This window comes from Anabaena azotica FACHB-119 (genome assembly GCF_014697625.1).
GTDB lineage: Bacteria > Cyanobacteriota > Cyanobacteriia > Cyanobacteriales > Nostocaceae > Trichormus > Trichormus azoticus_A.
Genome location: NZ_JACJSG010000041.1, coordinates 1 through 57,671, shown reverse-complemented (window position 1 = coordinate 57,671; position 57,671 = coordinate 1). Strand labels below are relative to the sequence as shown.

The window sequence follows — 57,671 nt, the reverse complement described above, 5'->3', positions numbered from 1 at the left end:
GCCAGAGTTCCGCGAAAATTTACAAGATGCTGGATTATCAACTATCTCCGGTTGGCTTTGGCTAGTAGCGGCAATTTTTATTGCTGTTTTAATTTTGCGTCGCTATTGGCATTCTATTATCGGCGTTAATTTGTTGGGGTTTGTGGTCTTTTTGATTTTTGCTGTCATGCCAGCTATGTTTTTAATGGATCAAGAACGTCAATTACCATTAAGACAATTATCTGCTGTGATTGCCCAAGTACAACAACCAACAGAAGAAATAATGATGGTTGGTTTCAAAAAGCCAACTGTAGTCTTTTACAGTCACAAACAAGTAAATTTTGTTAACACAACTCAAGAAGGTTTAGAACATATCCGCAATTTAGCTAATCAAGAAGAGAAGCCGTCTTCACTGTTACTTGTGACTATCAAGAAAAACTTTTTCAAAATGGACTTATCACCGGATAATTACGAAAATATAGATATTAAAGGTGCTTACCAGTTGACCCGCATTAATTTTAAGAAGATGAAGCAGGATAAAGTCAAATTATCGTGACGTACTCCACACACTCCCCTTTCAGGGTGAGTGTGGGCTTCTCAACGACTCTTCGCGCGAAGACATTAATTGAGCTTTGAGGGCGTGCGTCCCACGCGCCTTTATGTTTATAGCCGCATTTAAATCCCTGCAAATACTTGTGTGGCAAACAGGACAATTGTGCATTCTTTCGGATAGCGGCTTTTTAACTTTATGACCGCAGCTAGAACATTCTTGGCTAGTACCATTCGACTTAACAGCTATTACCTTCAAACCAGCATTTTCGGCTTTGTTTGACAGTATTGTTATGAACTGTCCCCATCCAGCGTCATTGACACTTTTAGCTAGTCTTGTTTTAGCCAGTCCTTTAATATTTAGTTTTTCAACAGCAACAACATCATACTTATCAAGTAATGATTTGGCTGTTTTAAAGTGAAAATCCCTGCGAGTATCAGCAACTTTTTTATGTTGTTTACCTAGTTTCTGGATAGCTTTTTTACGACGATTAGAACCTTTTTTGCGTCTTGATACTCTACGCTGTGCTGATTTTAGTTTACGTTCAGCCTTGCGTAAATACTTTGGCGCAGCGATTCTAGAACCATCAGACGCTACATAAAAATCAATTAAGCCAACATCAATAGCAACAATATTGTCAGGATTGAAATCAGGCTTAACAGTTGGCACTGTTTGGTCATCAAGGTTCAAAGTTACATAGTAACCATCGGCTTTTCTGGTTACAGATACCGTCTTAATATCAAATCCATCAGGTATTGGGCGATGAACAATTAGCTTAACTTCCCCAATCTTTGACAGCGTAATTTTGTTGTTAGCAAAATGATGGCGTTTAAATTGGGTATAGGTAAAAGTTTTGTACTGCCCTTTACTTTTAAATCTAGGTTTACCAGATTTCTTGCCGTTGATATCACCTTTTAACCATCTATCAAAAGCTAGTTCAACTTTTTTAGGAACTTCCTGCAATACTTGAGAGTGAATATCCTTGTACCAAGGTCTATCAACTTTTAATTGAACTAGAGAGGCTTTTTGGTTGTAGTAGTTAGGTTGCTCTTTTAACTCCGGTAGATGACAAATTAACGGGCATCTATCAATAGGACAGCGATTTTGCTCATACCAGTCAAACCTTTGAACAAGCAGATAATTATACTGACAACGTAACATTTCTAGTGTTTTATCAATTTTCTCTGCTTGCAATGCAGTTGGATTAATTTTGTATTGGTATGAGGTTTTCATTGCTTATCCTTGTCTTCGACCTATGTTTAGCATTACATAAATGTAACGACGTTGTGCTGGCATTCATGAAAAGCAAAACATTAAATTTAAGGATATCTGAGCGCAGATTAAATAAATTAAGAATATATGCGAGTCAAAATGATAAAACCATGACTCATGTAATTGAAGATTTTATTGACTCGCTTAAAGTCAAAAATGGTGATTCCTTATCGACCCCACTTCCTAATCAACCTAGCGGTTGATAATGGTCGGAGGTCAATTCGTCATCACCCCGTCATTCATCCCACGCTCCCCTATCGGGTGAGACGTGGGGCTTCTGTCGGAGCAAGCTAAATTACGCCTGATACAGCACATTTCATCTGAGTGAGGTACAGTAAGGGCAGGCAAGATGCCATTGGTGTCAAGTTAAGAAAAAATGCCTACACATTGGACTGCGTTGTGACAAGCATTTCAAATGTACCAATGAGGCTTGTTTTTGGAGTGGTGATGCCGACTATAACGCTAGCAAGAATATATCTGCTATTGGGGCTGTTTTTGTGAGCCACTCCGTTGCGGGGGTTTCCCCCGTAGTTCGCGCCGCTTCTCCGACAGGAGAAGGAAGTGGCGAACCCACAAGGGTAAACCAGCCTGGAGGCTCGAACTGTTTGTGTTGTGAACTCAGTACAGACAGTTCAGGACTACTAAAAGCCCACACTGTACCTTCAGGTCAGTGTGGGTAGTTTATTGCTTCATCAAAAACCTACACTTGTGATTGTCCTACTCCCCCCACTCCCCATTACTTGAGCGCATCCAAAGGTTCACAAAAGTTATTTACACCTTGCTTGAGAATGTATATCAAAACTGGTGTGGCTAAAATTTTGGGAAATGTCGGCATTGTTTGGAGATGTGCCATCATCTCGGTAATTGAACCGTTGAGTAAATTATCGCGAAATTCTTGTTCGCAAATGACAGCACGCCACTTTCTCGCCAAAGCATCTAACCACTCGGCGTTAGCTCGTTCTGGTTCTTGTCCAGCTTTGATGGCTAGTGTCATTGCTGCATCTTCTAAATCTCCTTCGCAGTCTTCAATTAAGTCCAAAGCCTCCATCGCTCCCAAGTCATCTGCCAACTGAGAACGAAACAGTGCTATTTCTTGTGATGTAACTGTAGTCATGAGTAAGTAATCAGTAGTACTGAGTCAATAGTCCATAGTCCATAGTTTATAGGTTAGTTGACGGTTGACGGTTGACTGTTGTCAATAGTCAACCGTCAGCAGTTTATAGTTAAAAGCTGTTTGGCTAATAACTATTGACCAATGACTACTGAGGAGTTAATGCTCTAGAAGTTACAGCACGTTGTAGATCAGCCAGAGCGCGGTTGTAATCTAGAATTGCTGTGACTCTGTTACCCTCAGCTTGTGTTAAGTCGTTTTCTGAGTTAATCACGTCTGTTTGAGTACCTACACCAGCTTGGAAACGCAAACGTGCTAAACGCAGTGCTTCTCTAGCTTGTTCTAGGGCAACATTAGCGGTTTGTACGTTCTCTAGATTGGAGCGTTGGGTACTGAAGGCTTGTTCTACTTGGAAGCGAACTTGGTCGCGTTGGGTAGCAAATTGAGTTTCGGCGATCGCAATATTTGCCCTGGCTTGATCAGCTCTTGCTCTAGCTGCTCCCCCATCGTACAAATTTAAGCTAGCTCTCAGTCCGACAGAATAACCATCAGTTACACCTACGCTGTCATCAAATTGATCTAGGAGGTTGTAGTTAGCTACAAAGCTCAGTTGTGGCCCTAAGTTTGCCAGTGCTTGTCTACGCTGTTGTTCGTTAATGTTTCGTTGTGCTAGTTGTTGTTGCAGTTCGGGACGGTTTTGATAGGCGAGGATGATGCTTTGTTCTAGAGTTTGGTTCCACAGCCCTGCTAATTGTACAGGGTCAGCAGCACTGATATTAACCGACTGTGGCAGGCTGAGTAAGGTTGCTAGTTGCCGTCGCCTAGTTTGCTGTGTTGCGAGGTTATTGGTGAGCTGCTGGGTGTTATTGGCTAAGTTTACTTGCGCTCGCAACACATCAAACCTTGTCCCCACACCAGCCCTTTCCAAAGCCTCCGCATCTCGCAAGCTAGCCTGGGTATTTTCTACCGCCGACCGAGCAATACGCACCTGCTCATCTGCCTGTTGCAAATCGTAATATGCTCTAGTGACATTCAAGCGGATTTCTTCAGACTGGCGCTCCACATCCAACTGTTGAAAGCGTAACTGTTCCTCAGCCTGTTGAATAGCCGCGTTCCTTCTCCCAGAAGTAAACAGGTCATAGGTTAATTGAGCTTGACCATTGAAGGATGTACTCGGTTCATCCCTATCTGTCGCCACTCCTCCGCTCCTATTAGCGAGTTCATTCGACAGCTGACCACTTGCCGACTGGCTACGGGTAATATCACTGCTGAGAGACAAACTGGGTAATAAAGCTGCCTGTGCTTCTCTCAAGGATGCTTGAGTGCGTTCCAGTTCCAACAAAGAAACCTGTAAGTCCCGATTACTCCGCCGCGCCAACTCCAACGCTTGAGCCAAAGTAATCGCCTGAGTTTCCTGAATTGTCACTTCTCCTGGTTTGGTGGGAAATTGTAACGGGTTGGCGTTGGGAATCAAATTTTGTGGTACTTCCACTTTCCCCGGAGATGCTGGAGTACCTGCTGGCGCTGTTTGCGTCGGTGCTGGAGTACCGGCTGGCGCTGTTTGCGTCGGTGCTGGAGTTACACCTGGGTTTGGTGTATTGGTGTTCCCCTGCGCTAGCTCCACTCCCCTGAGTCGGGTTAATGGGCAAGTTTGTGATGAGCAACCACTGATTTCTAAAAGTTTCGCTGCACCGAGATTACTTGCGGCTGGTAAAACCGTTGGTAACTGGGTTTTAAGGTTTTCTTGTGATGCTGAAGTTTGTAAATTAGACAGGGAAAAAGTCTGTTGTGCAGACGATGGATTTGTCAAGGTGGGAGAAAATTTTGTTGTTGCTAATTCTCGTTGATGCCCTGAGCGAATCTGCTTTTCTTGCTTGGGAGAAAGTTTTTGTTTTAGCCGTTGAGCAATAGTCTGATTGGATTTAGAATTATAAGTTTTACCTTCATCTTGTCGAGACTTTTGTTCTCCATTGATACCAGTATTTTCTGTCAACATTACTGGGTGAGAGTGACTACTTAAAAATTGCCAATTAGCTGTAGTCACACCAGAATTGGGAATGATGTCTGGAAAAATTTCGCCTGTCGCATTAGGCGATTGTGTCTGGCTTTTGCCTAGTAGCAAAGTTTGACCATTTTGGCTAGTCAAAACTGTAGAACTAGGCACAATTTGTATAGTATCGACCTTGATTGCTCCAGCCATAGCTGGCTGAGTCGTCAATACTGCTGCTGTTACACCAGGTAAGAAGCTATAGAATAACTGTTGTCCTTTCACCGCATCCCCTCACACAAAAATCAATCTGGCGGCAGAAAACTTTTCTTCACCACAGAATATAGCACGATACTAAATTTTCAGAGGAATATAGTACGATACCAAACTTAGGAATCGGAACCCTGTTTGTCTTCAAAACGTCTGACGATGCGGGAAAGTTCCGCCTTCTCGTCAAAACTAACACGGGTAGGAGCGCCACTGACAATTCTTTCGTAGTTACGGAACGAGTCTTTGATTTCTGGCCCGTCTGCCGTGATATTATATTCTCTAATTCCTTTATCGTGCCAGGAACCTCTCATCTTAAATACGTTAATTGCTCTTGACATTTCTCCGCGAATTTCTACGTACTGTAGCATCAAGATGGTGTCGGTAATTGTCGATATATGGGAGTCGGTAATTGAATGCGATCCCATAAATTGGTCTGTTGTATTGGTGAAGAAACCTGTAATTTCTTCTTGTTTGGCATAACCTGTAACACCAATGACAAACTGACGGAAGGCGTTATTACTTACACCCCTAGCTAATGCTGACAGCGAGTCAATTGCAATACGTGACGGTTTAAAGTGGGCAATTTCCGACTTAATAATTTGTAAATGATCTTCTAAACCAGTTGATTCTGGGTAGGTACAAATAATCTTCAGTAAACCTTGGCTTTCTAATTCTTCAAAATCAATACCCCAAGAGTAAGCATTGCGAGATAATTGAGCGCGTGATTCTTCATAAGCAAACAATATTGCTCGCTCGTTGTTGACGCAGCCATTTTGTAAGAATTTACTCACTAACAGGGTTTTTCCTGTACCTGTAGCGCCTGTGGCGAGAATAATCGAATCTTTGAAGAAACCACCACCACACATTTGATCTAAAGTTATCACCCCAGAAGAAACTCGGATGTTAGAAGACCTTTGGGTGAGGCGCATTGCTCCCAAGGGGAAAATGTTGACACCTTCATTGGTAATTGTGAAAGGATACTCACCTTTCATGTGAGTCGTCCCCCGCAACTTGAGAATTTCAATGGTGCGGCGACGGCGTTCCCCTTCTAAAACGTTGCGGACAATGACCACATTATCGGAAACAAATTCTTCCACACCAAAGGAAGCTACCGGGCCATATTCTTCACCCCGTTCGGTGGTAATTACCGTGGTAACATTGAGTTGTTTGAGACGCGCTACTAAGCGGAATATCTCCCGACGTACCACCCCCACCGCTTCATACTGCTGGAATACGGCGGTAATTGAGTCGATAGATACTCTTTTGGCTTTATATTTGCGGATGGCATATTGCAAGCGCTCAATTAAGGCGGAAAGGTCGAAGTTTCCCACAATATCTTGCCCTTCTGGGTCGGGAGACGCATCTAAAATAAATAACTTACCCTCATTAATTAGGCGTTGTAAATTCCAGCCAAAAATATGTGCATTCTTGATGATATCACTGGGGGATTCTTCAAAGGTGACAAAGACACCGGGTTCATCAAAATGAGTGATCCCATTAAAGAGAAACTGTAAAGATAATAAAGTTTTGCCTGTCCCAGATGTGCCACTGACTAAGGTTGTTCTACCTGCTGGTAAACCGCCATGACTAATATCGTCAAAGCCTTCGATCATCGTGCGAATTTTTTCTACACCATTACCTGGTGTATTTTTCTGTTCCTGTTGCTCGGTTTCACTCATCGCTTGCTAATAATAGGGTGCTATCCCCAGTTTTTATATCACTAAATTTGGTTAATTATTTTTAACATTTAAAGATTACAGATTATTTTGTGCTTCCCAATCTTCTTCTGTTAATTCTTCATAGAGTAAATCTAAACCGATTAACACTCTTTCCCGGTCTGACAAGTCACCGATAATTTTGCGGACTGGTGGCGGCAAAATTTTCGATAATGTCGGTGTCGCTAATATTTTATCCTCCTCCGCTAGCTGGGGGTTTTTCAGCACATCGATCACCTTGAGAGCATAAATACCTTTAAACTCCTGTTCTAAAATATTTTTGAGCGTCTTCAAGGCTCGGACGGAATTGGGTGTGTTCCCGGCAACGTAAAGCTTGAGGACGTAAGTCTTTCTGGCTTTATTCATAAAAATATCAGATAAAAAGTTAACATTTTAATATTAAAGGGTATCCATAAATTTTGTGGTGAATTATATTTTGTTTTTGGCTTTTGTTGGGATCGCTTCTACTATTTAAAAATTGCCCCCCTATAGGTTTCACAAAGATGAGCTAGGATGTCTATAAGAGTTAAACGATAGTCCATTAGAGTCTCATCACCTCTACCTTCTAAGCGTAGCTGATGAGAAAATTCATCAATCTGTTCCATATGAATTTCTATAATTTCTGGCACAGGAATATTAGCACAAAATACTGCATTGACAAATTTATCAATTTTTTCTTGTAGTGTTTTGTCTGTAGTAAAGTAACTTAAAAGTATCTGACGATAATCTGATCTGAGTTGCTGCAATAATACTTGCCGATCAACTTCTTGAGTCATGTGCTGACAAACCTGCTGTGCTTTTGGCTTTTGGCATTTAGATAAAGGGGGGTATTTACTAGTAGAATTTACATGAGGTTGCGATCGCCACCGTTTCTGGAGATAGTAGATTCTCGTAACAGTGGCAGCAACTAGAGGCAAAAGGTATACGTAAACCTTAGTAGACCAATATATACTCTCTAGGCATCCGCTTAATACTGTACTAGTAGCTGGCTTTGGTGGATGATCTAAATTTTCTTTAACATCTGGTTGGAAAATCAATATTAATAGTAGCATTTACATACTTGTATATTTTTGCCATCACCATCGCCAACAGAGGAAGGATAATTAGTGATAATAATTGAGATTTCGTAACTAGTAATCCCGTTACTAAAAAAGACATCGTGTCAAAATATATAGATGTAAGTATCTACTCAATCGCCCGACCGGGTAAGTAAATGAGCGGAGAAATTACAATTAGTAAATTTGCTCGTTGTCAAAAATACATTAGCTAATTCATGATTTACAGATGTATATCTATCTAAATAGGGATTTATTCCACTGCTCCTTGATAAGATACTTAAACGAAATTAAAGTATTGTCGCATTCTTAATCATTATAATTCCTCAAGGTTCTAAAGCGAATATTTGGAGCCATAATTGTCTTAGCTGTCACTATCGATCAAAATTTGAAACACCTGTAGAAAACTGCTGTGCTGCCCCTGCCAGAGTTATCAGGAGCCTGGAAAATGTCACCGCTCCTAAAACTGGTGACTTCAAACAGTAGTGTTCGAGAGAAGTAAATCTATTGTTTCAATAGTGTTAAAGCTGTACCAAAATCGCTTATATGAGTCTTCTTAGAGGAAATTGCTGCTGGCAATAAAACTATCTGCTTCTGTGCTGATGTTGCAGCCAGAGGCTTTCATAGGAAGAATGACCCCCAAAGCCTTATGTCAATGCTACAGTATCCGCTTGATGAATTTCTAGCAAGTGTAAGCAGTTGCTCAGAAACAAGTACTCTGGCAACGGTGCTGGAGGTTTTTGAGCAAAAGCAATGCGATCGCTTGGTGATAGTAAATGAACAGCATCGCCCCGTTGGGTTGCTGCACTCTGGCCAGCTAGCACAAAAGTTTTTAGCCGCCACAGGTAATGAATTATTTTTAAACTTACAACAGCCACTGTCAACCTTTAGTCAAGCTTTAATTGAACCAATACAGATATTACCAGCCAGCCATAGTGTAGAGCAATTAACCATATTTTGGCGCTATCACCAAGCTCATAACGCGGATTGTGCGCTAGTGGATGGGGACGGTAAGCTTTTGGGGCTACTTAACAGTGTACGCCTATTGGCAGTATTAGCCAAAGAACAAAGTGCAGGTACTGGCTATGTCCCAACCCACAACCCCAAGACAAATCATATCAGTGAACCTGGATTTAAGCGTTCCCCTACAATGAGCGGCACAACCAGAAACAACCAATACCAACCACTGATACAGTTATTAGAAAGCCTACCTTGGCCTTTAATGTTGCAAACAGGTACGGGTGAAGTATTAACGCAAAATTTGGCTTGGTGGCAACAATTAGGGGCGTTAAAAGACCCGGAGGGAGTGCGCCAACAAGTAGAGTCCATATTAGCAGCCACCAGGATGAAACAGCCAGAATATGTAGGGCAAAAAACTGGTGTGGCAAAGAATCATACTAAAAGTTATGACTTGGTAGGGGAAGAGTTAGCCAAAATACCAACTACAGGTTTGCTACCCCATTCAGCCTACGAACCAGCCACAACTGCCAAAACCGCGTCTAGTCGTTGCTTTTTAGATCATCAACTGAATACTTGTACCTGTGTTGTAGAAGTGCAGAACGGAAAAGAACGAGTATGGCAGTTTGCGAAAATTCTTTTAGATAGCCCTGATTTAAAATTGTCCAGCAGCGATGATTTATGGCTGGTGTTGGCGACTGACATCACAGAACAGCAGCAACTGTGTAAAGAACTAGCTGCCAAAAATGCCGACCTTATCCAATTAAATCGCTTAAAAGATGAATTTTTGGCTTGTATTAGTCACGAACTGAAGACACCCTTAACAGCAGTTTTGGGCTTATCCAGGTTGCTAGTAGATCAGCAGTTGGGAAAACTCAACGAACGCCAAGCCCGTTACGCGGGACTAATTCACCAAAGTGGTCGTCACCTGATGAGTGTGGTGAATGACATTTTGGATTTAACCCGGATGGAAACAGGGCAAATGGAACTAACACCAGTACCTGTGAGTATTCGGGCTGTGTGCGATCGCGCCCTTTCCGAAGCCAAAGCGATTCATAATCAAACTAGTAAAAACACCAACTCCGCCACCAACCCATCGACCCCAGAATTTACCCTATCGATGGAACTCGACTTAGACCAGATAGTAGCTGATGAGTTGCGCCTGCGGCAAATGCTGGTTCATCTATTATCTAACGCCTTCAAATTCACAGAAATATCTGGGGAAATTGGTTTGCGCGTGAGTCGTTGGGAAGGATGGATTGCTTTTACAGTATGGGATACAGGTATTGGTATTCCCGAACACCAGCAACATCTCATCTTCCAAAAGTTCCAACAACTAGAAAACCCCCTCACCCGCCAGTTTGAAGGCACAGGTTTAGGACTAGTATTAACTAGGGCTTTAGCGCGTCTCCACGGTGGCGATGTCAGCTTTTTATCGCGGGAAGGTAAAGGTAGTCAATTTACCCTACTTTTACCACCCAGTCCACCTAGTACTAGTTATGCTGAGTCGGAAGTGGGTAGAGAAAATTTCTCCACCCCCAGCACCAACACAAGCCATCGGGTAACGGCGAGTCAAGAAAATCATCCTGTCTCTTGCCAAAGGTTAGTGCTAGTAGTGGAAGCAGTAGCCAGATATATAGAAAATTTAACTGATCAACTGAAAACTTTAGGTTATCGGGTGGTAATTGCCCGTTCTGGTACAGAAGCTGTGGAAAAAGCACGACGTTTACAACCAACAGCCGTGTTTTTAAATCCCCTGTTACCTCTATTATCTGGTTGGGATGTGTTGACCTTGCTGAAATCTGATGGTGCAACTCGTCATATCCCCGTAATTGTCACTGCTACAGGGGCAGAAAAAGAACTAGCTTTTGCTAACCGCGCCGATGGTTTCTTAACTTTGCCAGTAGAACAGCCATCCCTTTCACCTTTGTTAGATAAATTATGTGGCAAACCAATAGCACAGCCACTAAGTTTAGACCCTAGTGAAACGAACCCATTAAAAAAAACCCTGCGGATTCTGAGATTAGTTAATTCAGAAATGGAATCAATTAATCCCCACCCTTCATTACAAGAACATCGTGTCATTGAAGTGGACGATTTAGACCAAGCAGAACTTCTGGCGAGGGTTTGGCAGTTTGATGTAATTTTGTTGGATGTAGAAACTTCTATAGCTCAAGCTTACCTACAACAATTAACTAAACATCCCCGATTGGCAGCTTTACCATTAGTAACTTGTGATGTCGATACTACCCTGGCTGCTTCCCAAATCCCTGGGCTTTCCGTTTTTCCTTGTTTAACTCCATTGGGTAAAGATCATCAGGATGGGTTAAGACAGGGTAAAGATCCCTTGCTATCAGTGCTACAAATTGCTTCTGGCATTTGCTATCCACCAAGCATCTTTGTAGTAGATTTGGCAATTTTAGAAGACTTACCACAAACCAGACGCAAATCAGCCAAAGGTTACAGTACAGAGAAAAATACAGCAGTGGCGCAGGAAGTGGTGGAACGGGGAACCGAATGGTTTCAAGCTTTAATCCAGTATTTGCAGACAGCTGGTTTAAAGGCAACAATGGCACGCTGTTGGGCAGAAGTATTACAACAAATGCGCCACCACAGTATAGATTTGCTACTCATTTATTTAGGAGATTCAACTATTCATCCAGAGATGGTGAAAGCATTAAAAGCCTTACCAGATTTACCGTTTGATTTGCCGCCGATTCTGGTGATCGATCAACAGTTAAGCCGTAGTAGAGTAACATCTGCTACTAAGCTGAGTCATGGCAGAAAGCAGGAATCCTCAGCGATCGCCAATGTTGTGCGGGCGATCGCTACTCAAATTGTCCCTCGTTCCATCTCGATGGAAGACTTGCTGACTCAGATTCATCAAAATTTAAGGTTTAATGAACGATGAGCCAAAGATAGTTAGTAGGGTGCGCTACTTACAGCATATTTTGGGTAAATGAGGTACAAGCGTAAAACCCAAAACCATGTAGAGACGTTACATGTAACGTCTCTACAGTTAGTAGGGTGCGTCAGTATGAATTAGGACTTACGCATGAAAACGAAAAATCAAGGGTTTGGACAAGGGTATAGGGGTATAGGGGTGTAGGGGTTCATGAATTGGTTCATGTTTTCTATGAACAGCAGCAGGAGTTTTGACAAGGGTATAGGGGTATAGGGGTGTAGGGGGGTAAGCCTTCAAAACCTACACCCTTACACCCTTACACCCTTACACCCAGTCTTAACAGATAACATTGGTGCGTAAGTCCTGTGAATATTTTCTTGGTACGGTTAGGATTTCTCGTACTGACGCACCCTAGATTTTGCTACCATTACCAATTACCAATTACCAATTACCAATTACCAATTAGTTGGCTAATCTCACCACGTTAGTCTCAACCGCAAACAAATCACCAGAGTAGAAACTTTTTTCAATCTCTTCCTCACTCAGTCCCACGGAAGCGCTAGTAATATATAGTGTCCGCAAATCTTCACCGCCAAAAGTGCAACTAGTGGGACGCTGTATTGGTAGGTTTATGCGTGAGATTTCCTCACCCTTGGGATTAAAGCAAATTACACACCAGCCATCCCACATCGCTGACCAGATATTACCCTGAGTATCTATGGTCATGCCATCAGGATAGAAAGATTCACCAGTTAAATCAACAAATAGGCGGCGATCGCTAATTTTACCCGTCACCGCATCGAAGTTGTAAGCATAAATTTTCTGGTCAGGGGAATCAGTTAAATAAAATGTCTTTTGATCAGGACTCCAGCCTAATCCATTAGAAATCGTCAACCCTGTTTCCATCAAGTGTAAAGAACCATCAGGATCATAACGATAAAGGCTAGCCTGAGTTGCAGTAGGAGACATCGAACCAAACCAAAAACGCCCTTGGCGATCGCACTTACCATCATTAAAACGATTACCCGGCTTATCGGCTTCGATTTGGATAATTGGTATGACTTCACCTGTATCCAGATTGAGAAACGCCAAACCGTGACGCAGCGCCATAATCAAGCGATTTGTGCTAATTATGGCGATCGCACCAACCACATCTCCCACATCAAAATACAAATTCTCCCCAGTCACAGGATTAAATCTGTTTACCCGATGGTTATAAATATCAACCCAATATAACCATTGATGAGTCGAGTCCCATACTGGCCCCTCTCCTAAACGAGCGCGAGCATACAAAACATTCTTGATTTGATAGTCATTAGTCATTAGTCCATAGTCCACAGTCCATAGTCCATAGTCAACTGTCTATAGGTAGGGAAAAGGTTTTGAACCAGTAGAGATTTAGAGAGCATTTTCACCATCAGCCAAAAATCAGTGATCCCTAATTGGGAGGGAAAGAGTATTGTGACGACATCCCTGTTATACTGGAAGCAAGCCCCAGGGAGTGAACGCAATCGCAACGGCTGAGTTACCCCGCTAGGCGATCACCGCTATCATTGCAAAAAGTAAGTTTAATCGGCATAGCGATCGCTACTAAGTTCTTTGCTTTAAGATAATATGTGCATCTGTCCCTAAATCTCTACCAAAAATAATTAACAATTGGGCGGGTTCACGAGATATTCGTGAATGATGGAAGCATATTTGTGAACCCGCCCCTACAGCCTCTGCGCTTAGGTTTCGTAAATTTGGTGAGAAATCCGGGTATACCCCTACACCCCTATACCCCTAAACCCTTAAACCCCTGTTTTTATGTCTAAGTCCTATGATGGAACAAGGACTGATACCCTGTTAATGAAGGCAAAACTTTTATCAGACAATTTTTCTATCAATGAATTACCTTGTTGCCGTATTACCAGACCGTATCCAAGCAGAAGCTGCTTACTTAGCCTTAGAAAAAGAGGGCATCAATAGTACTATTTTAGGGAGAGGCTATAAAACTGCCGATGAGTTTGGCTTAATTGACCCCAACCTGCAAGCGAGAAAGCAAGCCAAGCTGATGTCGCTGTGGTTAGTACCATTCGGTTTTTTTGCTGGTTTCACTTTTAGTTACATCACTGGTTTGAATACCTTTGCTTGGGCGGGTGAAATTGGTAATCACGTTGTTGGTGGTCTTTTAGGTGCTGCTAGCGGCGCTTTGGGTGGTGTGGTTGTTGGCGGTGGAGTCGGCTTAGTTGTCGGTGGCGGTGATGCTTTACCTTACCGTAACCGTTTAGATGCAGGAAAATACTTAATTGTAGTTCAAGGTACTGAAGCTCTATCGCGCCAAGCAACCAAGATATTACGCCAGTTTGAGCCAGAAAATCTCCAAGGTTACGCTGACACAACTCCTGTGTAAGGGACTGGGGACTGGGAATTGGGGAAAGGGGAAAGGGGAAAGGGGAAGGGGGAAAGGGGACTATGGACTGTTGACTATGGACTATGGACTAATGACTAATGACTAATGACCAATGACTAATGACTATTTAAAATGTTGCCAAGAGAAGAACTTTTAAAGGGTGTTGAAAATCGCGATAGTATAGCTCGTGTAATTGACCAAGCAGAACAAGCCATTAAAACTTGGGAAGTGGTGATGACGGATTTTCTGTCGCCGCCAGAATTGGCAGAAATTCGACGAGTGTTTAGTCGGTTAACAGAAGTGCAATTGGTGGCTTGGGGTGGTTATCCGCAAGCTGAACGCCAAAGATTAGCGATCGCTCGTGCTGAGTTACCCTTGGATCAATCCCAAGTTAGCCTCACCGTCCTAGAAATCGCTGGTAATTTCCTATTTGACTCGGCGACGCACCGCGACTTTTTAGGCGCAATGCTAGGAACGGGAATCGTCAGGGAGAAAACTGGCGATATTATTGTCCTGGGTGAACGAGGCGCACAAGCAATTGTAGTTCCAGAGTTAGCCGAGTTTCTAGAGTTCAATCTTAAACAAGTGCGATCGGTTCCTGTGAAAACCCAAGCCATCGATTTGGCTGAGTTAAAAGTCAGGGAACCGAAGAAGAAAGAATTAACTACAGTAGAAGCGTCCTTGCGACTAGATGCGATCGCCTCTGCTGGTTTTGGGATGTCTCGCAACAAAATGGTTGACTTAATTGATACAGGCGATGTCCGTGTCAATTGGAAAGAAGTTACCCAAGCCAGTTCACAAGTGAAATCAGGTGACTTAATCGCCATTCGCGGTAAAGGACGCTTAGAAGTTGGCGATATCGCCGTCACCAAAAAAGACCGTTACCGCGTCCAGCTAACAAGGTATATTTGACACTCCTCGCTCTAAAGAGACGTTCGCGTTAGCGTCCCGGAGGGAGGATTCTTGCTTCATCCGTCCTCTCTAGAAATCTGAATACTAGTATTCAACTTTCTCCGTTTGGATACGTCCACAAGCTCACACGGACTGCCCGACCGCGTTTGAAAAGGTTTTTAATTTTTGCGTTTACTCCCACATTTGTCAGCCACTGCGTTGGACGGGTTTCCCGGCATAAAGCAAGTGGCGGTACAAGATGCGCGGATTTATACTACCTGTCTTTCCAGATCAGGAGCAGTCCGCTTGACCTACTTCGTCTTTTATTTGTGCGCTTTACCGCCATTAGTTATACTACCACAAAAGCCGCCCTAGAAGGGCGGGGCTTTAAACCCAGTTTTTCGGTAATTGGGGATAGGGGACTGGGGACTGGGGACTGGGGACTGGGGACAGTAGACTTCTTGCATAAATCTTTTTTTGTCTCACGCATTCGCCGCTAGGCGTTCCCGTAGGGTAGGCGCAAAAACGCAAAGAAAAGAACGCTAAGAACGAATTTTGCAAGAGGTCTAGTGAACACCACCTGACAACCGACAACTGACAACTATCAACTATCAACTGATAACTGTCAACTGATAACTGATAACTGATAACTGATAACTGTCAACTGTCAACTCTTAAAATGCCTAGCCAAAAGACTTAATAAAGTTTTGCGTGGGACAAGTCTAGCAACTGCGCTTCTAAATTGCGTACCAGTATCGCTAACAATTACCGTAGGTTGCCAGTTGTCCAAAGCTTTGAGAGACTGAAGTACAACCTCTTGAGAACCCATAACTTTATTTGTGGTTTCCGCCAAAGCCTGGGGAAAATTAGCTTCTGTAAAAAAGTCGGTTTCTGTAGGGCCGGGACAGGTAACTAAAACACGAATATTGTACGGGCGATTTTCTGCCCATAACGCTTCACTAAAACTAATGATAAAAGCCTTACTAGCAGCGTAAACAGAAACATAGGGTAGCGGTTGAAAGCCGGCGATCGAAGCGACGTTGATAATGCTTCCCGAACCGCGTTGACGCATGAGTGGCAAAAATCTGTGGGTTAAATCTACCAATGCAGTAACATTCAACTGCACCATCTTCACTTGTCTGGTGCGATCGCTTTTAGCAAAATCACCATAGTCACCAAAACCAGCATTATTAATTAATGTGTCAATTGTCAATCCCTTAGCTATGGTGGCATCAAAAACAGCCCCAGCCGCCTCTGGTTCTGTTAAGTCTTGAACTATCACATCTACTTGGACTTTGTATTGCTGTTGTAGTTCTTGAGCTAATTGATGAAGTTTCGCTTCTGAACGCGCCACCAGCACCAAATTTGTTTGACGTGCAGCTAGTTCTTGTGCAAAAGCTTTACCAATCCCACCAGATGCACCCGTGATTAAAGCAGTTGACATTGTAAATAATAAATATTTCCTGATAATTCCTCTAAAGTTTAACAACAGTCATTGGTTACTAGTCATGAGTCTATAGAAAGAGCAAAGGTCATAAATTCTTTTGCTTTCTCCTCTTATTCCATAACTCAGCACTTTCTTATCAGCCTGCCACGGGGGCGTTTCTCGCTCCCGCAAAATATAGAAGAAACACTTTTTCTTCCCCTATACCCCTACACCCTTACACCCCTACACCCCTGTGTTTCCTATAATTAAAGTTTTCTAGGAAAAATGGGAATACTAGTATCAGAAAATATAGCTGATATCTATGTATCGTCTGAATAAAAGAGCCTGGAAACTATTACTAGCTGAAATTGAAAAATGTAGCGGTAATGACCAAGTTAGTCAAATTGAAAAGCAAATAGTCATTAAACGCTTAGAGAAGCTGCGTTTAGAAAAAGGTTCTCCTGCGGGGATAGATGAACTAAGAGAAGCTGTAGTCGATATATATCCACAATTTAGTCAGAAAGTCCTGAAGCAAGCCGCAAAAGCTAATCGACCATCGAGAATTTTCAGCAAAATCAAATGGGTAGTAATTCTTGCAGGTAGTTCGGCTGGGGTGGTTTGGGTAGCAAATTTACCTGATCCCATGATTCGCTGGCCTGTAGCGAGAACAGCACCAATGCTACTGTTACCTAGTTATATGAGTATGGATTATCACTATCGCGGTGTAATTCAAAATCTTGAGCAAGCTGATCAGTTAATTAATAAAGCTACCAGTCCAGTCGATATTCAGGAAGGGGCAAAAAAAGTCCAACAAGCACAAAAACATCTAGATAATCTACCAGTCTGGTTTTTGGGTTATTATCCTGAAGGTTACTGTACTTGGTTTAGGTGTAGTTGGCGATTTACTGTAGATGAGTTTGAAGCAGCACGCGAGAAAGCAGCACGGATAAATGCGATCGCCTTTCAAGATAAAAATGCTTTAACACCGCTTAATCAAGGTGAGCAAGCCATACAATTGGCGAAGCAACAATATGAGCAAGCTACTACTACACAGGATAGAGAAAAAGCGATCGCCTCTTGGCAAGCCGGAATTGACCAACTAGAAGAAATTCCCGCCGAAACATTAGCAGCAAAAACAGCCAAAAGTAAGCTGAAAGCCTACAAACGCGACTTTGAAAACGCTCGCATCGGTAGCTTCATCACCGCCGCGCAAGAATTTGACCTCGCCGCCGAGAAAATCAAGCCAACACAACCACAAACAGCATCCCAATTGTGGCAACAAGCTATTAACCGCATTAACGAAGTTCCCCTAGAAAACCCCAGGTATTTAGAAGCGCAAAAGTTAATGGCGATGTACCAAAGCAAAATTCAGGGGCTAGTTGACCCTAAGAGTAGCAAAATTATTGCAGGTGCAAAACAATTTGCCCAAGCGGCGGCGCAAGCATCGCAAAACCCCCCACATACAGCCACAAAATGGGAACAAATAGCTAAATTGTGGTCAAAAGCGATCGACCAACTAGAAGATGTGCGCGTCGAAGATCCAGATTATGTAGAAGCACAGAAATTATTAGCCTCATACCAAACCAACTTAGGAATTATCGAAACTCGCCTGCAAGCCGAAACCGAATCACAATCTGCGTTGAAACAAGCTAACGAGCAAATTCAAAGCTTAATTGCTTCCCCTCCCTCCGACCCGCAACAGTTCCAAGCCCAAATCCAAGGTATTATCAACCAACTCAACACCATCAAACCCGGCACAACCGCCTACCCAGAAGGGCAAAGGCTGATAGCTCTAGCACAGCAGAGGTTAAAACAATAAAGTTTTGCTATTACTGAGAATGTATGTTATACTTATAAATAGTGTGGTTAAGGACGTATAGCTCAGTTGGTTAGAGCGCTACGTTGACATCGTAGAGGTCACTGGTTCGAATCCAGTTACGTCCATTTATGTTTGCATTGTGAGAAATAGTTGTCGATTGCCAAATTATTTGTCCGCGTTGACAAATTATTGTCCGTTTTGCCAGATTATTGTCCGCGTTGACACATTATTGTCCTTGAACACCACTAGGTAATGCAAGAGACTTAGCTTCTATCTATTCTAAATTATAGAAACTTTGTTGTAGTGAAACCAGTGAATTAGGACGTAACTGGATTCGCTTTCAACCCACCCTTTTTAAAAAACTTTCATAATTAATCATTGAAACAAAATTAATTGTTTATTAATTCTTCTCAAACTCCGAGGCGAGATAAAAAGTGCTTGCTACAGTAAATTTTGATTTCTGTAGACTTCCAATCCGCCTTTAGCTGGGAGCGGCGTTGAAACCACGTTACGCAACCTCGGCGATCGTCCTAGACGTTCTTTCAATCCGCCTTTAGCTGGGAGCGGCGTTGAAACATGTGGCGGTAGCGTGAGAATAAATTTATGGCAGGCTTTCAATCCGCCTTTAGCTGGGAGCGGCGTTGAAACCCTTCGCTTCAAACTCATGACAGATCAAGAGTTATCATGGCATTTCTGCCACATCTCCCAAAATCGCTTGTTTGTTAACAGTTAAAAACAGAAATCAACTGACAGTTTAAAGGTTATAAACCTTACGCAACAAACGATTTAAACTTCTGGCATATCCCCAGGGAAATCAACCCTGCTTCGATTTGCCAAAAAAAATAATTAAGGTGGGTTCCTCCTTGCTCGGAGGTGATTCAGTAGCCACCACTGCGGTAAACCCGCACCTCTATTACCGAAAAACTGGGTTTAAAGCCCCGCCCTTCTAGGGCGGCTTTTGTGGTAGTATAACTAATAGCGGTAAAGCGCACAAATAAAAGACGAAGTAGGTCAAGCGGACTGCTCCTGATCCGGAAAGACAGGTAGTACAAATCCGCGCATCTTGTACCGCCACTTGCTTTATGCCGGGAAACCCGTCCAACGCAGTGGCTGACAAATGTGGGAGTAAACGCAGAAATTAAAAACCTTTTCAAACGCGGTCGGGCAGTCCGTGTGAGCTTGTGGACGTATCCAAACGGAGAAAGTTGAATACTAGTATTCAGATTTCTAGAGAGGACGGATGAAGCAAGAATCCTCCCTCCGGGACGCTAACGCGAACGTCTCTTTAGAGCGAGGAGTGTCAAGAGTAAGCAAGCTGCTGAAATTACAGGCTGCACTCTTCGCCAGTTACAGTATTGGCGAGAAAAGGAAGTTGTTGTTCCGGTGATTGGTGACACTGGGATTGGCCGCAGCATTTATTATTCACGGTCTAACCTAGTGGAATTAGCGGCGATGGCTTATTGGCTGACTATGGGATTAAATTTCGATGTAGCCACTAGGACTCTGAAACAGATGAAAGAACAAGAACCTGAGTTATTTAACTCAGGTAAGGGTGGGCGTTATATGTTGTTGTGGAATGATGAAACGCGATCGCTTGAGCTTGTAGAGTACAACCGAGAACGAGCGATCGCTGACCTAGCTGATGGTCTACCAGTAATTCCTGTATGGCTCAACGTGATTTATAGCCGTGTGGAATCACGACTATTAACTGGGCAAGGTTAAAGCTTGTCCATGAGTACGGTGAAATGAATATTTTTAACTAGATACTCACTCAGTTGCTGTTGAGTGGTTTTTGTTATCAGTAGCAAAGTCAACAAAGTAGCTTAAGGGTTTTTTATAAATCATCGCAAAGTCTGTTAATTCGACCACATCCACTCTTCTCTCTCCTGATTCACACCTTGAGACATAGGACTGAGGCTGGTTTAACTTGTGAGCAACTTCTGTTTGAGTTAGCCCAGCCTCAATTCGCGCGTCTCGTAGACGTGTCAGAAATGCTTTGTACCTGACTGAGTAGATTGAAGCTCCCATGCTGGGAGGCTACAACTGTTGTAATAATATGCAAAAATGACATATTTTTGTTACATAACTGGTTATTACACAGTTAGCACAAGCTAGTCTTTGCTTTGATGGAGGTTTTTAAATGGACGTAAATGAATTTCTCAGTGAGTTAGCCGATGGTAGACTGAATTTTAGAAAACGAGATTTGTCAAACTTTAGACTTCAGGGGCAAAATCTCAGAGGAATTTCTCTTTGTGGTGCGAATTTAAGGGGTGCTGATCTTTCTCATGCAGACTTGAGGAGAACTACAGCTTTAAGACGGGTAGACGAACAAGAAAGAGAACGTCTATTCCGATTTCATGGAATACGGGTAATTGAACGTTTTGACTCAAAAAGATGTGAAAATCAGCCTGAGCTAGTAGTGCAAGAATTTTTACAAATGTTAGATAAAATGTACTAGTTAAATGGGAAGTTGATTGATATTATTTTTTGGTGTCTGATTGTCCAAAAATATACTAGATTAATGATTTAAAGGCATCATTTGTATGACTTCATAAGTTTTTGCATCGCTCAAAAAGCAGATAAATTACAAAAGCTTATTGGTGGATATTGATTAATTACGAATCTTACGATTATTTTAATTTGTTATTTTATTAATTAAATAACAGTATAAGTATAAAAAACTAAAGTGTTACGAAAGTAATTAAAATCAAAAACTTACAAATATCTTGCAGATAGATAATTTTCTTGAGGCTTGGAATATTTCTGCTCATAAAGTATTGTATCATTGACCATTGGTTAATACAATGCTACGATATTCATTAGTATTATTGAGTAATTTAATAGCTAGCTTTTAATATAATATTATGCTCAATCTTATCAGTGCATTAATAATATTAAGTATCGTTTTATGAGAAAGATAACTCTACCTCAACTTGAACGTCATTTGTTTGCTGCTGCTGATATTTTGCGCGGTAAAATGGATGCTTCTGATTATAAAGAATATATTTTTGGAATGCTTTTCTTAAAGCGTTGCTCTGATGTGTTTGATGAGCGATATGAGCAAATTATTAAAGACAATATAGCGAAAGGACGCACCGAAGCAGAAGCAAAACAACGTGCTGAATCACCTGCTTACTATGCTGATACTTTTTTTGTGCCAGATAGAGCGCGTTGGTCTTATATTGAAAAGGAATTACACAGTGATGTTGGCAATGGCTTGAATAAAGCTTTAGGTGCATTAGAAATTGAAAATACAATTTTGGAAGGGGTCGTTAGCCACATCGACTTTAACAAAACAGTTGGTAAAACACGGGTTCCTGATCAGAAATTACGGGATTTAATTAGGCATTTTAGTAAATCTCGCCTGCGTAATGAGGATTTTGAATTTCCTGATTTGCTGGGGGCGGCTTATGAATATTTGATTAGACACTTTGCTGACTCCGCAGGTAAGAAAGGGGGCGAATTTTATACGCCTCGTGATGTAGCACGGTTAATGGTGCGGTTGCTGAAACCAGAAACGGGAATGCGAATTTATGACCCTTGTGTGGGTTCGGGGGGGATGCTAATTCTTTCTCAGGAGTATGTAGAAGAACGTTGGGGTAATGCCAAGAATTTACGTCTCTATGGACAGGAGGCTAACGGCGGGGTTTGGGCGATTTGCAAAATGAATATGATTTTGCATGGAATTGCGGACGCGGATATTGAAAATGATGATACTTTGGCTAACCCACTACATACAGAGGGTGGGGAATTGATGCGTTTTGACCGGGTAATTAGTAACCCACCATTTAGTCAAAACTATTCTAGAAAAGGGTTAAATTTTGACGGGCGTTTCCGTTATGGTTTTTGTCCTGAAAGTGGTAAAAAAGGAGATTTGATGTTTGTCCAGCATATGCTGGCGGTGTTGCGACTTCAAGGAATGATGGCGACAGTAATGCCTCATGGGGTTTTGTTTCGTGGTGGAGTAGAGAAGGAGATTCGACAAGGATTTATTAAAGATGATTTACTGGAAGCAGTGATTGGTTTACCACCAAATTTGTTTTATGGTACTGGTATTCCTGCTTGTATTTTGGTGATGCGTGGGTCGAAAGATGCCAAGCCTGAATCTCGTCGGGGTAAGGTTTTATTTATTAATGCTGATGCAGAATATCAAGCAGGGCGAGCGCAGAATTTTCTCAAGCCAGAGCATATTGAAAAAATTGTCTCGACTTTTGAAGCGTTTATGGATGTTCCTGGTTATGCAGCAGTGGTGACTCAGGAACAATTAGCTGCTAATGATTACAATTGCAATATTCGTCGCTATGCTGATAATTCTCCACCGCCAGAACCTCATGATGTAAGAGCGCATCTTTTGGGAGGTATCCCCAAGGCTGAGGTAGAAGCTAAACAAGAGCCTTTTATTGCTCATGGGTTTGATACTCAGGCTATTTTTGTAGAGCGCAATCAAGATTATTTTGATTTTTTGTCTACGCTGTCGGAACGAAGTCAAATTAAGAAACTTGTGGAATCGCATCCTGGGATAGTGGAGCAGGAAAAAAAGCTAAAAGCAGCTTTTCTTGATTGGTGGGAAACTCATGAAACCAGATTGTTGAAGTTACCAGAAACAAAAGATGTAATGGAAATTCGTAATGATTTTATTAAATCTTTTACTGAGGCACTTCGACCTATCAAGATTTTAGAACCTTATCAATTAGCTGGTGTAATGGCTGGGTTGACAGATAATACACAAAAAACTTTAGAGGCTATTTCTCATCAAGACTATCAGGGATATGTTGAGAATCAACTAGAAGAAAAGGCTAATACTTTACGAAAGGAAGCTATACAAGAGCAGATGCTTTTGTTTTTGGATGAATTTCAAGTGAATGGGGTTATTGCTAGTTGGTGGGATGAAATTCAGTATGACCTCAAAACTATTGCTGCTCAAGATTTTCATGGGTTGATTGAAGGTTGGGTGGCAACAATTACGACAGATTTAAATAGTGATGATAAAAATGGTCATAGTTCTGACCCTTTAAGCCATAAATTAGTGGTGCGATTGTTGCCAGATTATTTACAGGAGTTAGCTGATTATGAGGCGAAAAAGGCAGATTTAGAAAGTCTGTTGGCAGCGACGAAAAAAAGTGATGAGGAAAGTGAGGATACAGATTTAGAGGATGAGGATAAATTAAGTGAGGCTGAGATTAAGAAACTTAAGCAAGAATTGACGCAGGTGAAGAAGATTTTGATTAGGCTCAAGGAAGATTTAGTTAAGCGTTTGGAGACTGCAAGACAGCAGTTGATGATGGAACAATGTCAGCGATTAGTGTTAGATATTGCTAAGGATGATTTAGAAAATCAGTTAAATCGTTATGTTAATGCTCATCGTCAGCAGGTGATTGCTGCGCTTGAGAATTGGTGGGATAAGTATCGGGTGACGCTACGAGATATTGAGGCGAAGCGGGATGAGGCGGCGCAAAGGTTAGAAAAATTTTTGGTGGGTTTGGGTTATGCTGAGTAAACCAGTTTGGCAAGAGGAAAAACTTGGTAAGTATGCTTACATAAAAGGTCGTATTGGTTGGCGAGGACTTAAAGCATCTGAATATACTGAAGATGGCCCATACTTGATTGCTGGTAATCACATTACAGCAGGGCAAATAAATTGGTCTGCTTGTGACCACATATCAATGCGTCGCTACCTTGAGTCTAGGGAAATTGCTCTTGAGGAAGGCGACATTATTCTGACAAAAGATGGAACTATTGGTCGTGTTGCCATTATTGATAAGTTACCTGGCTTGGCAACTATTAACTCGACTATGATGCTTATTCGGGTACGCTCACCTTTAGTGCCACGATATGTCTATCATTATTTAACTGGTGATAAATTTCAGAAGCTGGTTGCAGATAAAGTTTCAGGTAGCTCCATTCCTCATATCTTTCAACGGGACATGGTAGAACTAACCATACCTGTGCCATCAGAGTCTGAACAACACTATATTGCTGAAATTCTTGACAGTATTGACTCGGCGATCGCACACACAACCTCGATTATCGCCAAACTCAAACAAATCAAGGCTGGACTGCTGCACGATTTGCTGACTCGCGGACTTGATGAAAATGGGGAATTGAGAAATGCGATCGCGCATCCTGAACAGTTCAAAGATTCACCATTGGGGCTGATTCCGAAAGATTGGGAAGTTGTGAAACTAGAATCAGTGCTGAATGGACGACCAAAAAATGGGTATAGTCCAAAGGAAGTTGATGAATGGACTGGCACTTTAATGCTTGGATTAAGTTGTCTTACTGAAGAAGGTTTTGAACCTTGTCAACTAAAGAATGCACCACTTAAAGATCCAAAAGTTAGCAATGCCATTTTGCACGATGGAGATTTTTTACTTAGCAGATCCAATACCCGCGAACGGGTTGCTTTAGCTGGTATCTATCGGGATATAGGAGTACCTTGTATTTATCCAGACTTAATGATGCGATTGAGTCTTTATGAGAAAACTAACCCTCGCTTTTTGGAACTACTCCTTCAGCACTTTCCTGTGAGAAGACAGCTTACAAGTAATGCTCAAGGGACTTCAGGTAGTATGGTTAAAATTGGTTCTCAAACTGTAATTGGTGTTGTGATAGCACTTCCTGATCCTGTAGAACAAGTAAGTATTATTCATGGTATTGATCAACACGATACCCGCATCCGCGAAGAAGAAGCCTATCTCGAAAAACTCAAACTCCACAAAAAAGGACTAATGCACGACTTATTAACAGGAAAAGTCCGAGTCAACCAAATTAACACTTCGGCTTCGCTCAGTGTTAAAGCCGAGCCAAGTTGAGGCTTCAAAAATGATTTTACCACATCTACAACTGTATAATCAAATAACGCCATGATGCAACAAAGAAACTAGCTAGAAAAACGCCATCTTGATAAATATAGCAATAGCCAAGACAGTTAGGACATCAGCAAATGATAAAACGTAGACAGAAAAAAACTTTTCGCCCTGTCACCTGTTACCTGTCACCTGCTATATCTTGTTAATTACTAACTTTATTCTTGATTTAACCAAGCCACTAAATCAGATACTTCTGAAAAATCTAACAATGCTTCCCCTAAATCTTCCAACTCTTGAGTAGTTAAAAGTTTAATCCTCTCAATTAAAGCAGGTTGTATTTCCCCAAATTTACGATTTATCTGGCGAATAACTAAACGTTCTTCACCAATTTTTTGACCGCGTTGTTCACCCTTTTGTAAAATATCTTGGTAAATTACTGACTCTTGCATAATCTCCTCCCCTCAAATTAAAGCTGGGGTTGTCTTACTGATGACTAACTTTCTTGTTCATTTAACCAAGCTACTAAGTCAGATACATCAGAGAAATCTAACAATGCTTCTGCTAAATCATCTAAGTTCTCAACAGTTAAAATTCTAATTCTGTCTATTAAGGATGAATCAATTTCCCCAAAACGCCTATTAAGCTGACGTATAATTGTACGTTCTTCACCAATTTTTTGACCGCGTTGTTCACCGCGCATCTCACCCTTTTGTAAAATATCTTGGTAAATTACTGACTCTTGCATTTTGATATGTTAGTAGGAATGTAAATTTATTCTTGATTTAACCAAGCCACTAAATCAGTTACTTCTGAAAAATCTAATAATGCTTCCCCTAAATCTTCCAACTCTTGAGTAGTTAAAAGTTTAATCCTCTCAATTAAAGCTGGTTGTATTTCCCCAAATTTTCGATTAATCAGGCGAATAACTATACGTTCTTCGCCAGCTTTTTGACCAATTTCCTCACCGCGCTTTTGACCTATTTTCTCACCGCGTTTTTGACCTATTCTTTCACCCTTTTGTAAAATATCTTGGTAAATTACTGACTCTTGCATAATCTCCTCCCGTAGAAAGTGACGAATCAAATCTTTTTCAAACTTTAAACCTGCTAAAATTTCTGTGTAAGCTGCTATATCCTGTTGACTGGCTTTATCTGGAATTTTAGCAATATTCTGGGAAACTTGGGATAGCAGAGTTTCGGGTGAGTTGGTTTTTGTTAATGGTGCTAATGGCAATAATGCGGGATTCTCTAGAAATAATGCTGAGTCTTGCTCCCACATCCGCATGACACGATAACGGTGAGTTGTAGTTTTACTGACATACTCTTGAGTATAAGCAATTTCGTCATCGGTTTCTTGTAAAAAAATGACTACTTGAACCACTTCGACTTGATAAGTACGAGTTAGTCTCACTGAATAATCCAACATTCGTAATGGAATGGGAGTATTCGATGCAGTTCTTGTTTGAAATTCAATATGCAATATCTGATTTTCTGTTTGTAAAAAGGTAACAAAATCAGCCCGAATTGGTTCAATACTCAATTCAGTTTTTAAGACTTTAATATTTTGCGGTTCTTCGCCTAATAGCCAACGGGCAAAATCGCGGGGATATTTTTCAGCTAAGATTTTACAAACGTTGTCAAAGCTCACAAGATTATAACATTTTTATAATAGGATAATTATTATAGCGTTTCCTAGAAATATATGTAGGGTGGGCAGTGCAGCGCCAAAACGATGAGCCGGTGGGCATTGCCCACCCTATGGATACTGTCCCCTGTCACCTGTCCCCTGTTCCCTGGTATACTTGCCGTTCATGTAAATCTAGTCAATGATGAAGGAATAAAAAATCACTCGTAATTTCCCCTGATGTTAAACGAGTACAGCCTGGTTGAACTTCCTCTCATCAACCAACTCAAACTTATGGGTTGGCAGCATCTTGAAGGTGACATTGGTGTTTCTTACCTCACCGAAAGGCAAAGCTTTCGAGATGTACTTTTAACGGCAAGACTGCACAAAGCCATCCGCGAAATTAACCTTGATGAACAAGGACAACCTTGGCTCGACGATGGACGCATCAACACAGCGATCGGTACTCTAGAACGTTTGGGAACAGCTAAACTTATGGAAGCAAATCAAATTGCCACCGATTTGCTACTCAAAGGAACTGTAGTCGAAGGTGATCCACAACGTGATGGTGGTAGAGACCAAACGGTTCGCTTTATTGATTTTGACCATCCAGAACGCAATGATTTTCTCATCATCAACCAGTTTCGTGTAGATGTTCCCGGTGGGCGCAATTACATTGTTCCTGATATTGTTCTATTCATAAATGGCATCCCCTTAGTTGTAATTGAGTGTAAAAGTCCCTTGGCTACAGAACCAATGGCAGAAGGAATTACTCAGTTACGCCGCTATTCTAACCAACGCGAAGAAATTGCGGACAATGAAGGTGCAGAAAGACTATTTCATTACAATCAATTCTTAATTTCAACATTTTTTCATGCCGCCAGAGTTGGCACAATTGGCGCATCCTATGAACATTACCTGGAATGGAAAGATACCAGCCCTATATCAATGGCTGAGGTTGCAGCATCATTAGGTGAGACAAAACTTAGCAGTCAGCAAATTCTCGTGGCGGGAATGCTACGCCCGTCCCACTTACTTGATATAGTTCGCAACTTTACTCTATTTCAACAATCTGGCGGTAAAAATATCAAAATTGTCGCTCGTTACCAACAGTTTCGCGCAGTACAGGAAGCAGTCCGCCGCTTGCAAAACGGTCAAACTCGCCTTCAAGATGGGGAAAATGACCAACGAGGCGGTATTATCTGGCATACCCAAGGCTCAGGTAAAAGCTTGACAATGGTATTTTTGGTACGCAAGCTGAGGACTTTAGCAAAATTACGGCGTTTCAAAGTTGTTGTAGTGACGGACAGAGTTGACTTAGAAAAACAACTGAGTAATACAGCCAGTCTCACTAACGAAACAGTCCACAGAGCAACTAACACCGAAGAACTGAAAGCACTGCTGCGACACTCTAGCCCAGATTTAATCTTTGCGACAATTCAGAAGTATCAACAGCGAGATGAAGACACCACCGAAGATAATAGTATGGTGTTGCCATCTACTGCCACTAAGCGAAATCCTGCTGTTTGCAAAGCCGCAGAAAATTCTGCTAACTACAACGTCAATGCAAATGTGCGCCGTCTGGTGACACAAACAGAGCAATTTCCTATCCTCAACGATTCTGAAGATATCCTAGTGCTGGTAGATGAAGCGCATCGCACCCAAGCTAGTCAGCTACACGCTAATTTGATGAAGGCGTTACCCAACTGTGCCAAGATTGGTTTTACGGGGACTCCGATTTTGGTGGGGGAACGCAAGCGTACCTACGAAATTTTTGGGGAATTTATTGACCGCTACACCATTCAACAATCAGAAGCCGATGGGGCTACAGTGCCTATTTTATATGAAGGACGCACGGCTGAGGCAGAGGTGGCAGATGGGCGATTCCTTCGGAAAGCTTCGCTAACGCTAGACCAACTTTTTGAAGATATGTTTGGCGATCGCACTCCCGAAGAGTTAGCAGCAATTCGCGCCAAATACGCCACAGAAGGCAATGTCTTGGAAGCACCAAAGCTCATAGCAGCCAAGGCAGAGGATATGTTGCGTCATTACGTTGATACGGTATTACCCAATGGATTTAAAGCCCAAGTCGTCGCCAGTAGTCGCCTCGCCGCCGTGCGTTATCAACAAGCTTTTGTGGCTGCTCATCAAAAATTGGTGACACAGTTAGAAAACTTTGACCCAAATCAACAGTTGTCAAATCCCGAAACTGAGTTCTTAGCCCGTATTTATCCAAGATTAGCGCAAATCAAACAATTAGAGTTTGCCACTGTAATTTCTAGTAGCAACAACGATGATCCAGCCTGGAAGCAGTGGAGTGATAAAGGCAAAGTAGAGGAATACATCAACCGTTTTAAAAAACCACTGGTGCATTCCGATGCAACCAAACAAGACGGTTTAGCTTTTCTCATCGTCAAGAGTATGCTGTTAACTGGCTTTGATGCCCCCATTGAGCAGGTTTTGTATTTGGATCGCTCAATGCAAGGACATGAATTATTGCAAGCGATCGCCCGTGTTAACCGTACCTATGCCTGTAAATCCTGCGGCTTGGTTGTAGACTACTACGGTGTTGCCCGACATTTAAAAGAAGCTTTAGCAGTTTATAGTGCGGAAGATGTCCAAGGCGCTTTAATTAGCCTCAAAGATGAGTTACCTAAATTAAGCGATCGCCATCAGCGCGTGCTGGCAGTTTTCCAAGGGCAAGGTATTCCAGATATTGCCGATGTCAACGCTTGCATCGATTTGCTGCGAGATATGAAAATTCGCGCTGAGTTCGTGGTGAAGCTCAAGCAATTCTTGGAAAGCTTAGATATTGTCATGCCTCGCCCAGAAGCATTACCTTACCAACGGGACGCGAAGATTTTCGGCTATATTAACAAAGCTGCTGCCAATCTTTACCGGGACTTCCAACTCAATATTTATGGCGCAGGAAATAAAGTTCGGCAGCTAATAGATGAGTACATCATCGCCAGTGGCATAGATCCCCAAGTCCCGCCAATATCGATTATGGATGCTGAATTTGCGAGTGCTGTTAACTCTCGAACTTCAGACCGCGCCAAAGCATCCGAAATGGAACACGCTGCCCGCTACCACATCAGCCAACACTTTCAGGAAGACCCAGCTTACTACAAAAAATTAAGTGAACGGCTAGAGGAAATTTTAGAGAAGTTTCAGGATAAATGGGCAGAATTGCTGGAAGCACTGCGTCAATTCACTCAAGATGTGAGGCGAGGTCGCCCAGCCGATGAAACTGGTCTTGACCCCAGAACTCAAGCCCCATTCTTAGGCATCCTAGTAGAAGAAATTGGTTTAGGTCGAGAACTACCTAAGACCGAACTTGACAAATTGGCAGCAATTACCGTGGAAATAGTAGAACATATCCGCCAGGAAATTCGGATTGTAGATTTTTGGCGAAATGCTCACGCGCAAAACGTGTTGAGGGGTTGGATTGTTCGTGCTTTAGACGACCATGATGTGATACCCTTTTCTCGACAACAGGCAGTAAGCGATCGCATCGTTGAACTAGCAAAAGCCCTCCATGCAAGATTAACCACATGAATGAATCTCTGGTCATTGATGATTTATACTTTGTTTTGCAGCGTAGTGACAGCCGTAAAACAGTAGGCATTACCATTGACCGGAGTGGAGAATTAATTCTCAATGCTCCCTCTGACTGCCCTTTGGAAATAATCAAGCGAATTGCCCAACAGAAACGCTTTTGGATTTACACCAAGTTAGCCCAAAAAGAATTACTCTGCCAAAATCAGTCACAAAAAGAGTTTGTTAACGGTGAAGGATTTTATTATCTAGGTCGCAGCTATCGACTCTTGCTAGTACAACCAAAATCAGCAACTCCTCTACGTCTTTATCAAGGTCGATTTATGCTGAGGTCTAATGAAAAAAACCATGCTAGGGAGCATTTTATTCATTGGTACACACAACACGCTGAAATTTGGTTACAGCGTCGGCTAAACCTGTTCTCTGCCAGACTTGGGGTCGCTCCCGGTATCATCAAAATTCAGGACTTAGGTTTTCATTGGGGATCATGTGGTAGTCAAGGAAACATTTATTTTCACTGGTTAACCATCCTTCTACCACCTCGAATCATTGATTACATTATTGTTCATGAATTAGTGCATTTACACGAATCCCATCATAATCAACAGTTCTGGCAGTCTATAGAGCGAGTTATACCAGATTTCGCCTTACGTAAGCAGTGGTTAGCTGAAAATGGTAGCCGCTTTGTATTATGAGAGGCAAGATAAGCATTCAAAACTCTATCAATTCCATATTAAACTCGATGAGTCAGCAGAGATAATCTCTTTGCTTATGAAGAATTTGATAAAGGCAGTTACAGGCAGTAGTCAGGCAATGTAAGATGACGGTGAATGAAGTATTTACAAGCAAGATTGCTTTGTGCCGCACGCAGCAATACAATAGTACTATAATGTAGTAAATTAACATAATGAAAGGGGAGTTGCTCAAACGGCTATTTAGAGCGATCGCTAGTGAAGATAAAACGGCGATCCAAAGTATGTTATCTATAGTCGTTGAGGAAGAGCGTAAGAAAGGACACACCGTTCTTGCCGAACAACTCGAAAATATTGCTCATAAAAGTAACCGTCAATCTCCTCGTATTCCTCCTGAGAAACCTGGGCTTTCACCAGATGTATCTCGTGATGTAATTCCGTCTGCATCTTCTAGGGACGCTATTTCAAAAACCCCTGATACTCACTCTTTAACTTTACTGTCGAGCAAACAGCGTTTTAACCACCCCTTTATTGTCACTATTCCTAGAGAGCGTTTGCGCCACCACATGGTTCTTTCAGATATTGTGGAAGAGCGTTTTCGCCGTATAGAAAGAGAATATGTTGCTCGTGACCGACTGGCTCATCACGGTTTACGCTACCGCCAAAAAATCCTACTCTACGGTACTCCTGGCTGCGGTAAAACGATGGGGGCTGAACGTCTAGCTTGGAATACAGGACTGACTCTTGTGAAGGTGCGCTTTGACGCAATGGTTTCTTCATTTTTGGGGGAAACAGCAACTAATTTGCGCGAAGTATTTGAAACAGCATCTCAAACTCCTTGTTTATTATTTATTGATGAATGTGATGCGATCGCTAAATCACGGGAAGACATTCAGGAAGTTGGCGAAATAAAGCGCGTAGTTAATACTTTTTTACAACTACTTGATGAATACGAAGCCTCAAATGGGTTACTTGTTGCTGCCACAAACCTAACTAAATTTTTGGATGAAGCGGTATGGAGAAGATTTGATGATGTAATCGAGGTGCCAAAGCCTACAGCAGCAGAAATTGAGGCTATATTAAAACAGACACTTTCCTCGATTGAAGTTGGCATAATCAACTGGGAAATAATAGTGCAGAAACTGGATAAATTTTCAGCAGCACAGATTGTTCGAGTTGCTCAAGATGCCGCAAAACGCGCCATCCTTGATCGAGAAGAACTTGTCATCCAAGAACACTTAGAGGCATCTATTCAAGACGTTGTAATTTCCCATGTCTGAGCAATTGAATCAATTTTCTCATTTACCTCTACGTTTAACCAATGAAGGAACTGCTGCTGCACCTACAGGAGGTGGAAGAAAAACCTCTGCAACAACTCTGGCTAATCGAGGTAATGCAGGTGGACACGGTAGAAAGCTTAACTCTTCCATTTCCACTCTTATCTCTAATTGGGAAACAGAACGGGAAAACCGTAAAGAAGAAGGTAAACCTGATTTACCAGATGCAGTTTCATTTATTTTGCAAGTAGATCCCAATTTATTTAATGCTGATGCACTAAAAAGTTTTGGGATTGAGGTTGTTGCCGAGCTGGAGGAGGGCTACATCATTGGAGCTTCAGCAGATATACAACTCTCGGAACTCAGAAAAAAGATTCAGCAATTCATTGATTCCCAGCGCGGTGGGGGGAAAGTTCCAGAAATATGGGAAATTTTGGAGGGGACTAAACGACCAGAATATATTCTTTCCCCCAGTCTCAAAGCTCAGTGGGATCAGATTTTAGATCATCAAGAATATATTGTGGATGTAGGTATTTCTTGCATCAACATTCAAGAACAATATTCTAAATGTCCTAAGCCGGAAAGCTTTAAGAGCGATGCAGAGTTTCAACAAAAGCTTGATGAATGGTTGGATAACCATAATCTCACGCCAGAAGAGTGGGATGATCTTTATCTAGTGCGAGAAGATCAGCTTGAGAAATTTATTAGCGATCCGAAATCGGGATACCAGGGAGAAATTTTGCAGTCGGTTCAAGGTGATGAGATCGGTATTTCACGCCTACCTGATAGCTTTTCCTGCCGGATTCGCATACTTGGTAAAGGTTTGAAGGATCTTGTCTTCAACTTTCCATATATATTTGATGTCAGTGAAGTCGATGAATTTATCACTCCATCCGCTACACAGAATAGTTCTGAATCAGATCACGAACAGTTTGAATTAGAAGCACCTCAGCCAAATGCACCCAAAGTTTGTATTATCGACAGTGGTATTCAACAAAATCACCCTAAACTTAGAGTTGCGATTGAAGCTACTCTCTCTACATCTTGGGTGCCTGGAGAAACACATATCACTGCTGATTATTGTGGAGGTGGTGGACATGGTACTAGAGTTGCAGGGGCAGTTTTGTACCCACGAGGTATTCCTAAAACGGGTCGTCAGCAGGCAGTGTGTTGGCTTCAAAATGCCAGAATTCTCAATGCCCGAAACGAACTACCTAAACTTATATTCCCACCTGACGTTTTAGAGGAAATTGTAACTATTTATTACCGCCAAACTAAAACGCGAATTTATAACCACTCAATAGCTGGAATTTCACCATGTCGCACACAATCAATGACACCTTGGGCAGCAGCCATCGATAAATTAAGTTGGGAAAATGATGTTCTCTTCATTGTTGCTGCTGGCAATATTGAGGCAGTGAGAAGCTTTGTCACACGCCCTTCAATTGCTGCTCATATACAAGCTGGTCGTTACTATCCAGAATATCTGCTGCAACCTTCTGCACGAGTGGCTAACCCAGCACAAAGTTTTCAAGCTCTAACTGTTGGTTCTATTGCTCATCATACTTACTGTAGTCCGCCCCTCATCTCGATTGCAAAAGAAAATTATCCTTCTTCTTTCTCCTGCTCAGGCCCAGGCATTTGGGACACTATTAAACCAGAAGTAGTTGAATATGGTGGTGACTACGTAATTGACTCACCAACTTCACCCAATTTCACTACACCAGAATCTGTTTGCCCGGAATTGATTCGTTCAACCCGTGATGGTGGTAAAGCTGTTAGTGCAGATGCAGTAGGAACATCATTTGCTGCGCCTAAAGTCACCCATATCGCTGCCGCATTAGAAGCAGCATTCCCTCAAGAAAGTACACTGCTTTACCGCGCACTCATTGTTCAATCAGCACGTTTACCAGCATGGACAAATAGTTTGAATGCTAAGGAACTCTATCATGCCATTAGGACTATGGGTTATGGACTTCCAGATATCAATCGCGCTCTGGGCAATTCCCCAAATCGTGTAACCCTAACTACTAGGGGGTTAGAACGCATTAAAGCCCGACAAGCTAAGGTTTATCAAGTAAAAGTGCCAGAAAATTTCCTGCCTCAAGGAGAAGGGTTTGACATTCTGATTGAAATCACGCTTTCCTATGTGGCTGAACCTCGTCGTACCCGACGTAATCGCCGGAAATATTTATCAACTTGGTTAGATTGGACTTGTAGCAAACGAGGAGAAGATCCAGATCGGTTTCTCGATAGAGTCCTCAGTGAGTACGATGCACCAGAAGAGGCTGAGAAAGGTGATAAACTATTACGATGGACACTAGGGAAAAAACAGTTTAAACCGACTAATGGACAAACACAACCAAATGGTATTGATGGCATAGTTAAGGAACTGTCCCGAAGTACAGGAACTGTTCAGAAAGATTGGGCAACTGTAAAATCTTATGAGCTACGCGAAGGCTTTTGTATTGCTGTAGTTGGTCATACAGGATGGAACCAGGATAGTAATGCTGATGTGCCTTTTGCACTGGCTGTTAGTTTTGAAACTGTAAATTCAGATATTAATTTATATAGTTCATTTGTTGAAGCAGAAGTTAAAGCTGAGGCTGAAGTACAAGCAAAAGTTAGGGCGCAGCAAAAAATACAACTTCAGCAGTCTGTTTAGAAATCTAAGTATATTTTGCTATTACTTAGTTGTAAGGAGTAGTACAAGGGAGTATACCAAATAAAACATAAAATATTAATTTTTGACAAAAAACGCCAAATTTTGGTTCAAATCGGAAGCTTATCTATTTCGATTTAGTAAGTCAATCTGCTTGTGATACTTTACCATCTCCGCAAACGGCAGAAAACACCTGTGACAACAACCGTTCACCCACAAAGCCGGAATTTTAAACCTTGCTCCACAGTTGGGGCATTCTGAGAGCAAGCGTAAATTGTGAAGTTCGCATCCCTGTGTTATTTTCAACTGCCATTCAATCTTGTGACATGGTGACTCGGCATAACAAGCACCACACAACCGAATTGGCTCCATTTTCATCCCCACCCCAGCAGGTGGTAGCATTTGCGCTAACCTATCGGCATCAACCCCCAAAACCTTAGCCAAAGCCTCCAACTGCTGGCGAGATGGTGGGGGATTAAACCGAAACTTTTCCCATCTGGCGATCGCACCGCCACGTCCTGCGGCTTTACCTAACCCAGTTGCCGTTAATTTTATTGTCCCTCACTAGGTAGATATCCTAATATAGGATAAATTTATCTAGCATAATGATTTGAACAACCGGAAGAATTAATGAGCCGATCTAATCCAGAAGCTAGTTCTACAGTAACCTTGAAAAGTAATTCCCGTAGAAGGTGCTGATATTCCCTAGTAGGCTTGTAAATTTTGGCTTCAGCCCCCATGAGTCAACTATTGTCTGAGCCTCTAGAAACTCACTGGCAGAACCTTGAAACTTGTAGCCATTAGTGTTCGTTTGCTGTAGATTTGCAGTCCTTTGGGTTGTATCCTCTGGCTCCAAAACAAGATAGTCTGGCGGATTATGGTAATGAGTGTCTCTAGCTAGAGCTACTGACAAACCAGATACAATGCACACATCTAAAATACGAGGTTTTCCGTAAATAATCTTCTCAGGTAGCCATGCCAAGATTGCAACGTGAGTTTGATCAAACTGAAAGTGATTTTGGCTATCTTTGAATCGGGCGGTTATCTCTGTCGCCAATGGAAACCATGCTTTAATCTCTAATCCAGGTGTTGGTTGAACGTTACCCACAAAGATAGCGTCTGGAAATCCCGGATCTTGCCTCTGCCATGTTCCAAATTCAGCAAAATCATCTTGCTTATTTAGAAACTCAACAGTGTTAAATTCGATTAAATTTCCAAGTAATGGTGAAAGCTTTGAGATAACTTTAGCTAAATTTACTGCTGCATTCACAGTCACCGGTTTAGACACGTCTAAAACATCAAACGTATGCCCTGATAAATTAACTAAATATTCAGATGCAAGTCTGATTACATCTGCTGTATTCATAGTTTTTGTTCACAAGATGCTTCAGATATTTGCTCGTCAACCTTCCTGAGAATAGCACAAGGGTCTACGCCAATTACGCGAGTAACCATGAGAAACTCAACGACATCCAAGCGCCGCTCCCCATTCTCATATTTAGCAACAAAAGATTGCGGTTTTTGAAGAGATTTAGCAAGAGATTGCTGAGTAAGTTGTGCTTCCTTACGAGCGGCAATCATACAGCGCCGGAATATTTCATACTCATGGCTGGAGATAGATTTCATCTGGCTTTAGCACTATGTGTATTTCAGTAAAATAAACCTATTTTCGGATAATCCCAAAATAGCATAAGAAATACGCCCCACTGTGATATCGCTTCCTGATTCCACTGCCTAAAGCAAATATCAATATCAGTAGTGATAAACAATAATTCTCGCCCTTACCTGCGTCTGACAACCATCAGCGAGTATATCTCTCTCATTTATGGGTCGCCCGGGATTCGAACCCGGAACTAATCGGTTAAAAGCCGAGTACTCTACCGTTGAGTTAGCGACCCTTGCGCTGTGTTTCGCAACTTTTCCATAATAACAATCCACACAAGAATTGTCAATGGATTTTAGAAAAAACTTGCCGACAATCTAACAGAGGCTGTGCAGCGATCGCCTGGCTCTAGCACCGTTAGCTTTTCGCCAGTGTTGAGGGAGTTGCGAGGAGCGCTCCAAGGTTCTAGACAATAGAAATCCTTACCCTTGAGCGTCCAAAATACCAACATGGAAAAGATATCATCTGAATCTAAGGTCAATTTTAGCTTGCGGCTATGGTCTGTAACCGTCGCCGACTGGCTGGTGATGTGATTAAAAGCAAAATCAATTTCATCACGGTTAAAGTCAAAATTGCCGGGGAAAGGATGAACTTCCTTTGTGGTCTGGTCTTGATACTCCTGAGAGGGAATGGCAAACTCTAATTGACTTTTATCCCCAGTCAAGAAGTAAGGATGAAACCCAGCCGAAAATGGCAAGGGTGTAGAAGACAGATTTTGATATTCCTGATGAATTTCTAAATTATTCCCTTGTATGACATAAGTGAACAATAGTTGAAAATCAAAAGGATAAACCCCCTTAGTTTGTTCATTGCTACCGAGAACCAACGTCAGGGCTGCATTGTCCTTAGTCGCCTGTTCCACCACATTCCAAGGTAAATCACGGGCAAAGCCATGTTGTTTAAGAGTATACTGTTGACCGTTGAGGCTGTAAGAATTTCCCGGTAAGTTACCGCAGATGGGAAATAAAATCGGTACACCACCTCTAACACTCAAATCTGGATGAGTGAAGCGTTCCGCATCCAAGTAGAGAATTTCCTCACCCCCAACGCGCCAACGGGTAATAATCCCGCCACGTTCCGGTACTACCTCCAGTTGCGAAAGTGCCGTTTCGTCAGAAAGGATATAGGTTTTGTACTGTTGCTGTTGAATGGCAATACTAAACAAGGGTTTAATCCTCAGTGGCTAGGGGTGTAGGGGTGTGGGGGTGTAGGGGTGTAGGGGTGTAGGGGTTAGGAAATAGGAAAAATATAGCAACAAGCGATAATTTCCCAATCCCCAATCCCCAATCCCCAGTCCCTAATCCCCAGTCCCCAATTTACTCGTCTTCCGCAAACACAAAGCGATACAACTCGCTGGGGTCTGGTTCTGGGCTGCTTTCAGCGAACTTCACCGCATCATCAATTACGTTTTGAATTTTGCGTTCAATATCTTTCAGTTCTGCTTCTGTTGCTAAGTTCTGCTCAATTAAATAGTTAGCAAGCTTCTTGATCGGGTCGCGGGAGAACCAAAACTCCTTCTCGTCTTTGGTTCGCAACTCGTCTGGGTCTGCGAGGGAGTGACCCCGGAAACGGTAGGTCAAGGCTTCGATTAAGGTCGGGCCTTCACCAGCACGCGCCCGCGCTACTGCTTCTTGAGCGACTGCACGCACTGCTAGCACGTCCATACCATCTACTTCCACACCAACCATGTTAAACGCGGCGGCTTTCTTGTAAATCTGTGGGTCGGATGTGGCGCGATCGTGAGCCATGCCGATCGCCCACTTATTATTTTCTACCACAAAAATAATCGGCAGTTTCCAAAGTGCTGCCATATTCAGGGTTTCAAAAAACTGCCCGTTATTAGCAGCACCATCACCAAAGAAACAAGCTGTCACTTGGTCGGCTTTGGGGTCGCCTAAAACTTCCCGGCGATATTTACTTTGAAACGCTGCACCAGCTGCTACAGGTATCCCTTCCGCGACGAAAGCATAACCACCTAACAATTTATGTTCAGCCGAGAACATGTGCATGGAACCGCCACGTCCTTTACTGCAACCTGTGGCTTTACCGAACAACTCCGCCATGACTTCTCTAGCAGGGACACCAGCACTCAAAGCATGAACGTGGTCGCGGTAGGTACTGCTAACAAAATCTTCTCCAGGGCGCATTGCTTGAATTACGCCAGTAGAAACTGCTTCTTGACCGTTGTACAAGTGGACAAAACCAAACATTTTGCCCCGATAATACATTTCAGCGCATTTATCTTCAAAGAAACGCCCCAAAGTCATGTCTTCATATAAGAGCAAGCCTTCTTCTTTGGTGATTTTGGCGTTGGCAGTATCAAATTTAGGTAATGTGCGTTCTTGAACCATTATTTTTTATTATTCCTGTCTAAATAGGAAATTTACCATTTTCAATAGGTTGTTATTTGACAAATCTTGTTTTTTCCAGTCTGGCTGACTAGAGTTAACAACCCACACCTTGGCATTGCAAACAACTACAAGAAATAGTATGCAGCAAATAGGTGTATTGTTGATTTTTCAAACGATAAATAAGGACACAAATTCGCTTATATCCCCCGCATGAATGACGCTTGCTCTACGCATCACGACTCGTAAAATAGAGATACCAAGAGACTTTCTCGCCTGTCACCTCTTCCCTGCCATATCTTTAAATACAGCAATTCTGTATCTAGTCTCTAGCCTCTCTCCTCTTCACCCTAACAACTATATTATTTGTCTGATTCTTCATCACCATTTCTGCTCATAAGCTATCACTCAGAATAGCTTGGTTTCTGCATACCTATGAACAATTTCTGGAAAATTGTCCGCCAGAATCTGGACTATACATTTATATAGTTGCCATAATTATATATTTATGATATAATTTTGTTCTTTATTAGTGCATCTACCGTTAACAATAGTACATATTTAACTGCATAGTCAGAAAATTTTCTGAAGCAGGGTGAGATTGTATCTGCTTGTAAACACAACATTTATACTCATAACAATGGTTATTATGTTGATTTGAAAGTGGTCAAACATTGATCACTATTATTGTCAGCAGAAATACTCAGGAATAAAACAAAATATTCCACATTTATAGGCAAAAACAAAAAATAAGGATTAAAATATGACACACATTTTTGGAAAAACCCAAAAATAGTTGTTGCAATATACACTTATAGTATAAGTTCATCACGGTACTATTAACCGTATGATTATGGCACGGTTTTACAAGCCTGGAATGGTCTAGGTTAATTATGTTGATCACGGTGCAGGGGAAGTAGGCTGTGCGAATTCCGCTAGATTACTACCGAATTTTAGGTCTACCGTTAGCGGCAAGTGGTGAACAACTGCGACAAGCATACAGCGATCGCATTGTTCAATTGCCGCGACGGGAGTATTCTCAAGCAGCAATTGCTTCCCGTAAACAACTCATAGAAGAAGCTTACGTGGTTTTATCAGATCCCAAGGAACGCAGCAGTTACGACCAGCTGTATCTCTCACAAGCCTACGACCCAGATAACACCGCCACGACCAAAGTAGTGGTAGAAAATCGTGGTGCGAATAGCAATGGTCATTTCGATGTCCAAAGCCTCAGCGTGGAAATTTCCTCTGAGGAATTAGTTGGTGCTTTATTAATTCTGCAAGAGTTAGGAGAATACGAACTCGTCCTCAAGCTAGGTCGTAATTACTTAGGTAATCAAAACGGCAAACTAGCGCCCAGAAATGGTCATCATCGCTCATCAGATGAACTTCCAGAAAATTCTGAACGTCCAGATATTATCTTGACTGTCGCCCTGGCCTGTTTAGAATTAGGACGCGAACAATGGCAGCAAGGTCACTACGAAAATGCCGCCATGTCTTTAGAAACTGGGCAAGAAATGCTATTTAAAGAGGGCATCTTCTCCAGCGTCCAAGCAGAAATTCAGGCTGACCTGTACAAACTGCGTCCCTATCGGATTTTAGAATTACTCGCCCTACCCCAAGAACAAAGCATTGAACGCCGTCAAGGCTTGGACTTATTACAAAGCATTCTCGACGATCGCGGCGGGATCGATGGTATAGGTAATGATCAATCAGGCTTAAATATTGATGATTTCCTGCGGTTCATCCAGCAAATACGCCACTACTTAACAGTCACTGAACAACACAAGTTATTTGATGCCGAAAGCAAACGCCCCTCGGCTGTCGCCACATATTTAGCTGTGTACGCCTCCGTCGCCAGAGGCTTTACCCAACGCCAGCCTGCTTTAATTCGTCATGCCAAGCAAATGCTGATGCGGTTATCCAAGCGGCAAGATGTGCATTTAGAACAGTCCCTGTGTGCGTTGCTACTAGGGCAAACAGAAGAAGCCACCCGCGTTTTAGAACTGAGTCAGGAATACGAAGCCCTAGCTTTAATTCGCGAAAAATCTCAAGATTCTCCAGATTTACTCCCTGGGCTGTGCTTGTATGCCGAACAATGGTTACAAAATGAAGTCTTTCCTCACTTCCGCGACCTGTCTAGACAGCAAGCTTCCCTGAAAGATTACTTTGCCAACGCACAAGTACAAGCATACTTAGAAGCCCTGCCCAACGATGCGGAAACTACCAATGAATGGTCGGTAATTAACCGTCAATCTTTTGGGCAACCTCACTCACCAGGAAGGACTCCGGCGAACAGACCACCTACCACAGCCCCAAGACAAACCCCGCAACCTAATTATCCATCTGCGGCGACTCGACAATCTCCGCAAAACAGAACACCTGATCCCGAACTACCAGAAAACCCATATAACCGAAGACCAGAACCCACACCTCATACAGCAGGCAGAGAGGATATACCAAGCGCGCCTGCGTATCCAGGCTATCCACCAGAAATCCCTGTAGCACAAGCTAGTAGACCTCCTCAACAGAGGGCTAACGGGTCTAATCAATCTTCACCTAGACCAACTAGCAAACGCAAAAGACGCAAGAAGCCAAAGCAAGTTGTTAACCCAGGAGGTAGCGTTCATCAAAGTCGGCCTTCTGCTAGGAATATCAACCGGAAAACAAGATTATTGTTGATAGCTGTTGCTTCCTTGGGAGCGATATTTGTTTTCTGGCTGATAGTCTCCACGACTTTTGGCTGGTTAAGGAATGTATTTTTCCCAGCACCAACTTTACAAGGTGAACAATTATCGATTCAAATCAATCAACCGCCTGTAGAAATTCCTGATAAAGACGCTGAACTCAAAACTGTAGATGGACGGCTAAACGAAGAAACCGCACAGCAAATAATTGAGCAGTGGCTAGCAACTAAAGCTTCTGCTTTGGGGGCTAAACATGAAATTGAAGATTTAAATGAGATTTTAACTGGTTCCGCTTTATCTCAATGGCGGCTAATTGCCTTGCAACTGAAAGCAGACAACAGCCATCGCGAATACGGACATAAGGTCAAGATAAACTCTGTGAGTACATCAGACACAGATCCCAATCGGGCAACTGTGGCAGCTACAGTCAGCGAATTAACGAAATTTTATGAAAATGGGCAAAGAACTAAGTCTTCCCAAGAGAATCTCCGTGTCCGCTATGAATTGGTGCGGCAAGACAATGTATGGCGGATTCAGAGAATGGCAGCAGCTATAAACTAGGTAGAAGCGAGGAAACTTCAGCTTAGTTTACTTTTCTTAATTTGACACTCCCCTGCCTAACCAAGTTTCGCTTTCGCTCACTTGCTTAAAAAGGCAGGGGATTCTTGGTTCAATGAGTCCACTTAGCGCCCGATTCCTTGCGGTATCTTGTGCCAGAGGTGGTTCTCTCCCCAAGCGTTAACTTTTGGTCTGCCCGACCATAGTTGCACAGTGTGCAATATTTGTTTGGTAGAGACGCGATTAATCGCTTCTGTACAATGCTGTTCGTCTAGTACCTGTAAATCTTTTACCTACTTCCAGGTGATACTAGAACTACGAAGTAGAACCAGCAAGATTCATTTGTCAAGGTTCAGCGTCTGCGTATTAGGCAGCAATAGGGTTTTTTCAGTGGTTGATTACCCTTCCACAACCATATTCTACCAAAAGCCGTCCTATAAGGACGGGGTTTTCAACCCAAATTTTCGATAAATTTATTTTTAAATATAGAATTATTTAGGTATAAGTTTTTATATGTACATTACGTTTTACTCTAGCCTCTGTGTAAACCAGTACTGCATCTGGGCGAAGAATGCTGTAAATAATTTAAACTCAAATTGTTCGTCTCTAGTCGTGTTTGTCATTGTACAAGCTTTGTACTTGAGACTAATGACTTAGTTTAAACCCTATAAATGATTCATGACAGAAACTCTGGTTCAGGCTTATACACCCCTGATTCTCTGGATAGGTTTGGGGTTATTACTGTTTAGATTATTACCTCAGTGGTTGCCACATTTTTTGGGTCGTAGTCTTTACTGGGTGGGTGTACCGTTACAACTGATAGCACTGGCTCGTAGAGGCAATCAGAATGAACTCAGTGGTACTGTTGAGATTCCCATCTTAGCATCATTAATCACTTTTGGAGCATTGTTTCTGGGTTTAGTTGTGGCATTGCTGGTGTGGTGGGGATGGCAACAAATATCACCTTATTTATTTAAGTCTGAATTAAGTGAGTCTGTGTCTCATCCTTTGCAAGACTCTTCTAGCAAGGGTAGTTTTTTGCTGGCGGCTGTTTTAGGAAATACTGGTTTTGTAGGATTGGCGATCGCACCCTATTTAGTTCACGTGGATGCGCTGAATTGGGTTGTTCTGTTTAGTATCACTCACAATGTCATTGGCCCCTATGGTTTAGGGGTATTAATTGCCAGCTATTTCAGCCATACCAAATCTACTAATCAATGGTGGATGCTGCTTTGGGATCTGCTGACAGTCCCGCCTTTGTGGGCTTTCCTGATTGGTACTCTCACCCAACACCTTAAACTACCAGCAGTTGTGGAATCTGGGTTACAGAGTTCTGTTGATGTGGTGATTGCTTGTGCATTCTTGTTGATTGGGATTCGCTTGGCACAACTCCAAGGATGGCAAAGTTTGCAACTGGCCTTGATCCCGTCGGTGTTGCGGGTTGTCATCATTCCCTTACTTGTGGGTTTGCTGACAACTTTACTGCTGGGATTGGGGGGCGATCGCCGTTTAGCGATGGTGTTAATGTCGGGAATGCCCTCAGCCTTTGCTGGGCTGATTTTGGCGGAAGAATACAACCTCAACCGCGACTTAATCGCCGGCAGCATCATTCTCTCAACCCTTTTATTACTCCTGATCCTGCCTGTATGGATTCAGGTTTTTAGTTGATCAGACTGGGTGTAGGGGCATAGGGTTTCAAGCTGACAACTGACAACTGTCAACTGTCAACAGTAAGCCCTGAATTGAGTCCAGCCTATTGTCAGGAAATCTTGATATAAATCAGGGGATCACTAGGTGTTATGTCAGGGTTTCTTGACAAAGCGATCCCCCCAGAGCTACTAAGTCCGTAAATTAAGTAAAAAAGCCTGTTGACACCCCTTGATCCCTAGCAAGGGTTAGTAGTTAATATTCAGTTAACAAACTTAATAAACCAAGTATCGATTTGAGACTTGAAATTTTAGATAAGAAATTTTTCCGGTAATCCTGCGGAAAAACAACTAACAGCCCCTTCCTTGTGGGCAATCCAAAATCCGTCTTGAAAAGTTTCCTACGGCGGGAAACCCCTCCGGGTTCGCCAGTTCCCTACGGCGGGAAACCCGCCTACAGGACTGGACTCACCGCCTACAGAACTTTCCGCAAAACTGATTGACTCCTCCAATCCCAAAGTGCCGATGTCGGCATAAATAAGGACATGAAAGGGAGTATCCCCTCTTTTAACAGCGAACAGTGAACAGTTATCAGTTAAATTCTTGGTGAAACACCATACCAATTGGTGAAAGGCGTATTTTGGCACTTCTTTATCCCCCACCATACGCCGTTAGGACTGATAACTGATAACTGATAACTGATAACTGATAACTGATTTAAAAAAACACACTTAGTAAAACCAGGAGTCAGGAATAAGAAATTCATCTGGGAGTGATGAGCTTTATATCAAGCATTCTATAACCAGGGGAAATCATTAACCTTTCAAACTACTGGAGGCCAAATTCATGGCAAAAGAACGCCCACCGTTAGAAGAGATGACATTACGGCAATTAAGAAGAGTTGCTAGTGAATGTAGCATCTCTCGTTATAGCCGAATGCGTAAATCGCAATTGCTGGCAGCAATTCAAGAAGTCCAGCGAAACAAAGCTTTGCTTAACCCAACTCGTTCACTGGAGGCACAGGAAACCGTGGAAGCTGCGAAATTTGAATTAGGACAAGAAGATCGTACTGGTGGTTCTCTGGCTGATGTTGATGAAGGACTAGCAGATTTACCAGGTGGTTACGGTGACAGCCGGATTGTGTTGTTACCACGCGATCCTCAGTGGGCTTACGCTTACTGGGATATTCCTAACGAGCATAAACAGGAGTTACGCCAGCAAGGGGGACAACAATTAGCCCTGCGGATTTACGATGTAACCGATGTAAACCTCGATTACCAAAGCCCCCACAGCATCCAAGAATATCCTGCGGATGAATTAGCCAGAGAATGGTATATTCCCATTCCAGTGAGCGATCGCGATTATGTACTCGATATTGGTTATCGTGCAGCAGATGGTCGTTGGCTAGTTCTCGCACGTTCCGCCCGCGTCCATATTCCTCCAGTCTATCCTTCCGACTGGATTGAAGATGTGTTCATCACCGTCAACTTTGAAGAAGACTTGCGTGGTAAGACAGTTTACGAACTCGTACCCCCAGCTAAGAAAATCCCGGTTGCGGCTGGTGCTAACGGTAGCAACCCCATTTATGACCAAATCTTCGGCTTGGCTGAGTCCGCCGAAGCCCAACGGGTTGCAGGTTCTCTGTTCGGTTCTCAACAGCACGTTCCCGGTTCCGTGCGTCCTGAACAAGCTATCAGTTCTTACATCTTCCCCTCTGGTGTGGGTATGTGGGCAGTTCCTACCGTCTCTGGTTTGACTGCTTCCGGTGTGGGAATGTCTGGTGTGGGCTTCTCTGCTTCCGCCATCCCTGTGCGTCCTCGCCAGTTCTGGCTAATTGCTGATGCTGAGTTGATTGTTTACGGTGCAACCGAACCCGATGCTACCGTGACAATTGGCGGTCGTCCCATCAAACTCAATCCCGATGGTACATTCCGCTTCCAGATGTCCTTCCAAGATGGTTTAATCGACTATCCTATTGTGGCTGTTGCGGCTGATGGTGAGCAAACACGCTCAATTCACATGAAGTTTAACCGTGAAACCCCATCTCGTAACACCAACACCAAAGAAGAAGCTGTTGTAGAATGGTTTTCATAAACTGCAATTGTAATTTTTAATTATTACCCGTTATAGTCGTCCTATAGCGGGTTTTTTATTGGGTATGTTTTGCAAAAAAATATTTACTTTATCTATATTTATTGTTGCGGCCAGTTTACTGTCTGGTTGTAACAGAATGGATGCGAGTTCAACAGCAAAGGCAGCAAAAACTTGTCTTGGTGAAGATGCTAAATTTAGTATGGAATTTTTTAAGACTAATAATCGAGGCGAGAAATTTGCTAAAGGGATTAATCATGTAATTATTTTCAATCCCAGGTCAGCAGCGTTAGATTTTAAAGTCAATGTGGGATTATCTCATCAAATATATAGCAAAGATGCTAGGGGTAAGATTCGCCGAGAATATATTCCCAAACAATTTAATGAGTTAATTTCTGATGGTAATTCTACCTTAAATGGAAAACGAGCGATTGCTGCAATTAACGCTGACTATATAGGTACTGATAATCAACCCCAAGGTTTGAATATTTCCCGTGGTGTAGAGTATGCAGGCGACTTTAAAAATAAACGTTCTTCTTTTGGTATTTCCGGCGGTAAACCACAGGAAAGAAAGGCGACAATTCAAGCTGGGAGAAGAGACAGTAATATACTTAATTACAACTTAGTCGGCGGTAATGGTCGATTTTATCGTCAAGGTAGATTTAAAGATATTTGTCAAGATTTAGGTGAATTTGCCTGTAAGCAAGCCACTAATCGTTCTATGGCTGCTATTACCAATAAAGGTTATGTGATTTTATTAGTAAATGATGTAAAAGCTAATTCGCCAATTGAGGTGAGTGCAAATAATCAACAGTTAACACCAGATAAATTTGATGATGTGTTAGAAGGGATTGCGCGGAATAACTGTTTAGGAAAGATTCAAGAGGGAATTTTGTTTGACGGTGGGATGTCACCAGGATTATATTACAATAACAAAATCTATGTAGAAAATTTTGGCCCAATTGGCTCAGTATTTTTAATTTATAAAAAATGAAATAACATTTATATCATGAAAACTGATACCATTTTCTACAGCCTATTTCAAGCTGTTCCCAGCATCTTTTTTGAATTAATCAACCAGTCACCACAAGAAGCAAGTAACTATGAATTTACCTCCCGCGAAGTTAAACAACTAGCTTTTCGTATAGACGGCTTGTTTTTCCCTAAAATTAACGACTCCGCAAAACCAGTTTATGTAGTTGAAGTTCAGTTTCAACCAGATGATGATTTATACTACCGCTTATTTGCTGAACTATTTCTTTATTTAAGACAATCTAAACCTCCCTATCGTTGGCAAGTTGTAGTCATTTATCCTAGTCGTAGTATTGAAAGAACACAGGAGTTACATTTTGATGACATCTTGCTACTCAATAGAGTTAAACGCATTTACTTGGATGAGTTAGGAGAAGCCGGAGAAACTTCTTTAGGTGTGGGAGTTGTTAAGCTAGTAATTGAGAATGAAGAAACTGCACCAGAACTAGCAAGACGGTTGATAGCACAAGCAAAGCAGCAGCTAATTGATGCAGCAACTAAACGCGATTTGATTAACTTAATTGAGACAATCATTGTCTACAAATTACCACAAAAGAGCCGGGAGGAGATAGAAGCGATGTTGGGTTTAAATGAATTGAAGCAAAGCCGAGTTTATCAGGAAGCTTTAGAAGAAGGTAAGCAACAAGGTTTAGAAGAAGGTAAGCAGGAAGGTAAACAGGAAGCCAAGTTAGAAGCTATACCTCGGATGGTACAGTTTGGCTTGAGTGTAGAAGCGATCGCTCAGTTATTAGATTTACCATTAGAATTAGTCCAACAAGTAGTGCAACAGTCCCACCAATAAGCGGATGCGCCTGTGAACGCAAAAGCGGTACGCTAGAGGCTGAAGCTGAAAAAAAGACTATGACACCTGAAGCAATTGCCCAAACTCTGGCAGAATTATTTAGTACAGCAGATGTACAAGCGATCGCACCTGGATCTTGGCAAGTAGATACACCTACATATAGACTGTTGGTATTGTTGTCGGATGACCACAGTTGGTTGCGAGTTTTACTCCCAATTGTGCCATTACAAGAAGCTCAAGCATTCTTAGCACAGTTTTTAGAAGCTAACTTTGATGATACCCAAGAAGTCCGCTATGCCTTGTATGATGGCGTGATTTGGGCAGTATATCAACACAATAGCAGCAGTTTGACCAAAGAGGACTTGAGTAGTGCGATCGCTAGGTTAATTTCCTTATACGAAGCTGGTTTAAATGATGTCTTCAATCGCCTGATTGAAGTTCGTGTCCGGCAAATTGTACAAGCAGCCAAACAGCAAGGACAGTCTCTGGAAGCCACAATGCAAAATCTGGAACGGTTTTATGCAGAGGGTTTATTAGGAGAAGTTAACCAAACTGTCGAAGCCAGGGAAGAAGTTTTAGCAGCTTGGAAGCGTCAGTTAGAACGTTTGTGGAATGAAGTTTCGTGAGGGGACAGGTAACAGGTGACAGGTTAAACGTCTTTTACTCTCTCAATTTTCTCGTTTCCTAATGGCGTAACTGTCTTGGCTATTACTATAGATATATAATTCGTAATTTTTAGATGGACATTATCGACATACTCAAACAAGACTATCAAAGATTTCCCGTTAATCAAACTTATAGTATTTACGCGGAAGATATCTTTTTTCAAGACCCCTTAAATAAATTTTTTGGGGTTGAACGCTATAAAAAGATGATTAATTTCATGCACAGTTGGTTTTTAAACATCAAGATGGATTTGCATGATATTCAACGATTAGAAGATAAAATTAAAACAAAATGGACGCTGAGTTGGAACAGTCCCCTACCTTGGAAACCACGCATTTCTATTTCCGGTTGGAGTGAACTTGGTCTAAATGCTGAAGGTTTGATTGTTTCTCACATTGATTATTGGGACTGTTCACCTTTAGATGTCATTAAGCAACACTTTTTTGTCAAAAATTAAATTAGTATTTTTGTAATAAATCAAAACTACGTAATTACAACTATGAATGCTCATAAGAAAGTTAATTATAGTTTCTACAAACTCTTAGGACTTACGCAAGTGTCATCATCAAACTAACTTTAGGGTGCGTCAGCCCCAATAATTTTATACACATTTAAGGATTTTCCACATCTGACGCACCCTACCCCAAGTGCCAGTTGCGTAAGTCCTGACTCTTAATGACCTCTGATTCGTTAATATTAATGGATGCTAAGTAAAAATGCTACTACATTTAAGTACATGGCAGGAAGTTGAAGACTATTTGCAAACATCAAGGGGGATTATATTACCTATTGGTTCGACTGAACAGCATGGGCCGACGGGGTTAATTGGTACTGATGCTATTTGTGCTGAAGCGATCGCTCGTGGTGTGGGTGAAGCAACTGGGGCGATCGTTTCGCCTACAATCAATGTAGGGATGGCATTACATCATACAGCTTTTCCGGGAACCATCAGCTTACGTCCCAGTACATTAATTCTAGTGGTGCGAGATTATGTAACTAGTCTTGCCAAAGTCGGTTTTACCAAGTTCTACTTTATTAACGGACATGGCGGTAACATCGCTACCCTGAAAGCGGCGTTTTCGGAAACCTACGTCTACTTAGAAGATTTGCAGATTGTCAACGCCCATAAGGTACAATGTCAAATTGCTAACTGGTTTATGTGCGGTTCTGTATATAAACTTGCCAAAGAATTGTATGGTGATCAAGAAGGTTCTCACGCAACCCCTAGTGAGGTCGCCGTTACTCAGTATGTTTACCCCCAAGCAATTAAGCAAGCACCTCTTTCACCGGAAGTAGCCAAGGGACACAGAATTTACAGTGCCACCGATTTTAAACTACATTACCCAGATGGACGTATGGGTTCTAATCCTGCTTTAGCAACACCAGAACATGGTAAGCAATTTTATGATTTAGCAGTGAAAGAACTCAGCAATGGGTATTGGGAATTTTTGAGTGCAGAATAAAGGGTGCTGGGGGGAGCAGAGGAGCAGGGGAGCAGAGGAGAATAACAACTGTCAACTGTCAACTGCCTAATGACTAACAGCACTGACAGTATCCTTGACAAGATGACCATCTTCCATATAGACAATGCGATCGGCGATGTCTAGAATGCGGTTGTCGTGGGTTACTAGGAGAATTGTACAGCCTTGCTCTTTGGCTAATTTTTGCATTAATTCTACCACATCGCGTCCTGATTGTTTATCGAGGGCGGCTGTTGGTTCATCGGCTAAAACTATTTTAGGCTGACTGACTAAAGCACGGGCGATCGCTACTCGTTGTTTTTGTCCTCCCGATAAATTATCCGGGTAGTAATTCAACCGATGTCCTAATCCTACTTCTTCTAGAATTTCTTTTGACCGAGTAAGCATTTCTGGGATGGAGATTCCTGGTTGCAATTCCAAAGCCATGCGTACATTTTGCAATGCTGTCAGGCTACCATGCAAATTATGAGCTTGGAATATATAACCATGATTACGTCTTGCTTGAGTTAATTGTTTACTACTAGCACCGCAGAGTTCATTACCTAATATCCGTAAACTTCCAGACTGGGCTGAACGCAAGCCACCTACTAAAGTTAGCAGTGTAGTTTTTCCCGAACCTGAAGGCCCTGTCATAATGACAATTTCACCTGCATTAATTTCCAGGTTGATATTAAATAAAACCTGTTTGCGGAGTTGTCCATTACCAAAGTAATGGTCAAGGTTTTGAATAGAAATAGCGCATTCATTAGTATTGATAGTTGGCATAATTGATTTCTCACAAGGAATCATACAGATGACAGTAAACAGTTTCAAAGTCTTTTTACTAGCGAATTTTCCCAATTAATTCACGTCGGCATCTGTCTATAATCTGCTATGCCAACAGCAAATAAATTAAATGTGGCGAATTAATAATCTATATCAAAACATATCTGCCGGGTCAGCAGATTGTAACTTACGAGTTGCTATAGTTCCAGAAATAGTACACATAATCACAGTTAATAAGAAAACTGTTAAGGCTCTAACTGCTGTCATGTATATAGGTAAATTTGTGGCATTTGCTGCTAATTGATACATCCCTAAAGGAATGATAAAACCTGGAAGAAAACCTAAGACTGCCATAATCACTGCTTCTTCAAAAATTACTCCTAATAAATAGGAATTGCCGTAACCCATTGCCTTAAATGTGGCATATTCTTTTATGTGGGCATTGACATCAGTTGACAGAACTTGATAAACAATAATTACACCAACCATGAATCCCATTGCTACGCCTAAACTGAAGATAAAACCAATGGGACTTTCTGTTTTCCAATAGTCTTCTTCAAATTTGATATATTCGGCACGAGTGAGAATTTTGACATCATCTGGTAAATGTGATTTTAAAGCCTCTGCTACCTGTTTTGGCTCATAACCGGGTTGTAAATTAATCAAGCCCAAACTAATGCTTCCAGGGAGTCTTCTAGGAAACAACCGCAAGAAATTTTCATCACTAGAAATTAAAGTACCATCAGCACCAAAGGAAGCGCCTAGCTTAAATCCCCCACTAATTGAGATAGTGCGTTTATCTACCTCGGTAGTGACTGTTTGTCCTGCATCAATTTGCTTAAAGACTTGATCATATTCACCTCTAGCTGCACGGTCAAAAACGAAATTATCTGGTAGTTTAATCTTATCTATTTGATTGTTAACTTCTGGAATGTTGAGAACAGGTTGATCGGGATTAAACCCAACTGCTTGTATTGTTGTTTTACGGCGAGTTTGGGGATTTTTCCAAGTGATTAAACCGATATACATGGCTTCTGCCGACTTGACACCAGGCACATCCTCAGCTTGCAGCAGTCGTCGCCGGGAAAATGTAGTCAAGTTCTGCATATTACGGCTTTGGGGATTGATCAAAATTATGTCTGCAAGTAATGCACGATTAAGGCTAGTGTTACTGTCATACAGGGCATTTTGAAAGCCTAACTGCATAAACATGAGGACATCGGCAAAGGCAATACCAGATAAAGCAACCATGAGGCGGCTTTTATGATGACTCAGTTGTAGCCATCCCAGAGGTGTGCGTCGTTGTAGTTCTTGAATGAATGTCATCGTGGTTATCAGTCAACATTTATGACTGCTTTAATTTGTAAATTGGTGAATTTGGCGGCTTTTTCGCTTGAGGGTTCATCTAGTTGTACTTGGACTTCTACCACTCTGGAATCGATATTTTCGCTAGGATCAGTGTTGATGATGTTCTGCCTTTGCACTTTCCAGCCTACCCAATCTACTGTTCCTTGTAATTTGCTAGGCAGTGAACTGCTTGATATCTCTACTTTTTGTCCGGGGCTGACTTTGCTGACATCGCTTTGATATACTTCGACAACTGCATACATCTGGTTGGTTTGTCCAATCTCGACAATACCGTCGTTAGAGACAACTTCGCCAGCACGAGTATAAATATCAAATATCACCCCATCCTGTGGCGATCGCACATAAGCTTGATCTAAGTTAGCTTTTGCCTGTTTCGCTGCTGCTAGCGCCCGGCTTACTTCTACTTTGGCTGCTTCCACATCAATGGGACGCACTTCCGCTATTTTATCTAAGGTGGCGGTGGCGGCGCTGACTTGTTTGCTACCCGTGGCGTTAATTCGCGATAAGGCTGTTTTAGCTTCGCTGATTTGCTTACGTCCAGTTCTATCAATCCTTTGCAGGTTTGCTTGTGCTTCGTTCAACTGCTGGGTAATGGTATCAACACTGAGGCGTTTGCTGTCATAAAGCGATTGGGAAATTGCACCTTCACTATAAAGCTGTTGATAGCGTTGCCATTCGACTTGAGCGTTTTTGAGTTCTGCTGTTAATCTGTTGATTGTTGCTTGTTGGGCTGATTTCTCACCTTGCCATTGTGCCTCTAACCTCGCTACTGTTTGTTGTTGTTCTCTTTCATCCCCAGCTGTCTGTGCTTGGATACGAGCAATTTCGGCTCTCTGCGCTTCTATTTCGCCAACTTTTGCCCCTTCTCGTACCTTTGCTAAATTTACTAGGGCTACCTTCACTGCTTCTTCGGCTTCTTGGTAGGCGGCCTTTAAGCGATCGCGATTATCTAAAATGGCAATTACTTGTCCTGCTTTTACCCTGTCCCCTTCTTTCACTAGTAGCTGCTCTACTCGATTTCCTTGTCCAGATGATGAAGGTGCGGAAAGTTTAATTACTTTACCCTTCGGTTCTAGCTTGCCTAACGCAGTCACGGTTCTGGTTTGCGGTGTGTTGACAACGGGAAGGCTTGCCTGAGATTGCTGTCCTTGCTGCCATGAGTTATAACCTTTTGCACCTGCGATCGCCAAACCGACTCCTGTCGCTACGATAATTAATTGCCGGGAGTTACGCTTGAAGAATACGGAACCTTGATCTGCTACTTGGCGTACCATAAGCCACTCTTTTATTTAGTATTCTAAATAAACTGATTAGTTTAGTTATACTTTTAAACTAAACCGTTCATTACAATATGTCAAGACTCAATTCTTCTATCGAATACGACGATGAGATTTGTTTGTCCCCTGCTCAAGCGAACGATTAGTTATTTTGTTATTTAGAAGTCTCTAGGGAAAGGGTTTGGGGGGTTAGGTTTGACGTGAGCCTAGCCGTAGGCTGCTCTCAAGAAACACCTGACTTTTCACGGTATGTGGAAAAGTCAGAGGGTGCGGGGTGTAGGGTGTGGTGAGGGTTTCAAGTTTTCCCTACCCCCTACACCCTACACCCTGCCTTAAAGAGGGTTTCAGGACTTCCCGTGAAAAGTCAGAAGAAACACAAGGGTGTAGGGGTGTAGGGGAAGAAAAAAGTGTTTCTTCTATATTTTGCGCTTCGCGTAGTCGCGCTAGTCGGTCTCAGCTAGTTTATTTAGCGAATGTATAAAAATATGACTCAGAAAAAGCCACGTATAGAAATTAACAAAAATGACCGCTCACTCTCCGTAGAGAAAGTGGATGCAATTCTTAATGGTGCAATGCAAGAGTTTTTGACTCACGGCTATACAGCTACCACAATGGATAAAGTCACAGCAGCCGCAGGTGTATCAAAAACTACTGTTTACAGCTACTTTCAAGATAAAGAAGGACTATTCGTGGCCTTGATTGAACGGCTAGCACAGGAAAAATGTTTAATCATCCAAGAGCCAGAGTTTCTCCAAGGAGAACCCCGTATAGTTCTGCAACGCATAGCCACAAATATCTTTGCTCAAGTAGAGAAAGAACCGGAATTTTTGGGGTTGGTAAGACTAATTATTGGTGAATCTGGGAGGTTTCCATTACTAGCACAAACCTTTGTAAGTAACCTAGATAAACCAGCCTTAGAACTGGTTAGCCAATATTTTGCCGAGCATAAAGAATTACAATTATCTGAGCCAGAAGTAGCAGCACGTATCTTTCTTGGGTCATTGGTGCATTTTGTGATTTTTCAGCATTTGCTGCACGGTCAAGATGTTTTACCATTAGAGCGCGATCGCCTGATTGACAACCTCATTAACTTAATCACTCTTAATCTGCCCAAAAACAGAGAAGCGGATCAGTATTCCGGTACAAGGCAAAAATCAGCCAGACGTAAGCGTAGCGCATCAGGTAAATTCAAAATGGACTACGGTTGTGAACCCAAACATCTCCGCTCAGTGAGATTGACAGATACAGCTTGGGAAAAGTTAGCAGAAATAGCCGAGCAAAATAATTTAACTCGCAGTGAAATGATTGAAATCTTTGCCCGCCAAGGTTTTGCCAGCAATCAACATATAGCAGGGGACAAGGGACAGGTTACAGGCGCTTAAGCTTCTTGCTAGAAGGATTTGATGATTTATCCATGTCCTAACCGATGTGGCTACTGTTATACATCGCTTTGCTATAAAAATGTGTACCTCATTCACTTGCCATTTGTAGCTATGCTTTTAAAATGTATATACATGGTGAAAAATGATAGCATTTTTTTTGTATATACATGGTTAATCCTATAAACACTAACCTGTGTTGACAAAATCTATTCCCAATTCCTAGCCCCTTACTGACAAGCCTGACTGCTAATTGCCGGGACAGCTTCAGCCGTCTTGATGATTTGTTGAGAGGATTTATTATAATTAACGATTAAGCGAGGAATTTGATAAAAATTATTCTTACAAGTGTAGTTGAGAGTTTCATCATTATATAAATAGCCTGATAAATAATATCTAGAAACATAAATTTCTACCTGTTTGTTATAAGCTCCATAAGGGTAAGCAAAATGAGATGCTACCTTTTGTTGTGGATCTAAATCTTGTGTACATCTTCTGAGAATAGTTCTAGCTTGTAAAAGTTCGGTGATTATCTCTCGCCGTGCTAATTTTGTTAAATCTCTATGATTTAAACCATGAGATTGAATATCGTAAAAGCCTGTTTGTAAACCTTCTCTTAATTCTTGGCAACTTAAATGAGTTTTACTATCGCTGGCCTTTTGTACCAAACGGCTAGGATTAAGAAATAAGACGATTTGTACTTTAGTACTATATTTCTTTTCTAGTTTTAATAAAATTGGCAGTAACTTTGTATGTACTGATTTATACCCATCATCAAATGTCAGCATAATGGGCTTCTTTCGGCGATATCCTGACGGAATAGCCTGAGATTTAGTTAAGAAAAAGTCATATAAATCTTGCGTACTTAAAAACCAGTAATCATTGAGAATTAGAGATTCTAACAGTTTTTCTAACTCTTGTTTGGAATAGTGCATTTCTTCTGGAACCAAACCAGATATCGATTTGTTATTTTGATGATCTAGAATGCCATGAAATCCTAAAATAGGAACTGTAGACTCAGGAGAGCCAAAATTGAGTGCAAGCAGAGCAATGATAGAAACTAAAGCTATACTAAAGGGTAGGTTTTGAGTTTTAACAGTCATTTTGGTAGTAGTAATGCCCTAGTAAGTAGAACGGCGTAAATAATTAAAGTTTTGTAGTAAGGACTTTAGTCCTTAGTACGAACTGAATAACAAAAATTCTACAGGTTATTTGAGGATTAAATCTCAACGCTACTGGTTTTTAACAGTGAACAGTAAGTAGGGGCGGGTTGATTGAAAAATTCATGGGGAAAACAGATATGTCTGCTAAACCCGCCCTTACTTAAATACGTTGGTGAAACACCACACCAATTTCACGTTTAGTTGACACCAATGGAAGAAGCCTATCGCCAGAGTGGGACAATAACTAAGAGGCCATTTATAAAGTAAATATGAAGTAGGGTGTGTTACGGCTATGTAAAAGGATTTGAGCGTTGGCGAAATGAGGAATTAGCCGTAACGCACCAGCAAATACGGTGCGTTAAGCGCTGCTTTAACGCACCCGACAATTTAAGGTTTACTTTATAAATCATCTCTAATGATTGATAGTTAATGACTAATGAATATCAATACAATTCTCGTACCTCAAGGATCTGAATATAAAGCTGTGTGTCGCGGTTTAAAGCGAGTCACTGGGCAAACACCTAAAATTGTGTCAATACCAGTAGGTATCAAGCCATTGACAAAATACCTGCACCAATGGCAAAGGCAAGAATATCCTAATGAACAACAACCCAGAGTCCTGGTGATGGGTTTGTGCGGCAGCTTAAGCCCGCGCTATCATGTGGGGGATGTTGTGCTATACGAAAACTGTATTTATCAGCAACAATTGCAAAAGTGCGATCGCTCTCTTACCATAGAACTACAATCAGCACTAAAAACTCAACAGCCAGCAGTGAGTTTAGTCAAATCATTGACAAGCGATCGCGTTATTTGCTCTGCTGGGGAAAAGCGACATCTTGGCGAAACCTTGGGGGCGGATGTCGTTGACATGGAAGGATTCGCTGCTTTAGACTTTTTCAATGGCATGAGTGCAGCAGTAGCTATGTTGCGCGTAGTCAGCGATGATTCTCATCATGATATCCCCGACTTGACAGCAGCCATCAACGCCGATGGTTCTCTACAGCCTTTACCCCTAGCCTTGAGTTTGCTACGTCAACCCATAGCCGCCACTCGTCTAATTCGTGGTTCCCTGCGGGGATTAAAAGTTTTAGAAGAATTGACAAAATTACTTTTATCTGGGTGAGTCAAGCCAAACAATTAAATCAGATACAGCAGATTGCAGTTACATAAAGAACACTAATATCAAAGCATCAAAGGTTACAATGAAAGCTGACTCCATCGAAAACGGAGAAAAATATTCCATAACCTAAGCTAAGATATCGATGGCTTTACTTTGCTTCTTGGTTGAGATTATCTTCTTTTTTAAAAGCCGTAATCCCATAAATAAAGGTAATCCTAATGCCAGACCTGTTTCTTTATTCAAACCAAAGGGTACTGCTGCTGATTGAATGGAAACGTTATCTATTCCAAATTGGAAGGAGTTTTGACTATAAACCTGCCTAAAGGCTAATCTTATTGTCTGTCCTGCAAATGGCGTTAAATCGTATCCCGTTACGGAAGTGAAATTGTTCGGACTTCCAGTTGGAGCAAGAACATTTGCCAAAACATTTGTGTTAGACGGAGAAGTAAAAGGATCGAATTCTCCACCAAAAGTAGTCATGATATCAACCCTCGCTTGTTGATTTCTTCAAGCCGCACACTCGTGACTTCGAGTCATGAGTTAGGCGCTCTATATTTCCATATTTGGTTTTACACATGGTTACGCACATGGTAAGATAAAGTATGGAAGTAAAACACGGAAGGGGTTATGTTTATGCAATTGAATATCATATTGTATGGTGTGTTAAATACAGGC

The 57,671-nt window shown here is 42.0% G+C and carries 48 protein-coding genes, 2 tRNA genes and 2 pseudogenes (1 of these 52 running past the window's edge); 27 read left to right on the top strand and 25 right to left on the bottom strand.

Annotated elements, in window-relative coordinates; genetic code table 11:
- Positions 1-535: the end of an ArnT family glycosyltransferase gene (locus H6G83_RS25215; RefSeq protein ID WP_190477054.1), read on the top strand. Its footprint begins 1,385 nt before the window's first position; the window shows 535 of its 1,920 coding nt (coding positions 1,386-1,920); the start codon falls outside the window, past its left edge; it ends in the stop codon at positions 533-535.
- Positions 536-556: 21 nt separating this feature from the next.
- Here the strand turns inward: H6G83_RS25215 and H6G83_RS25210 are convergent, their stop codons facing one another.
- Complete coding sequence (locus H6G83_RS25210) at positions 557-1,762, bottom strand: RNA-guided endonuclease InsQ/TnpB family protein (RefSeq protein WP_190477052.1); 1,206 nt, start codon at positions 1,760-1,762, stop codon at positions 557-559.
- Positions 1,763-2,298: 536 nt separating this feature from the next.
- Between H6G83_RS25210 and H6G83_RS35520 the strand changes: the two genes are divergently transcribed.
- Positions 2,299-2,481: a hypothetical protein gene (locus H6G83_RS35520; RefSeq protein ID WP_242044797.1), complete on the top strand. Its 183-nt coding sequence runs from the start codon at positions 2,299-2,301 to the stop codon at positions 2,479-2,481.
- Positions 2,482-2,537: 56 nt separating this feature from the next.
- On the opposite strand, the gene H6G83_RS25200 is transcribed toward H6G83_RS35520, so the two are convergent.
- The 5 genes from H6G83_RS25200 to H6G83_RS25180 form a co-directional block, all read right to left on the bottom strand.
- Positions 2,538-2,915, bottom strand: coding sequence for a hypothetical protein (locus H6G83_RS25200; protein WP_190477050.1), 378 nt, complete (start codon positions 2,913-2,915; stop codon positions 2,538-2,540).
- A gap of 145 nt (positions 2,916-3,060) precedes the next feature.
- Entirely contained in the window at positions 3,061-5,184 is a 2,124-nt protein-coding gene (locus H6G83_RS25195; RefSeq protein WP_190477048.1) for a TolC family protein, read from the bottom strand.
- Between the two features lie 104 nt (positions 5,185-5,288).
- Positions 5,289-6,848 (bottom strand): circadian clock protein KaiC, encoded by a 1,560-nt coding sequence (gene kaiC / locus H6G83_RS25190; RefSeq protein WP_190477045.1) that lies wholly within the window; start codon positions 6,846-6,848, stop codon positions 5,289-5,291.
- 75 nt (positions 6,849-6,923) lie between these two features.
- Positions 6,924-7,250 (bottom strand): circadian clock protein KaiB, encoded by a 327-nt coding sequence (kaiB, locus tag H6G83_RS25185; protein WP_190477043.1) that lies wholly within the window; start codon positions 7,248-7,250, stop codon positions 6,924-6,926.
- Positions 7,251-7,351: 101 nt separating this feature from the next.
- Complete coding sequence (locus H6G83_RS25180) at positions 7,352-7,936, bottom strand: KaiA family protein (RefSeq protein ID WP_190477040.1); 585 nt, start codon at positions 7,934-7,936, stop codon at positions 7,352-7,354.
- A 652-nt stretch (positions 7,937-8,588) separates the two neighbouring features.
- Here H6G83_RS25180 and H6G83_RS25175 point away from each other — a divergent pair.
- Positions 8,589-11,807, top strand: coding sequence for an ATP-binding protein (locus tag H6G83_RS25175; protein WP_190477038.1), 3,219 nt, complete (start codon positions 8,589-8,591; stop codon positions 11,805-11,807).
- A gap of 456 nt (positions 11,808-12,263) precedes the next feature.
- Here the strand turns inward: H6G83_RS25175 and H6G83_RS25170 are convergent, their stop codons facing one another.
- Positions 12,264-13,124 (bottom strand): SMP-30/gluconolactonase/LRE family protein, encoded by an 861-nt coding sequence (locus H6G83_RS25170; RefSeq protein WP_190477036.1) that lies wholly within the window; start codon positions 13,122-13,124, stop codon positions 12,264-12,266.
- A gap of 562 nt (positions 13,125-13,686) precedes the next feature.
- On the opposite strand from H6G83_RS25170, the gene H6G83_RS25165 reads away from it, so the two are divergent.
- The 3 genes from H6G83_RS25165 (at position 13,687) to H6G83_RS25155 (ending at position 15,584) form a co-directional block, all read left to right on the top strand.
- Complete coding sequence (locus H6G83_RS25165) at positions 13,687-14,193, top strand: hypothetical protein (RefSeq protein WP_190477021.1); 507 nt, start codon at positions 13,687-13,689, stop codon at positions 14,191-14,193.
- Between the two features lie 132 nt (positions 14,194-14,325).
- Positions 14,326-15,105, top strand: coding sequence for a photosystem II S4 domain protein (locus tag H6G83_RS25160; RefSeq protein ID WP_190477018.1), 780 nt, complete (start codon positions 14,326-14,328; stop codon positions 15,103-15,105).
- A 146-nt stretch (positions 15,106-15,251) separates the two neighbouring features.
- A complete protein-coding gene (locus H6G83_RS25155; protein ID WP_190477017.1) occupies positions 15,252-15,584 on the top strand; it encodes a hypothetical protein in 333 nt (110 codons plus the stop codon).
- A 167-nt stretch (positions 15,585-15,751) separates the two neighbouring features.
- On the opposite strand, the gene H6G83_RS25150 is transcribed toward H6G83_RS25155, so the two are convergent.
- Positions 15,752-16,528 carry an SDR family NAD(P)-dependent oxidoreductase gene (locus H6G83_RS25150; protein WP_190477014.1) on the bottom strand — a complete coding sequence of 259 codons (777 nt, stop codon included), beginning with the start codon at positions 16,526-16,528 and terminating at the stop codon, positions 15,752-15,754.
- A gap of 304 nt (positions 16,529-16,832) precedes the next feature.
- On the opposite strand from H6G83_RS25150, the gene H6G83_RS25145 reads away from it, so the two are divergent.
- Both H6G83_RS25145 and H6G83_RS25140 read left to right on the top strand, forming a co-directional pair.
- Entirely contained in the window at positions 16,833-18,329 is a 1,497-nt protein-coding gene (locus H6G83_RS25145; RefSeq protein ID WP_190477012.1) for a hypothetical protein, read from the top strand.
- 51 nt (positions 18,330-18,380) lie between these two features.
- A tRNA-Val gene (locus H6G83_RS25140) sits at positions 18,381-18,454 on the top strand.
- 753 nt (positions 18,455-19,207) lie between these two features.
- Here the strand turns inward: H6G83_RS25140 and H6G83_RS25135 are convergent.
- Positions 19,208-19,483, bottom strand: coding sequence for a hypothetical protein (locus tag H6G83_RS25135; RefSeq protein WP_190477010.1), 276 nt, complete (start codon positions 19,481-19,483; stop codon positions 19,208-19,210).
- Between the two features lie 160 nt (positions 19,484-19,643).
- Between H6G83_RS25135 and H6G83_RS25130 the strand changes: the two are divergent.
- Positions 19,644-20,051 (top strand): annotated as a pseudogene (locus H6G83_RS25130) (MerR family transcriptional regulator); the annotation flags it as partial.
- A 45-nt stretch (positions 20,052-20,096) separates the two neighbouring features.
- Here H6G83_RS25130 and H6G83_RS25125 read toward each other — a convergent pair.
- Positions 20,097-20,357, bottom strand: coding sequence for a helix-turn-helix domain-containing protein (locus H6G83_RS25125; protein WP_190477008.1), 261 nt, complete (start codon positions 20,355-20,357; stop codon positions 20,097-20,099).
- Between the two features lie 112 nt (positions 20,358-20,469).
- On the opposite strand from H6G83_RS25125, the gene H6G83_RS25120 reads away from it, so the two are divergent.
- The 3 genes from H6G83_RS25120 to H6G83_RS25110 all read left to right on the top strand — a co-directional run bounded on the left by H6G83_RS25120 (position 20,470) and on the right by H6G83_RS25110 (position 25,141).
- On the top strand, positions 20,470-20,787 hold the full coding sequence (locus H6G83_RS25120) for a pentapeptide repeat-containing protein (protein ID WP_190477006.1): 318 nt from the start codon (positions 20,470-20,472) through the stop codon (positions 20,785-20,787).
- Positions 20,788-21,237: 450 nt separating this feature from the next.
- Complete coding sequence (locus tag H6G83_RS35515) at positions 21,238-23,826, top strand: HsdM family class I SAM-dependent methyltransferase (RefSeq protein WP_190477004.1); 2,589 nt, start codon at positions 21,238-21,240, stop codon at positions 23,824-23,826.
- Positions 23,816-25,141: a restriction endonuclease subunit S gene (locus H6G83_RS25110; protein WP_190477002.1), complete on the top strand. Its 1,326-nt coding sequence runs from the start codon at positions 23,816-23,818 to the stop codon at positions 25,139-25,141. The genes H6G83_RS35515 and H6G83_RS25110 overlap by 11 nt, the downstream gene beginning before the upstream one ends.
- Before the next feature lie 212 nt (positions 25,142-25,353).
- Here the strand turns inward: H6G83_RS25110 and H6G83_RS25105 are convergent, their stop codons facing one another.
- From H6G83_RS25105 to H6G83_RS25095, 3 genes are read right to left on the bottom strand one after another with little or no spacing between them, the layout of a single operon-like run.
- Complete coding sequence (locus H6G83_RS25105; protein WP_190476999.1) at positions 25,354-25,587, bottom strand: DUF4351 domain-containing protein; 234 nt, start codon at positions 25,585-25,587, stop codon at positions 25,354-25,356.
- Between the two features lie 44 nt (positions 25,588-25,631).
- Positions 25,632-25,883, bottom strand: coding sequence for a DUF4351 domain-containing protein (locus H6G83_RS25100; RefSeq protein ID WP_190476997.1), 252 nt, complete (start codon positions 25,881-25,883; stop codon positions 25,632-25,634).
- Between the two features lie 26 nt (positions 25,884-25,909).
- Positions 25,910-26,785 (bottom strand): DUF4351 domain-containing protein, encoded by an 876-nt coding sequence (locus H6G83_RS25095; RefSeq protein WP_190476996.1) that lies wholly within the window; start codon positions 26,783-26,785, stop codon positions 25,910-25,912.
- Positions 26,786-27,001: 216 nt separating this feature from the next.
- On the opposite strand from H6G83_RS25095, the gene H6G83_RS25090 reads away from it, so the two are divergent.
- The 4 genes from H6G83_RS25090 (at position 27,002) to H6G83_RS25075 (ending at position 34,953) form a co-directional block, all read left to right on the top strand.
- Positions 27,002-30,319, top strand: a complete 3,318-nt coding sequence (locus H6G83_RS25090; RefSeq protein ID WP_190476994.1) for a type I restriction endonuclease subunit R — start codon at positions 27,002-27,004, stop codon at positions 30,317-30,319.
- Positions 30,316-31,014 carry a M48 family metallopeptidase gene (locus H6G83_RS25085; RefSeq protein ID WP_190476992.1) on the top strand — a complete coding sequence of 233 codons (699 nt, stop codon included), beginning with the start codon at positions 30,316-30,318 and terminating at the stop codon, positions 31,012-31,014. Before H6G83_RS25090 ends, H6G83_RS25085 begins: the two co-directional genes overlap by 4 nt.
- Positions 31,015-31,226: 212 nt before the next feature.
- Entirely contained in the window at positions 31,227-32,291 is a 1,065-nt protein-coding gene (locus H6G83_RS25080) for an ATP-binding protein (RefSeq protein WP_190476990.1), read from the top strand.
- Positions 32,284-34,953: a S8 family peptidase gene (locus H6G83_RS25075; RefSeq protein WP_190476988.1), complete on the top strand. Its 2,670-nt coding sequence runs from the start codon at positions 32,284-32,286 to the stop codon at positions 34,951-34,953. Before H6G83_RS25080 ends, H6G83_RS25075 begins: the two co-directional genes overlap by 8 nt.
- A gap of 120 nt (positions 34,954-35,073) precedes the next feature.
- Here H6G83_RS25075 and H6G83_RS25070 read toward each other — a convergent pair whose 3' ends face one another.
- The 6 genes from H6G83_RS25070 to pdhA all read right to left on the bottom strand — a co-directional run bounded on the left by H6G83_RS25070 (position 35,074) and on the right by pdhA (position 38,964).
- On the bottom strand, positions 35,074-35,394 hold the full coding sequence (locus H6G83_RS25070; RefSeq protein ID WP_242044793.1) for a TniQ family protein: 321 nt from the start codon (positions 35,392-35,394) through the stop codon (positions 35,074-35,076).
- 214 nt (positions 35,395-35,608) lie between these two features.
- Complete coding sequence (locus tag H6G83_RS25065; protein ID WP_199328588.1) at positions 35,609-36,316, bottom strand: hypothetical protein; 708 nt, start codon at positions 36,314-36,316, stop codon at positions 35,609-35,611.
- Complete coding sequence (locus tag H6G83_RS25060; RefSeq protein WP_190476986.1) at positions 36,313-36,576, bottom strand: helix-turn-helix domain-containing protein; 264 nt, start codon at positions 36,574-36,576, stop codon at positions 36,313-36,315. The genes H6G83_RS25065 and H6G83_RS25060 overlap by 4 nt, the downstream gene beginning before the upstream one ends.
- 200 nt (positions 36,577-36,776) lie before the next feature.
- A tRNA-Lys gene (locus H6G83_RS25055) sits at positions 36,777-36,848 on the bottom strand.
- A 60-nt stretch (positions 36,849-36,908) separates the two neighbouring features.
- On the bottom strand, positions 36,909-37,778 hold the full coding sequence (locus tag H6G83_RS25050; RefSeq protein ID WP_190476984.1) for an aldose epimerase family protein: 870 nt from the start codon (positions 37,776-37,778) through the stop codon (positions 36,909-36,911).
- A gap of 151 nt (positions 37,779-37,929) precedes the next feature.
- Positions 37,930-38,964, bottom strand: a complete 1,035-nt coding sequence (gene pdhA / locus H6G83_RS25045; RefSeq protein ID WP_190476982.1) for a pyruvate dehydrogenase (acetyl-transferring) E1 component subunit alpha — start codon at positions 38,962-38,964, stop codon at positions 37,930-37,932.
- A gap of 920 nt (positions 38,965-39,884) precedes the next feature.
- Between pdhA and H6G83_RS25040 the strand changes: the two genes are divergently transcribed.
- Positions 39,885-42,209 carry an IMS domain-containing protein gene (locus H6G83_RS25040; RefSeq protein ID WP_190476979.1) on the top strand — a complete coding sequence of 775 codons (2,325 nt, stop codon included), beginning with the start codon at positions 39,885-39,887 and terminating at the stop codon, positions 42,207-42,209.
- A 675-nt stretch (positions 42,210-42,884) separates the two neighbouring features.
- On the top strand, positions 42,885-43,874 hold the full coding sequence (locus H6G83_RS25035; RefSeq protein WP_190476978.1) for an AEC family transporter: 990 nt from the start codon (positions 42,885-42,887) through the stop codon (positions 43,872-43,874).
- Between the two features lie 379 nt (positions 43,875-44,253).
- Here the strand turns inward: H6G83_RS25035 and H6G83_RS25030 are convergent, their stop codons facing one another.
- Positions 44,254-44,499: a hypothetical protein gene (locus tag H6G83_RS25030; protein WP_190476976.1), complete on the bottom strand. Its 246-nt coding sequence runs from the start codon at positions 44,497-44,499 to the stop codon at positions 44,254-44,256.
- A 199-nt stretch (positions 44,500-44,698) separates the two neighbouring features.
- Here H6G83_RS25030 and H6G83_RS25025 point away from each other — a divergent pair, with 199 nt between their 5' ends.
- The 6 genes from H6G83_RS25025 to H6G83_RS25000 all read left to right on the top strand — a co-directional run bounded on the left by H6G83_RS25025 (position 44,699) and on the right by H6G83_RS25000 (position 49,906).
- Positions 44,699-45,946, top strand: a complete 1,248-nt coding sequence (locus tag H6G83_RS25025) for a DUF4912 domain-containing protein (protein WP_190476974.1) — start codon at positions 44,699-44,701, stop codon at positions 45,944-45,946.
- Between the two features lie 64 nt (positions 45,947-46,010).
- Positions 46,011-46,937 (top strand): phosphodiester glycosidase family protein, encoded by a 927-nt coding sequence (locus H6G83_RS25020; protein WP_190476972.1) that lies wholly within the window; start codon positions 46,011-46,013, stop codon positions 46,935-46,937.
- A 15-nt stretch (positions 46,938-46,952) separates the two neighbouring features.
- Positions 46,953-47,777, top strand: coding sequence for an Rpn family recombination-promoting nuclease/putative transposase (locus H6G83_RS25015; protein ID WP_190476970.1), 825 nt, complete (start codon positions 46,953-46,955; stop codon positions 47,775-47,777).
- A gap of 59 nt (positions 47,778-47,836) precedes the next feature.
- Positions 47,837-48,403: a hypothetical protein gene (locus H6G83_RS25010; protein WP_190476968.1), complete on the top strand. Its 567-nt coding sequence runs from the start codon at positions 47,837-47,839 to the stop codon at positions 48,401-48,403.
- Between the two features lie 113 nt (positions 48,404-48,516).
- The gene (locus H6G83_RS25005) at positions 48,517-48,900 is read left to right on the top strand and encodes a DUF2358 domain-containing protein (RefSeq protein WP_190476966.1); all 384 of its coding nucleotides are present in this window, start codon (positions 48,517-48,519) and stop codon (positions 48,898-48,900) included.
- 259 nt (positions 48,901-49,159) lie between these two features.
- Positions 49,160-49,906, top strand: a complete 747-nt coding sequence (locus H6G83_RS25000; protein ID WP_190476965.1) for a creatininase family protein — start codon at positions 49,160-49,162, stop codon at positions 49,904-49,906.
- A 66-nt stretch (positions 49,907-49,972) separates the two neighbouring features.
- Here the strand turns inward: H6G83_RS25000 and H6G83_RS24995 are convergent, their stop codons facing one another.
- From H6G83_RS24995 to H6G83_RS24985, 3 genes are all read right to left on the bottom strand, one after another.
- On the bottom strand, positions 49,973-50,689 hold the full coding sequence (locus H6G83_RS24995; protein ID WP_190476963.1) for a DevA family ABC transporter ATP-binding protein: 717 nt from the start codon (positions 50,687-50,689) through the stop codon (positions 49,973-49,975).
- 153 nt (positions 50,690-50,842) lie between these two features.
- On the bottom strand, positions 50,843-52,015 hold the full coding sequence (gene devC / locus H6G83_RS24990) for an ABC transporter permease DevC (RefSeq protein ID WP_190476961.1): 1,173 nt from the start codon (positions 52,013-52,015) through the stop codon (positions 50,843-50,845).
- Between the two features lie 8 nt (positions 52,016-52,023).
- Positions 52,024-53,331: an ABC exporter membrane fusion protein gene (locus H6G83_RS24985; RefSeq protein ID WP_190476959.1), complete on the bottom strand. Its 1,308-nt coding sequence runs from the start codon at positions 53,329-53,331 to the stop codon at positions 52,024-52,026.
- Positions 53,332-53,819: 488 nt separating this feature from the next.
- On the opposite strand from H6G83_RS24985, the gene H6G83_RS24980 reads away from it, so the two are divergent.
- Positions 53,820-54,716, top strand: a complete 897-nt coding sequence (locus H6G83_RS24980; protein ID WP_190476957.1) for a TetR/AcrR family transcriptional regulator — start codon at positions 53,820-53,822, stop codon at positions 54,714-54,716.
- Between the two features lie 227 nt (positions 54,717-54,943).
- On the opposite strand, the gene H6G83_RS24975 is transcribed toward H6G83_RS24980, so the two are convergent.
- Positions 54,944-55,816 carry a polysaccharide deacetylase family protein gene (locus tag H6G83_RS24975; RefSeq protein WP_190476955.1) on the bottom strand — a complete coding sequence of 291 codons (873 nt, stop codon included), beginning with the start codon at positions 55,814-55,816 and terminating at the stop codon, positions 54,944-54,946.
- Between the two features lie 496 nt (positions 55,817-56,312).
- On the opposite strand from H6G83_RS24975, the gene H6G83_RS24970 reads away from it, so the two are divergent.
- On the top strand, positions 56,313-56,999 hold the full coding sequence (locus H6G83_RS24970; RefSeq protein ID WP_190476953.1) for a phosphorylase family protein: 687 nt from the start codon (positions 56,313-56,315) through the stop codon (positions 56,997-56,999).
- Positions 57,000-57,122: 123 nt separating this feature from the next.
- Here H6G83_RS24970 and H6G83_RS24965 read toward each other — a convergent pair whose 3' ends face one another.
- Positions 57,123-57,476: a hypothetical protein gene (locus tag H6G83_RS24965; RefSeq protein ID WP_190476950.1), complete on the bottom strand. Its 354-nt coding sequence runs from the start codon at positions 57,474-57,476 to the stop codon at positions 57,123-57,125.
- A gap of 122 nt (positions 57,477-57,598) precedes the next feature.
- Between H6G83_RS24965 and H6G83_RS36540 the strand changes: the two are divergent.
- Positions 57,599-57,671: pseudogene (locus tag H6G83_RS36540) on the top strand (IS200/IS605 family transposase); the annotation flags it as partial.

Bases quoted from the DNA above. Each gene is read 5' to 3' on its own strand.
- H6G83_RS25210 (WP_190477052.1), bottom strand. From the start codon at position 1,762: ATGAAAACCTCATACCAATACAAAATTAATCCAACTGCATTGCAAGCA.
- H6G83_RS25200 (WP_190477050.1), bottom strand. From the start codon at position 2,915: ATGACTACAGTTACATCACAAGAAATAGCACTGTTTCGTTCTCAGTTG.
- kaiC (WP_190477045.1), bottom strand. From the start codon at position 6,848: ATGAGTGAAACCGAGCAACAGGAACAGAAAAATACACCAGGTAATGGT.
- kaiB (WP_190477043.1), bottom strand. From the start codon at position 7,250: ATGAATAAAGCCAGAAAGACTTACGTCCTCAAGCTTTACGTTGCCGGG.
- H6G83_RS25180 (WP_190477040.1), bottom strand. From the start codon at position 7,936: ATGCTACTATTAATATTGATTTTCCAACCAGATGTTAAAGAAAATTTA.
- H6G83_RS25175 (WP_190477038.1), top strand. From the start codon at position 8,589: ATGTCAATGCTACAGTATCCGCTTGATGAATTTCTAGCAAGTGTAAGC.
- H6G83_RS25170 (WP_190477036.1), bottom strand. From the start codon at position 13,124: ATGACTAATGACTATCAAATCAAGAATGTTTTGTATGCTCGCGCTCGT.
- H6G83_RS25165 (WP_190477021.1), top strand. From the start codon at position 13,687: ATGAATTACCTTGTTGCCGTATTACCAGACCGTATCCAAGCAGAAGCT.
- H6G83_RS25160 (WP_190477018.1), top strand. From the start codon at position 14,326: ATGTTGCCAAGAGAAGAACTTTTAAAGGGTGTTGAAAATCGCGATAGT.
- H6G83_RS25150 (WP_190477014.1), bottom strand. From the start codon at position 16,528: ATGTCAACTGCTTTAATCACGGGTGCATCTGGTGGGATTGGTAAAGCT.
- H6G83_RS25145 (WP_190477012.1), top strand. From the start codon at position 16,833: ATGTATCGTCTGAATAAAAGAGCCTGGAAACTATTACTAGCTGAAATT.
- H6G83_RS25125 (WP_190477008.1), bottom strand. From the start codon at position 20,357: ATGGGAGCTTCAATCTACTCAGTCAGGTACAAAGCATTTCTGACACGT.
- H6G83_RS25120 (WP_190477006.1), top strand. From the start codon at position 20,470: ATGGACGTAAATGAATTTCTCAGTGAGTTAGCCGATGGTAGACTGAAT.
- H6G83_RS35515 (WP_190477004.1), top strand. From the start codon at position 21,238: ATGAGAAAGATAACTCTACCTCAACTTGAACGTCATTTGTTTGCTGCT.
- H6G83_RS25110 (WP_190477002.1), top strand. From the start codon at position 23,816: ATGCTGAGTAAACCAGTTTGGCAAGAGGAAAAACTTGGTAAGTATGCT.
- H6G83_RS25105 (WP_190476999.1), bottom strand. From the start codon at position 25,587: ATGCAAGAGTCAGTAATTTACCAAGATATTTTACAAAAGGGTGAACAA.
- H6G83_RS25100 (WP_190476997.1), bottom strand. From the start codon at position 25,883: ATGCAAGAGTCAGTAATTTACCAAGATATTTTACAAAAGGGTGAGATG.
- H6G83_RS25090 (WP_190476994.1), top strand. From the start codon at position 27,002: ATGTTAAACGAGTACAGCCTGGTTGAACTTCCTCTCATCAACCAACTC.
- H6G83_RS25085 (WP_190476992.1), top strand. From the start codon at position 30,316: ATGAATGAATCTCTGGTCATTGATGATTTATACTTTGTTTTGCAGCGT.
- H6G83_RS25080 (WP_190476990.1), top strand. From the start codon at position 31,227: ATGAAAGGGGAGTTGCTCAAACGGCTATTTAGAGCGATCGCTAGTGAA.
- H6G83_RS25075 (WP_190476988.1), top strand. From the start codon at position 32,284: ATGTCTGAGCAATTGAATCAATTTTCTCATTTACCTCTACGTTTAACC.
- H6G83_RS25065 (WP_199328588.1), bottom strand. From the start codon at position 36,316: ATGAATACAGCAGATGTAATCAGACTTGCATCTGAATATTTAGTTAAT.
- H6G83_RS25060 (WP_190476986.1), bottom strand. From the start codon at position 36,576: ATGAAATCTATCTCCAGCCATGAGTATGAAATATTCCGGCGCTGTATG.
- pdhA (WP_190476982.1), bottom strand. From the start codon at position 38,964: ATGGTTCAAGAACGCACATTACCTAAATTTGATACTGCCAACGCCAAA.
- H6G83_RS25035 (WP_190476978.1), top strand. From the start codon at position 42,885: ATGACAGAAACTCTGGTTCAGGCTTATACACCCCTGATTCTCTGGATA.
- H6G83_RS25025 (WP_190476974.1), top strand. From the start codon at position 44,699: ATGGCAAAAGAACGCCCACCGTTAGAAGAGATGACATTACGGCAATTA.
- H6G83_RS25020 (WP_190476972.1), top strand. From the start codon at position 46,011: ATGTTTTGCAAAAAAATATTTACTTTATCTATATTTATTGTTGCGGCC.
- H6G83_RS25015 (WP_190476970.1), top strand. From the start codon at position 46,953: ATGAAAACTGATACCATTTTCTACAGCCTATTTCAAGCTGTTCCCAGC.
- H6G83_RS25010 (WP_190476968.1), top strand. From the start codon at position 47,837: ATGACACCTGAAGCAATTGCCCAAACTCTGGCAGAATTATTTAGTACA.
- H6G83_RS25005 (WP_190476966.1), top strand. From the start codon at position 48,517: ATGGACATTATCGACATACTCAAACAAGACTATCAAAGATTTCCCGTT.
- H6G83_RS25000 (WP_190476965.1), top strand. From the start codon at position 49,160: ATGCTACTACATTTAAGTACATGGCAGGAAGTTGAAGACTATTTGCAA.
- H6G83_RS24995 (WP_190476963.1), bottom strand. From the start codon at position 50,689: ATGCCAACTATCAATACTAATGAATGCGCTATTTCTATTCAAAACCTT.
- devC (WP_190476961.1), bottom strand. From the start codon at position 52,015: ATGACATTCATTCAAGAACTACAACGACGCACACCTCTGGGATGGCTA.
- H6G83_RS24985 (WP_190476959.1), bottom strand. From the start codon at position 53,331: ATGGTACGCCAAGTAGCAGATCAAGGTTCCGTATTCTTCAAGCGTAAC.
- H6G83_RS24980 (WP_190476957.1), top strand. From the start codon at position 53,820: ATGACTCAGAAAAAGCCACGTATAGAAATTAACAAAAATGACCGCTCA.
- H6G83_RS24975 (WP_190476955.1), bottom strand. From the start codon at position 55,816: ATGACTGTTAAAACTCAAAACCTACCCTTTAGTATAGCTTTAGTTTCT.
- H6G83_RS24970 (WP_190476953.1), top strand. From the start codon at position 56,313: ATGAATATCAATACAATTCTCGTACCTCAAGGATCTGAATATAAAGCT.
- H6G83_RS24965 (WP_190476950.1), bottom strand. From the start codon at position 57,476: ATGACTACTTTTGGTGGAGAATTCGATCCTTTTACTTCTCCGTCTAAC.